The following is a 54,621-nucleotide window of genomic DNA, read 5'->3' on the forward strand; positions in this document are numbered from 1 at the left end:
CCACCCGCCCCACGGCCAGAATCTCCCCCAGATCCGCCGCGCCATACGGCATGTAAGCGACCGGCCGCAAGCCAAAGTCGTCGTGCATTTCGTTCTGAAAAGCCAGGCCCATGGGGTTCTCCGAGAAGGAATGATGCGACGCGCCGGGACTCGAGCAGCGTACCCCAGCGCCTCTCTCGTGGCGATACACCGTTTCGCCAGTTCGTTTCGTCGATTCGTCCCGCCAATACGCACCGCCTTTGTCCAAGTGAGCGCCCGCCGCAATCACAATCTTCAAACCGGCGGACTATCGTTCAATACGGCCCGCCGGGCGGCTGGCACATTGCCGGGGTCCCACACCCTGGCAACCGAAGGAATCACCCGTGCCTGTCATTGCGACCCCCACCCCCGGCGCCAAGCTGCTGTCCCCGCACGATCACACGCTGATCATGATCGACTTCCAGTCGCAGATGGCGTTCGCGACCCACTCCATTGACGCCGTCACGCTGCGCAGCAACGCCGCGCTGGTGGCCCATGCCGCCGCTGGCTTCGGTGTGTCCACGATCCTGACGACGGTTGCCGAAAAGAGCTTTTCCGGCCCCATGTTCGAAGAAGTCACCACGCCGTTCCCCGGCCGGCCGCTCCTGGACCGCACGTCCATGAACACCTGGGAAGACGCCGCCGTCATCAAGCAGATCAATGAAATCGGCAAGAAGCGCATCGTGCTGGCCGGTCTGTGGACCAGCGTATGCATCGTCGGCCCGGCCCTGTCGGCGCTGGACCAGGGCTTCGAGGTTTATGTGATCACCGACGCCTGCGGCGACGTGTCCGCCGAAGCCCATAACCGTGCCATTGAGCGTATCGTTCAGGCTGGCGGCCAGCCGATCACCGCGTTGCAGTATCTGCTGGAATTGCAGCGCGACTGGGCCCGCATCGACACCTACGACATGACGACCGGCATTGCCCGCAAGTTCGGCGGCGCCTATGGCCTGGGCATCATCTACGCCAAGTCCATGTTCAACGCCCACGAAGGCTGACAGGAGCGCGCCAATGAAGGTCTACCTCGTTTCCTTGGGACTCGGCCTGTTGGTCGGTATCATCTACGCCCTGTTCAATGTGCGATCGCCCGCGCCACCAGTGATCGCGCTGGTTGGCTTGCTGGGCATCCTGGCGGGGGAGCAGATTCCCCCGCTGGTCAAGCGCCTGCTGGCGGACGAGCCCACCCGCACGTCCTTCATTCATGAACAGGTAAAACCGCACATGTTCGGCGAACTGCCCAGCTGCCCCAAGGCGTCCGCCGACACCGCCCAACAACCCGCCGATGCATGTGGAGACAAGCGCAATGGCTGACACCCTGGATCCCGCGCGCCAAGGCGCCCCCGACCTCATCCTGCATCAGGGCCGTTTCACGACCCTGGACCCCGCCAACCCCATTGCCGACGCGGTCGCCATCAAGGACGGCCGTTTCACGCGCGTGGGCGCCGCCAGCGACATCCTCCCCCTGGCAGGCCCGGCCACCCGCGTCATCGCGCTGGGCGGACGCGGCGTGCTGCCCGGCCTGATCGACAATCACCTGCACATCATCCGTGGCGGGCTGAACTACAACATGGAACTGCGCTGGGATGGCGTGACCAGCCTGGCCGACGCCATGGCCATGCTGCGCCGCCAGGTCGCCATCACGCCCGCGCCCCAGTGGGTCCGCGTGGTCGGCGGCTTCACCGAACATCAGTTCGCGGAAAAGCGCCTGCCCACCATTGAGGAACTGAACGCGGTGGCGCCCGATACGCCCGTGTTCATCCTGCACCTGTACGACCGCGCCCTGCTCAACGCCGCCGCCCTTCGCGCCGTCGGCTACGACAAGAACACGCCCGCGCCCCCCGGCGGCGAGATCGTGCGGGATTCGGCGGGCAATCCGACCGGGCTGCTCCTTGCCAAGCCCAACGCGTCGATCCTGTACGCCACGTTGGCCAAGGGTCCCAAGCTGCCATTCGAATACCAGGTCAATTCCACGCGCCACTTCATGCGCGATCTGAACCGCTTGGGTGTTACTGGCGCCATCGATGCAGGCGGTGGTAACCAGAACTACCCCGAGGACTACCAGGTCATTCAGCAACTGGCCGACGCCGATCAGTTGACGATCCGCCTGGCCTACAACCTCTTCACCCAGAAGCCCAAGCAGGAAAAGGAAGACTTCCTGAACTGGACGGCCACGTCGCAGTACAAGCAAGGCACCGACTACTTCCGCCACAACGGCGCGGGTGAAATGCTGGTATTTTCGGCGGCCGACTTCGAAGACTTCCGCCAGCCGCGCCCCGAGATGGGTCCCGAAATGGAAGGCGATCTCGAGGAAGTGGTGCGCATCCTGGCGCAGAACCGCTGGCCCTGGCGCATGCACGCCACGTACGACGAAACCATCTCGCGCTCGCTGGACGTCTTCGAGCGCGTGAACAAGGACGTGCCGCTGGCCGGACTGAACTGGTTCTTCGACCACGCCGAGACGATCTCCGAACGCTCCATCGACCGCATCGCCGCGCTGGGCGGCGGCGTGGCCGTGCAGCACCGCATGGCCTACCAGGGCGAATACTTCGTCGAACGCTACGGCCCTGGCGCCGCCGAGGCCACGCCGCCCGTCAAGCGCATGCTTGAAAAAGGCGTCAACGTGTCGGCCGGCACCGACGCCACCCGCGTTGCCTCGTACAACCCGTGGGTCTCGCTGTCGTGGCTGATCACGGGCAAAACGGTGGGCGGCCTGCGCCTGACCCCGCAGCGCAACTGCCTGGACCGCGACGCCGCCCTGCGGATGTGGACCGAGAACGTCACCTGGTTTTCGAACGAGCAAGGCAAAAAGGGCCGCATCGCCGCGGGTCAGCTGGCCGACCTGATCGTGCCCGATCGCGACTTTTTCTCGTGCCCGGAATCCGAGATCGCCGACACCAGCAGCCTGCTGACCGTCGTGGGCGGCAAGGTGGTCTGGGGCGCGGGCGACTTCGCCGCGCACGACGAGTCCGCGCCGCCGCCGGCCATGCCCGACTGGTCGCCCACGCGCCTGTTCGGCGGCTACGGCGCCTGGGGCGACAGCGAAGGCAAGCCGCTGCAGGCCACCCTGCGCGAAGCGGCGGCCGCCTGCGCGTGCGCCAACGACTGCAACGTCCACGGCCACCAGCACGCTGGCGCGTGGACCAGCAAGCTGCCCGTCTCCGACCTGAAAGGGTTCTGGGGCGCGCTGGGCTGCGCCTGCTGGGCCGTCTGACGACTCGCGCGGCCGGGGCAGGACCGCGGCCGCGTCGATGGTTCAGGACGCCCGGGGCACGCTTCTTTCAGCTAATTGACGGTGATGCCGCCCTCGCGGATGACCTTTGCCCACTGCTCGATCTCGGCGTTCAGACGCGCCTTTGACGCTTCCACGTCTAGCGCGTCCGCGTAAACGCCTTGCTCCAGCAACTGGTTCTTGGCATCGTCCTTGGCCAGCGCCGTCGTCAGCGCCTTGTTGATCTTGGCCACGATCGGAGCCGGCGTGCCTGCCGGCGCCATCACACCAAAGAGCGAACTGACGTTGAAGCCGCTGAAACCTTGCTCTTCGGCGGTGGGAATGTCCGGCAGCATCGAGATGCGCTGGGGCGTAAGCACGGCCAACGGACGCAACTGGCCGGACTTGATGAAAGAGATTGCGGCGGGAACCGTCTCGGTCATCGTCTCGACCTGGCCCCCGACCAGGTCAGTCATGGCCGGCCCGCTGCCGCGATAGGCCACGTGCACGATGTTGACACCTGCGATCTGCTTGAACAGCTCCATGGCCATGCGCTGCGGCGCGCCGGCGCCCGACGAGGCGAAGTTGAGCTTGCCCGGATTGGCCTTGGCGTAGGTCACCAGCTCGGACAGCGATTTGATCGGCAATTTGGGATTGACCACGGCCACCAGCGGCACGAAGCCGACCACGCCGGCGGGCGCGAAATCCTTGCGCAGGTCGTACGCGATGGAGTCTTTCTCCAGGGTAGCCATGACCGAGTGCGAGGTCAGCGCCCCCATCAGGAGGGTATAGCCATCGGGCTGAGCGCGAGCCACCTCGGCAGCGCCGATATTGCCCCCAGCCCCGCCCCGGTTCTCAATTACAACCTGGCCGCCGATCTCTTCGCTCAAGCGCTGCCCCACGATGCGCCCGATCACGTCGGTCGCGCCTCCCGGCGGGTAAGGAATGATCAGGCGGATGGGTTTGCTGGGGTAGTTGTCGGCGGCCTGCGCGGATGCAATGCCGGGGACCGCAAACGCAGCGGCCGCGATGAAGGCGGCCGCGACGGCGTGGACGCGCTTGCGCGCGGCGGGCTTACAGATCATGGTTGTCTCCCGATGCGTTCTTATGGCTGGAAAGCTTTAAACGCATATTCGCAAACTCTCGCGGGCGCAAAGAGAAAAAACTTTATGGTCTGTCCACAAAATCCTTGCGGGTCTTAGGGCATTTGGATGAGGCTCAATGCGCCGACGCATCCAAGAACCGATGCACCACCCGAACCGCAGCCGCGCCCTCGGCAATGCTCGCCAACACGTGTTTCACCGACCCCGCACGCGCCGCCCCCACCGCAAACACGCCCGGCTGCGAGCTTTCATAGGCGCGCGCCTGCATCGATCCCGCCGCGGCGCGTCCCGTATGGATATAGCCCTGGTCGTCCGTGTCCAGCCAGCCGTCCAGCCACGCGGTGTTCGCTTGATCGGGAATCGTATCCGCATCGCCCGCCTGCCTGCCGGTCGCGACGATCAGGCTGCGCGCCTCGATCAGCCGGCCGTCGTCCAGCCACACCCGATAGGGGTAACAGCCGCCGTCGAAGCGGCTGACGGAGCGCAGGGGCAGCACGTGCGCGCCAAAGCGCTTGCTCTGGTCTTCGGCGCGGTGCAGCAGCGGGCCTTCGCACAATCCGGTGATCGTGCCTGGAAACCCCTTCAGCATGTCCAGCCCTGGTGCGTCGCCACAGGACAGCGAGCCGCCCACCAGCAATGTCTGCAGTCCCTCGGAGGCGGCGTAGGCGGCGGCGGCCAATCCCGCCGGACCGCCCCCGATTACCGCCAGGTCCATGACGGAATCTTCCTGTTCGCCGCGCTTCACCGACCGCAGAATGGCGCCCCCATACGGACGTTGCCGCAGGTACCCGATACGCCGCAGCATGAACGCGCGCAGAATGATTTCCGCCAGTGGCCGTTCCGTCAGGATCAGCGCTTCAAGCGCTGCGCGGCTCAGCCGCAGCAGGCGGCTTGGGGTGTTGGCCCGCACCGTGACCGCATTCGGCCGGTCGGTGAAGAGGTCCAGGCTGCCCGTGAATTCGCCGTCTCGGTGAATGAGCAAGCTGCGCATCGTGCCGCCAGCCTCTGCTTCCAGCACTTCCGCAAAGCCCTGCAGCAGGATGTAGAACGCGGCTTCGCGATCACCGCTATTCAGCAGAACACGGCCGGGCTCGGCCGACATTTCTTCGCCATAGGGCGCAGCGCGCTCGATCAGCGCGCGCGGCAGCATCGGGAACGCCTGCGCATGCAGCGCGGCAAGATCGGCTGGAGGGTTGGCCGGCGAGGCGCCGGCGGCAAGAACACGCATGGAACGGTTTCGGAACATCCGGGATGGTGGACGATATTCCATCAAGATAGCGCCGCGGCGCGGGGCGTGTCTTGCCCACTTGCGTCTTGCTTTGTATGAAAGCGCACCGGTCGCGTCCGCGGCAACGAGCTGCGCCATGCAGGCTGCCGGCAGCGAAGCGCTACTTCAAGCCCCGTGTTCCCTACGCCACGCCCCCGGCGCCACTCCCACCACGCTGGTGAACACGCGCGTCATATGCGCTTGGTCGGCAAAGCCGCACAAGAGCGCGACGTCGGTGATGGACCGGCCCGGAGACCGCAGCAGTTCCTGAGCCTTTAGCACCCGCTGCTCCAGCAGCCAACGATGCGGAGTCGTGCCGACCGTCTGGCGGAACGCCTTGATGAAGTAGCTGCGCGACAGATTGCAGGCCTCGGCGATGTCCGCAATGGAAGCGTCCTCGCGCAGCGAGGCCAGCAGCATGTCCTTGGCGCGCGCTTCCAGTTTGCGGGACAGCACACGGGCCCCGCCCGAGTCCGCCCAGCCGCTGGTCGCCCCGGCCCCGTATTGCGTCAGCAGGTGCGTGCCGAGGGCCAGACTCAAATGGTCAATGAAGAGTCCACTCGTCTGCGAGGGATCGGCCACCACGCCCGCCAGCACCTGCGACAGATGGCCCAGCACCGGATCCGGCTGCCCATTGCGCGGCAGCAGGCTGCTGACACGCGGGCCGCCCTTCTCGTCGTTGATGCGTTCGATGAACGCGCGGGACATTTCGACCAGCAGGAAATCGAACCCGCCTTGCAGGTCGGCCCGGTAATCATCGGTGAAGTCGCGGATGTAGATCGAGCCGGCATCAAAATCGTGCGTCGACGCGTGATTGCCCTGCAAGATGCGGCGGCGGTGGCCGCCACGCAGCGCCATGCCCACGAGAAAGCCACGATCGGACGCAGGCGTTTCCACGCTGCCGAACTGAGCGGTCTCGGTGCGCTTGCGGTAGAACGTCAATCCGCCCCCGTGGAACTCCTGGTTCACAGCCAGCTTGCTGGCCGAGCAGCCCAGCGTGTCGGTGGACCGCGCAGGCATGGGTTCGGGTATCAGGAGCTGGGAGGCGGGCATTGAAGCTGTCCAAATCGGGGGCAAACGCATTTCGGGCTCGAAGATAGCAGGCGATGCTGCTTTGCAACAAGCAACATTTCGCAAGCGCGGCCATTGCGAGCGCAACCCGCCCCCAGGGCTATCCGGCCCCTTAGCGAGTCACGACGCTGTCAACAAACGCAGCCAGCTCCCGGTTGAACCTGTCCGCCTCCTCCATGAACGGCGCGTGCCCGGATGCCGCATAGACCGTACTGCGCACGTGGGGGTTCAGTTCCCTTGCCCGCGCGATTGACGGCGCGGGCTGCACCAACGCGTCCTTCGCACCGTAGATCAGCAGCACGGGCTTGCGCGCCGAGCCAAGGCCGCGCGCCGCCGCGACCGTCATCGATTGCACCGCGGCCTGCATGTCGAAGGACGCCACGGCGGCATTGGCCAGGAGTCGTTGGAACGTGACGCCATCGGGCGGTTGCGCAAAGCACAGACCGATGAATTCACGCTCCGCGTCCAGGTGGGTTTTCAGATCGGGCGACACCATGTCTCGGTAAAGCGCTGGATGCGGCGCGATCTGCGTGGGGTCCAGCTCGATCACGCCGCCTACATAGACGGCGCCTGCAATCTGCGCATCGCCATATGCGGCAAGGTAGTTGGTTGTCACGGCGGCGCCCAGGGACCATCCGACGACCACGGGATCGCGCACGCCGGTCGCTTTGATCACTGCAGCCAGATCGTCCGCCCAGCGCCGGCCGTCCGTATACGCCGCCGCATCCACCGGCTTGCCCGACTGGCCGTGGCCCCGCAGATCGTAGGCGATCAGCCGATAGCCTTGCAGCGCCGGACTGGAAAGCTGAGCCTCCCAATTAAGGTGGCTGCCCAGCAGCCCGTGCACGAAGACGACCGGCGGGCCATCGGACTTGCCGGCCTCCTGGACGGCGAGTGTCACGCCATCGGGCGACGTGACGGTGTATTGCCGGGACTGCGCGTGCGCAGCCGCCGAGGCCGCGACGAACAAGACGGCTGCCGCCACGTGGCGAAAGAAGGTTCTGCATTGCATACTGATGCATCCGAAAGATTGAAGGAGCGCCAGTTTCAACCCTCACACCTATGTCAAGGTCAAGCGCCCGTTCGCTGCGGCACTACGACGACCACGGTCTCTTGGCATCGGCCCGGGCGGACAATGGATACCGCACCTTTCCCGCCGCCGCCGTCACACAGGTCAGGCAGATACAGCGCCTGATCGCTTCCGGCTTCACGCTGGCGGAAATCCGCGGGTTTCCCGACTGCATGCGGCTGATCGAAGGCGCGGCGGCCTGTCCGGAGACGTCCGAGGTGCAGCGCCGGCGGTTGGCATCCGTCGAGCGCCAGATCGCCGACCTCGAGCGCCGCCGCGCCCGGCTGCGCGAGATGCTTGAAGATACCGGCACCCCTTCCCCGCGATGATGCGCGGCGAAGTCCCCCACCCGTAGCGCACGCTTTCATACCGGGATTCCATGGCTACCTCGACGCCCCGCTCCCCCGCCAAGCATGCGCCCAACTGGTTGCGCTGGCTGCCCGGCCTGGCGCTGTTGAAGTCCTATCAGGCCGCATGGCTACCCAAGGACATCGCCGCCGGCCTTGTCCTGACCACCATGCTCGTGCCGGTCGGAATCGCCTATGCCGAAGCCTCGGGGGTTCCGGGCGTCTACGGGCTATATGCCACCATCATTCCCATGCTGGCCTACGCGCTGTTCGGCCCGAGCCGCATCCTGGTGCTGGGCCCGGATTCTGCCTTGGCCGCGCCCATTCTGGCGGTCGTGCTCAGCGTGTCCAACGGCGATCCCATGCGTGCCATCGCCGCGGCCAGCATGATGGCCGTCGTCTCGGGACTGTTCTGCATCGTGCTGGGCCTGATGCGGCTGGGCTTCATCACCGAGCTGCTGTCCAAGCCCATCCGCTATGGCTACATGAACGGCATCGCGCTGACCGTGCTGGTCAGCCAGTTGCCTAAGCTGTTCGACATCTCCATCGACGACGCCGGCCCCCTGCAGGAAATGCAGCAACTCGCGCTGGCCGTGGCCGATGGTCAGACCCATTGGCCAAGCTTCGCGGTCGGCGCCGCAAGCCTGGTAGTGATTCTGCTGCTCAAGCGCTTCGACCGCGTACCGGGCATCCTGATTGCCGTGATCCTCGCGACGCTGGCGGTCAAACTGTTTGGCCTGGACGCCCAAGGCGTAAAAGTGCTGGGCGAGATTCCGCAAGGTTTGCCCAGCCTTGCCTGGCCCTGGCTCAGTAATGCCGATCTCGTCAAGATCGTGCTGGGCGGCTGCGCGGTGGCGCTGATTGCGTTCGCCGACACCAGCGTGCTGTCGCGGACTTATGCCGCGCGCACGCACACGCGCGTGGACCCGAACCAGGAGATGGTGGGACTGGGCGTGGCGAATCTGGCGGCGGGCTTTTTCCAGGGTTTTCCGATCAGCAGCAGCGCGTCGCGCACGCCGGTGGCCGAAGCGGCCGGCTCGCGCACGCAGCTCACCGGCGTCGTTGGCGCACTGGCGGTTGGCGCGCTACTCATCGCCGCGCCGAATCTGCTGCGCCACTTGCCCAACAGCGCGCTGGCCGCGGTCGTGATCGCCGCCGCCATCGGCCTTTTCGAATTCAAGGACTTGCGGCGCATCTACCGCATTCAGCAATGGGAATTCTGGCTTTCCATGCTGTGCTTTGCCGCGGTCGCGGTGTTTGGCGCGATTCCCGGCATCTGCCTGGCGGTGGTCATCGCCGTCATTGAATTCCTGTGGGATGGCTGGCGGCCGCATTTCGCGGTGCTGGGACGCGTGCCCAACCTTCGCGGTTATCACGACCTGAAGCGGTACCCGAATGCCGCGCTGATCGACGGTCTGGTGCTGTTTCGTTGGGATGCGCCGCTGTTCTTCGCCAACGCCGAACTCTTTCAGCAGCGCTTGCTCGAAGCCGTGGAGGCATCGCCCTCGCCCGTGCGGCGCGTGGTCGTGGCAGCCGAACCCGTCACCAGCGTCGACGTCACCTCCGCCGACATGCTGCGCGAACTGTGCGAAACGCTATCGCGCGAAGGCATCGCGCTGCATTTCGCGGAGATGAAGGATCCCGTGCGGGACAAGCTCAAGCGGTTTGAACTGTCGCGGTTGTTCAGCGACGACCATTTTCATCCAACCGTCGGCAGCGCGGTGGACGACTATTTTGGGCGGGAAGATCCTTCTCCAAGCAACACGGAGCGCCACTCATGACGCAAGATGCCGGGCGAAACGCGCTGAATAGCGCCTCGCCGCGCCCAGAAGGACCAAAGCATATGTTGAACTCCGTGCAAACCGGCAGACTCGAACAGCAGCTCGCATTCCTGCGCGAGATCGACCGGCTCAAGACGGTCGTGCGCCAGTCACCGTTGCTGGACAAGAGCCGCAAGGAAAACTCCGCCGAGCACTCCTGGCACCTCGCCATGTACGCGCTTGTTTTAAGCGAATACGCCTGCGGCGCCGTCGACACGACGCGCGTCATGCAGATGCTGCTGTTGCACGACATTGTCGAAATCGACGTCGGGGATGTCCCCATCCACGGCACAACCGGCCACGACATTCAGGCCGCCAAGGAATCCGAAGCCGCGGCGCGGCTGTTCGGCCTGCTGCCCGCGCCGCAAGGCGATGCCTTCCTGGCGCTCTGGCACGAGTTCGAACGGGCCGAAACCGACGATGCCCGATTTGCCAAGGCGCTGGACCGCTTTCAGCCCTTGCTGATCAACGTCTTCACGGAAGGCGGGACGTGGACCGAGAGCGGCGTGTCGTTGGAACAGGTCTTTGCACGATACGGGCCCGCCATCCAGCGCGGCGCGCCGCAGCTGTGGACGGTGTGCGAGGAATGGGTGACGCGGCACTTTGCAGCGCATTAGTTCGGCTTCAGGTCAATGTCTCGAACGACTTGCCCCAGCCGCGTGTAGTCGGCCCGCGCCCGTTCCAACGCCTGTGCCGGTGTGTTGCCCACGATCACCCAACCCAGTTCCTTGAGCTTGCGCTGGACATCGGGTTCTTCAAGCGTGGTCGCCAAAGCCTTCTGCACCGTGTCGATGGCAGCTTGCGGCGTGCCTTTGGGCGCCGCAAGTCCGAACCATCCCGCGGGCACTAAACCCGTGATGCCCAATTCCTTGGCCGTGGGCACCTTGGGGTAGCCCTCGAACCGGTAGTCGCTGGTCACGAACAGCGCGGTCGTCTTGCCCGACGTGACATACGGGATCTGCGAGGCAGCGTTGTCCATCATCGAGTCCACATGGCCGCCCAGGATGTCGTTGACTGCCGGCGCCGCGCCCTTATAGCCAATGATGCTGAGGTTGACGGCCGCCAGCCGCGCGAACGCCGCCTGCGTCAGATGGGCCTGCGTGCCCAGTCCTGCGTTGGCCGACGTCAGGCCGCCTGGCTTCTGCGCGCTAAGCGTCTTGAACGAAGCGTAATCCTGCGCCGGAAAGTCCTTGCCGACGACAAACACAAACGGCACTTCCACCGCGATGGAGATCTGCGCCAAGTCCTCGACGGGGTTGTAGCGCAGCTTGTAGATGTGAGGATTGACTGCGATGGTGCCGCTTGCGCTGAGCAGCAGCGTGTAGCCGTCGGGTGCGGCCCGCACGACATGCTCGGTCGCGATAGAGCCGCCCGCGCCCGGCTTGCTGTCGACGATGACTGGCTGCCCCAGTTTCTTGGACATGGCGTCGGCCAACAGGCGCGTCAAGGTGTCCGATGCCGAACCCGGCGCATACGGATAGACGATCGTGATGGGCTTGGCCGGATAGGCATCCGCCGCTTGGGCAGACGCCATTCCCAGCGACAACAGCAATGCGGCAATCGTGACGCTTGAGCGTTTCATGGTTTTCCCCCTGTTTATCGGGCTGTGTGAATGATCTTTTGTATGACGGGAATGGCAAGCGCCGCATACCAGCAAAGCTCGGAAAACATTGCTTCCCGATACCATCCGGCCTGATGCAGCAGGTTCAAGGAGGCGATGGTCTGACCGTCCCAACGCACGGGCACGTTGACCGCGCTTTCGCAATCCAGGGCAAAGATGCGCTCATGATCGGGAAACGCCGCCTTGCAGGCACTGCGATCCGCGCAAATCCGGGGCCGGCCCTGCTCCACGACCTGGGCATAGAAGTCGCTGTCCGTGCGGATGGGCTTGGCGCCGTCGGTCGGGTAGGCATCGGGCTCACTCGAATAGAACCGGCGGCTCAGTCCTGCCTGCCGGTCAAGGACCAACACGGTGAACAGCCGGTAGCCAACGCGCGCCGACAGCGCCGCCGCCAGGGCCTCCAGGCCGCTTTCCGGCTGCGGGTTCCGCATCAAGGCCGCTGCCACGCTGTCCAGCGCCAGCGCCTGGGAAGTCAAATCACTTGAACGCATCACCGCAGGAATCCCGTTGAATCTTGGAAAGGCATTTTGGGGCGTGCCCCCATATCCCGCCAATGAATAAAGCTGAGATATCCATTACCATTTCCGCATGGATACCGCCCCCACCGACCTTTCCTGGACCCGCCGGCTCAAGCTACGCCATCTGCAGGTCCTCGCCGCCCTGGAAAGCGCCGGCACCGTTACCGCGGCCGCCAAGGCCATGCACATGACGCAGCCGGCGCTGTCGCATTGGTTGAGCGACATGGAAGACCTGGTCGGCACACCGCTTTTTGTACGAGGTCGCACCCTTGAGTTGACCGAGGCCGGACGCGCGCTGTGGCGCTACGCCTGCCGCGTGCTGGGCGACACCGCCCGCACCGGCGAGGAGATCGAAGCGGTAAAGGGTGGCGTGGCGGGCCACCTGCATATCGGAACGATTCTTTCCGCGGCCCCTGTCCTGCTGCCGCGCGCCATCGCGGCGTTGCATCAGCGTGCACCCAATGTTCAGATCGAACTGGTCGAAGGTCTGCTGGAACCTTTGATCGAGCGCGTCGAACGCCGCGAAGTCGATCTCATCATCGGCCCCCTCGACGTGCGCGCCAGCCGATCCGGGCTGTGCACCGAATGGCTGATGACCGACTCGTTCAGCGTCGTCGCCCGGCGCGGCCATCCGCTTGCGCAATTGGCGGCGCCCAAATGGGAAGACACCGGCGGCTATCCCTGGGTCCTGCCTCCGCCCGGCACGCTGTCGCGCGCGCGGCTGGATCAGGCGGTCGCCGATGCCGGCATGCCGCCCCCCAAGCCGGCCGTGGAAACCAGTTCGCTGGTGGCATTGCTGTCGATGCTCCAGGATCGCGACTACATCGCCACGCTGGCCAGTTCGGTTGCGCACATGTATGAACAGCTCAACCTCATCCGCATACTGCGCATGCCGTCGCGCCTGGAATTCGGGCCCATCGGAATGTTGTGGGCAGCGGACTCGCCCAGCATCGTCCTGCCCGCCTTGCGGGAAACGCTCCGTGACGAAGCCCGAAGCCTCCTCTCCATCGCAGGCGCAAGCCCCGCTGCTACTTGACCGTCGCGTATTCCAGGGTCTTGGGCGTATTGGTCAGTACGCGCGGCGTGTCGCCCACGACGACCGTGTCGTCCAGTCGGAAGCCGCCGATACCGTAGGCGTAGATGCCCGGCTCGGCCGAATACACCTCATTGGGCAACAGCGGCCGCTGGCAAAACGCCATGTCTTCGGGGTACTCGTGGTGGATGATGCCCACGGCGTGTCCGGTCCGATGCCGGATGAAATCAGCGAACCCGGCTTTCTCGATCTCGGCCTGCGCCGCCGCGTCGATCATGCAGACAGGATTACCCGTGCGTGCGGCAGCAATGGCGGCTTCGTTCGCCGCCTTTGCCGCCGACCACAACCGGACCTGCTCGGCCGAGGGCGTGCCGCAGAACCAGGTGCGCTCGTTCTCGATGGTCAGGCCATTGAGCCGGGGAATGACGATGTTGACCAGCACATCCCCTTCCTTGATGCGCGCGCCGCACGACGCGCCGTCGCCATGCGGCGAGGCAGAGGCCGGACCGCTCAGGGTCCAGCACCGGATCACCTCGAAATGCTCGCCCGGAAAGCGCGTGGCGGCTTCCTGCACAAACAGCGAGGCCATCGCGAAGTCCAGTTCCTGCACCAGGCGGCCCGGCTGGATGTTCTCGCGGTAGCGGTCTTGAATCCAATCCGAAATGGACGCCGCGGCCGCCATCACGGCCAGCTCCTCTTCGTGCTTCTGCCAGCGCAATGACCGGCACTCCGGCGTAGCCGGCCGCACCACGATCTCGGGCAGGATGCGGGCAACCTGCGCCAGCACCGGGCTGCCGCCTTCGACCGCAACCCGCGAGCGCGCCAGCCCCGCTCCCCTCAGCCTTGCGGCCACCAGCTCGGGTAGCTGTCCGATCAGCGGCAGCCGGTTCGTCACGCGCGGATGCTCGGCGTAGTAGCTGATGTCGGTGATCCACACCTTGCCCTGCTCCTGCGAAAACCGCATATGGTGCGTGGACAGCTCGTTCATGACGAGGAAAGGATCGCCGCTGCGCGGCACCACCGCAAAGATCGGACGCTCCCACGGCAGCACGTCCGTGTGGAAGTTGGTCGCAAACTGGAAAAAGTCGGCCGACGTGAAGACGATGGCGTCGACGGCCAGTTCGTCCATCAGCGTGTTCATCTTGTCCAGCCGGTAGCGCCAGACAGCATTGGTGAGTTTGGGCATGGTGATTCCTTGTGAGTCGGGGTCAGTCGTTGCTCAGGCCAAGCTGGCGGATCAACGGTCCCCAGGTGGCGCTGTCGCGCTGCGTCCATTGCGCAACCGTTTCCGGCGCGGAAGGCAGCGGCTCCAACTGCAATTCCTGCAGGCGCGCCATGACCGCGGGGTCGTCGAAAAAGCGGCGGGTTTCGGCGTTGAGCCGATCAATGGCGTGGGCAGGCGTGCCCTTGGGCGCGACCAGCGCATACCAGCCGGGCAGCGGGAAGTCGGCCATGCCAAGTTCGCCCAGCGTCGGCACATCCGGCACGCTCGCCGCGCGCGTGGCGCCCACGACGGCCAGCGGGACAACCTTGCCGGCCTTGGCCTGCACCTCGCCGGTGTTCAGGACGTCAGCCATCAACTGCGTCTGGTTCGCCATGACGCTGGTCAGGCCGGCGGCCGCTCCGTTGTACGGCACGTGCGTAAGCGCCATGCCCATGCGCTTGGCCAGCATCTCCACGACCAGATGCGTGGAGTTGCCCTTGCCCGCCGAGGCAAAGTTCAACGCACCCGGATTGGCCTTGGCCTGCTGGACCAGTTCGTCCAGCGAGCGGATGCCCGTCTGCGTGCCGGCGACCAGCAGAAACGGTGTGTTGACCAGCAGGCTGATGCCATCAAAATCCCGCGCGGGCTGGTATGGCAGGTCCTTGTACATATGCGGGTTGAAGGCCAGATACGAGATCCCGCTGACCAGCACCGTGTATCCATCCGCCGGCTGCTTGGCGACGTAACTCGACGCCAGGATGCCATTGGCGCCGGGACGGTTCTCCACGACCACGGGCGTCTTCAAATGGCGCGACAGATAATCGGCCCACAATCGTCCGATGACATCCGTGCCGCCTCCCGCCGCCTGCGGCACCACCAGTTTGATCGGCCGCGCCGGATAATCCGCGGCAACTGCCGCCGTGCTTGCAAGCAACGCGCACGCAACCCCTGCCACCCGGCAGACGCGCGCCAGAAAACTTCCCTGCATGTTTGTATTTCCCCTTGATCCAACAAATGCGCCGTCGGGTGACGGCATGGCATAAAGCCAGTCGGATTATGGGGAGATTGGGCATTAGCGCCCAATGAATAAACCTGAGGGTTCCATAAGCGTAATTGCATGGCAGCTGCACGCGGAAGGCGTCCTTCGGATTGCGCGGGCGCCTTCCGCCATGGAGTCCGACCGTGCGGCCGGGGCGCCTGCCTAGGGCCTGCCCGCCGCTGTGATCACGATCTCCACGCGCCGGTTCTTGGCCCGGCCTTCCGGGGTCGAGTTGCTGGCGACCGGCCGCGCCTCGCCGAACCCTTCAGCGGAAATCGTATTTGGCGATACGCCCTTGGCGATCAGATAACGCGCCACGTTGTCCGCTCGCGCGGATGACAGTTCGAGATTGGAGGGAAACTGCCGCTTCAATGCCGGCCCGATGGGTTCGTTGTCGGTGAACCCTTCTACGACGACCTGCTTGCCCTGCAGATTGGAAAGCGTGGGCACGATCTTGGCCAGCGTATGTTCGCCTTTGGAACTGAGACTCCACCCGCCTTCGGGAAACAGAATCTCGTTCACCATGGTGACCTTCAGTTCGTTCTGAAACTGAGTAATCTGCACTTGGTCGCCGCTCAGTTCGGCCGAGAGCTGTTTGTTGAGCGCGGAATATTCCGCTGCCAGCTGCGCCTCTTTGTCGTAGGTCTGCTTGGTCACGCAACCCGAAACCGCCAATACTACGCACAGCGCCAAGATGGTTTTGTGTAGTGTCATTGCGATTCTCCGTCAGGTTTGTAAGCCAAATAAAAAGAGGCCTCGCCTCTCGTTGGCTTAGGTAATATCCGAAGGCACATCACTCCGATTTCTGCCAGGCAGGAAGCGCGCTAGCAGATTCTCGCAACTACACGCGAAGAATAAGCACAAGTGAATGACGCCACCACTCATATGACGCCAACGCCGGGGCCGCAGGGCACGGATGCCGGGGAGTGTGTGCCGGCGGCGGAATCAGACACTGGCGCGGACTGCGAGTATCTGGCCACCGTCATCTCGCACATCCGCATTCAGATGCAGGCTGGCGCCGTCTCCATCGACAGCACGGCCAAGGCGATGGGCACTAGCGTGCGCACCCTGCAACGCGTACTGCGTCGCGAAGGCGGCGTCAGCTTTCGTGAGCTATCCAATATCGCGCGTCTGCGTCGCGCTGAAGACCTGCTACGGGGCAGCGCGGTTTCCATCACGCAGATCGCCATGGATTCTGGTTATTCCACACCGGCTAATTTTTCCCGGGCATTCAGGAAAGCAAGTGGCGTCGCGCCGCACACGTACCGGCAGGAGGCGCAGGCGGCGCGTGTCAGCCCGTGACGCTAGCATCCCGCCAGCGCCTGCCGGCTGATGTCCAGCACCCACTGAACGAAAGCCTTCACCGCCGCTGTCGCCCGCACCTGCGGATAGACAATCGAAATCTGCACCGGCTCGCACCGCGCATCCGCCAATACCTCGCGCAAGCGGCCGCTGCGCAGATACGGAGACGCCGCGAGCGCCGACAGTTGAATCAGGCCCAGCCCCTCCAGGCCGCAATGCAGATAGGCCTCGGTCTCGTTGACCGAATAGCGGCTTGGCAAGGCCATTGGCACATTTTCACCGTCAACACGGAACCGCCAATCCAGCGGCCGGCCGGTGGCGTTGGACAGATAGTTGACTACCCGATGCGCGTGCAACGCTTCTACCGATTTCGGCTCGCCGAAGCGGCCCAGGTATTGGGGCGATGCGCAGGTCACCCATGCAAGGTGGCCAAGGCTGCGCGCCACCAGCGTCGAATCCGTCAGCTCGCTGCTGCGAATGGCGCAGTCGAGGACGAAATCCGTTCTCTGCGGCGTTGAACCCAATATCCGAAACTCTTATATCTGAAATGACCGTAAACCTATAGTTCTTTAGAACCCGTTGACATAAAGAGGGGCATTGCCGATGATGCGGAAGGCCGCAAGCGCTGGGCCGCCATAAGCACAACACCGCGCTCGCCCTGCGGGACGCGGCAACCAGAGAGGCAAGCCATGGAGACAACCCCACGCAACCCCGCACGGCGCCGCCTGCTGGCTGGCAGCGCCAGCGCCCTGGCCGCGGCCGGTCTGAGCGCCAGCGGCATCGCGCGCGCCAGCGATGCGCCCGCCAAGCCCGCCGCCGCGCCTGCAACTGCGCCCGCAGCCAAGCCCGCGGCCGCATCCACGGCGAAGCCCCTGCCGGCGTACGCGGCCTGGAAGGACGCCGACAGCGTCATCGTGCACAGCGCCAACACCATCGAGACGCGCCGCAGCGCTTTTGGCGACGGCATCATCACGCCGTCGCGCCAGCTCTATGTCCGCAACAACCTGCCGCCGCCGGACGCCGCCATCCTGAACGACCGGGACGGCTGGAAGGTCGAGATCCAGGGCGTCAAGCAACCGCGCTCGCTGACCGTGGGCGACCTGAAGACACTGGGCGTGGAATCGATCGCCACGGTGCTGCAGTGCTCCGGCAACGGCCGCGGCTTCTTTCCGCACAAGCCCAGCGGCACGCCGTGGGAAGTGGGCGCGGCAGGCTGCGTGATGTGGACGGGGGTGCCGGTGCGCACGCTCGTGGAATACCTGGGCGGCCTTGATGGCACGCCCGCCTTCATGACCGGCACCGGCGGCGAGGTGCTGCCCGAAGGCCTGGATCCGAAATCGCTGCTGGTCGAACGCTCGGTGCCGCGCGAGGCCATGCAGGACGCCATGCTGGCCTGGGAGATGAACGGCGAGCCGTTGTCACTCGCCCACGGCGGCCCGTTGCGGCTGATCGTGCCGGGCTATACCGGCGTGAACAACGTCAAGTACATCAAGCGGCTGGCGTTCACCGCCGAGCAAAGCCCCGCAAAGATCCAGCAGACCGGCTACCGCCTGACGCCGATGGACGCCAAGCCCAGCCCTGATCAGCCGTCGGTCTGGGCCATGGAGCCCAAATCGTGGATCAACGCGCCGGGCGCAAACGGCCAGCCCGTGAAGGCTGGACGCGTCGTGGTGCGCGGTGTGGCGTTTGGGGGCATGCACGCGGTCAAGCGTGTGGATGTGTCGATTGACGGGGGAAAAACCTGGAAAGCGGCCGCGCTAATCGGACCGGATCTCGGCAAGTACGCGTGGCGCCAGTTCGCGCTGCCGGTGGAACTGACAGTGGGCCAGCACATGCTGGTCAGCCGCGTCGAAGACACGCAGGGCAACGTGCAGGTGGAGAATCGTTTCGAGAACGCGCCGGGCTACATCAACAGCAGTTGGCGCGACCACGGTCTGGCCATCAATGTGTCTTGAGGATGGCGGAATCGATGCAAAACCGTGAAGCAAAGCAGCAAATTGCATCCCGCCGCCCCGTCGGGTGGCGGGTCCGCACCGCGTTCGCCGCGGGCGCTTGCCTGCTTGCGGGCGCTGCAGCATGGGCGGCGGAACCGCCCAATGCCGAGGCGGGCCGCGCCTTGTTCCTGAAGTCGACAACCCCGGCCTGTGCCGTCTGCCACACGCTGGCCGATGCCGGCGCGGCCGGGACCATCGGACCGAACCTGGATGAACTGAAACCCGACGCCAACCGCGTCACGCAGGCCGTGCGCAACGGGATCGGCGTCATGCCGGCGTTCGAGGCCTTGAGCGATGCGGACGTGCAGGCGTTGGCGCAGTATGTGTCGGGCGCGACCGGGGCACAGTAGCCGGTGCGCGTGTCAGATCACCTGACCCACATCGATACGATTGCCGTCCGGGTCCTCGAACACGAACGCCCGCAGGCCGTAATCCTTGTCCTGCAGGCTTTTCACGATCCGTAAGCCGTACTGCTGGCACACGGCAAACAGCGCGTCGACGTCATCGACCATCAGGTGAGCCACATTGAATTTGGCGGCTTGATGGCCGGGCTGCAAGGTCAGATGCAGCTCGCCTTGATCGCGCTTCAAGATCATGAAGCCGACGGGACTGCCGTTCTCGAAGGTTTTGCTAAAGCCCAGGACGCCGGTGTAGAAATCGTGGGCACGACGCATGTCCTTGACGGGCAGCATGGCTGCAATCCGGCCGAAGCGGACATCGTGGTTGACGTTTTTGGTCATGTTGGAGACTCAGGTTGCGAAGCCGCACTCACCTCCAGACGTGCTGGTCAACATTCACGCGCTTCATTGTTTGGAACAGCAGGACGGTGCCCACGACGTGCAATCTATCCGTATCACGCGGCCTGCGCAACCGCGGCGCCTGCGCAGCAAGGGACGCCGCCGCTGCCATGGTAGGCTCTTTGACTGCCAGACTCTGCCAGCCAGACTCTTCCGACCAGATAGGCTGGCCACCCTCTTCCGACGAAGCGATCCCTCATGATGCTCCGACCGTTCACTCTGCTGCTTGCCGCCCTGGCGTTATCGCCCGCCCTCCAAGCTGAACCCGCTGTGAAAGGGTCCGCCTGGACGCCACCTGGACCCACCGCATGCCGCGTTTCGGGCTGGACGACCAATGACAAGCCCGCGATCCTGGTGCGCGCGTCACCCTCCGCCAGCGCCAAGCAGGTCGGCGCGCTGCCCACCACGCGCGGCGACAGTCCCGATCCCGAGGTCGACCTCTACAGCGTCACCTTCGACGTGACCGAGGCGCGTGACGGCTGGCTGAAGATCAGGAACGCCAGCGACGCCATGAGCGGCAGCGACCGCAGCCCGCCGCGGCCCGTCTATCAAGGCGAAGGCTGGATCGCCGCCGGGGACGCCCAGGTCGGCATTCAATCGGCGCGGGGATACGCCCGCCCGGACGCCGGCAGCGAACGTTTGCTGGACCTGGGCAGCGACTGGTTGACCGAACGTGCCACCTTGCGCGGCATCGTGGCGTGCGACAGCGAATGGCTGCTGCTGGATTACGAGATGCGCCACAGCGCCACATGGGAACTGCTGGCCGACAAGGACCGCACGCGCGGACGCGCGTGGTTTCGCGGCGTGTGCGCATCGTCCGAGACGACCTGCGATATGCGATCGGTCGACCAGTAACGCGTGCTACCGCCGCTCCAGCGGCCACACCTCCACGACGCCATGCGCCACCGCACAGGGCGTGCGGGACACTTTCTCGATGGCCTCGGCCAAATCAGCTGCCTCGATGACGGCAAAGCCCGCGAGCGGCAGCGGCGCGTTCAGGTACGGCCCCTGCACCGTTTCGACGCCCGCCGCGTCCGGATTGCGCACTTGCACCGGCGTCCCCGCCACGCCCATCAGCACGCCCGCGTTCTGCAGGGCGGCATCGTGCGCATGGGCGGCATCGCGAATGGCTTTGTCCGTGCTGTCATAGCCCTGCTGATCGCCATAACCGATCGTGATGAACATGGGCATGGTCTTCTCCTGTGACGTGTACGGCGCGCTGCGCCCGTCCCGAAGGTTTTAACACTGCGCCAATGCGTGCATGTCCGGCCCCCGGCACTGTCGCACGCACTGTGCGGCCCGTTCGGCATTAACCGCCCCCGGGTCTGATTCAGCCTTGACACGCTACCGACCAACTAGTAGATTGGTCCATCGCTTAGCCCAGCCAGACGCCCATGCTCCCTTCCTCAATCGCCCCGACAAGTGCGGTCAGAACCGACGATGCCGGGGACGCGTACCGCACCGAACGCGTGGGCGCTCAACTGCGCGCAGATCGCGTCGCACGCACGCCGCCGACACCGTTCCATCGCATCTACGCCACACGCGCGCCGGCCCTGCCGACCAGTGCCGCGCAACGCCCCCGGGCTCCCGCGGATCACAACCTGGCGCCGTCTGCGGACCTGCTGCATGACGATTACACGGCGCACTGCCTGAAGCTTGCCGTGCAGGCGTTTCACGCGCAGTTGGCAAGGCTGGACGCGCGGACGGCAGCGGCAAGTCAAGCCGTGAAAGACGAACAGACGCGGCTTGAGGCGCGCGCCGAGGCGGAGCATGATCTGGGCACGATCGACGCGCTGCTGCCGCTGCAGGCGTATCGATATGCCGTCGGCATCCCGACCGTGCTCGCGCCCGCGCTGCCGGCCGTGACAGGCACGCCGCCGCCGATGGTCGCGCCGGTTACCGCGGCCGCCAAGGCACGAAGCGCAGCGGAACACGCCGGCGTCGCCGACTACACGCCCCGCAAGCCGCGCAAGCCCATCCCTGACGATCTGTCGCAATAGCCGCCATGCTCGAACTCCCCCACACCTCCCGCATCGAAGGCAACGCCATCCGCTGGGGCAAGCTCGGCAACGGTCCCGCGCAGGTCGCCATCCACGGCACACCGTTTTCATCGCAGGTGTGGCGCAGGATCATTCCGCTGCTCGCGGACCGCAGAACCGTCTATTACTTTGATTTGGCGGGCTACGGTGCGTCCGAGATGCGGGACGGCCAGGATGTGTCGCTGGGGGTGCAGAACCGGCTATTGGCGGCGCTGTTCAAGGAATGGGATCTGGACCGCCCCGATGTACTGGCGCACGATTTTGGCGGTGCGACGGCGCTGCGCGCTTATTACCTGAACGGGCTGCGCTACGCGTCGCTGACCATCTTCGATGCGGTGGCGCTGGCGCCATGGGGATCCCCCTTCGTGCAGCATGTCCGTCAGCACGAGGCCGCGTTTTCCGGCATGCCGGATTACATGCACCGCGCGCTGTTGAAGGCCTATCTGCAGACCGCGGCACACAACCCGTTGTCGGATGAAGCGCTGGACGTGTACAGCCGCCCATGGCTGGGCCCCGTCGGCCAGCCGGCGTTCTACCGGCAGATCGCGCAAATGGATCAGAAGTACACGGACGAGGTGCAGGGCTTGTACGGTCGCATGGATTGCCCGGTGCAAGTGCTGTGGGGCGAACAGGACGCGTGGATCCCGCACGAGCGCGGCGAGACGCTGGCAGCATTGATTTCGGACCGGCCGCTGATATCCGTGCCGAATGCCGGCCATCTTGTGCAGGAAGACCGGCCCGAAGCCATTGTGGCCGCCGTGTTCAGGCAGCTTGGAGCAGCGATTTAGTGTAAGGATGGCTCGGGCTATCCCAAACCTGCTTTCGCGCGCCCGCTTCCACGATTCTGCCTTCACGCATGACCAGAATTCGATCCGCGATGTAGCGGATTACCGCCAAGTCATGCGAGATGAACAGATAGGACAGCCCAAAAGCTTCTTTCAGTTCCGCCAGCAGATTCAGAATCTGCGATTGGATGGACACATCCAGCGCTGACACGGGTTCGTCCAGAATCAGGAACGATGGTCGCAGGATCAAGGCGCGCGCGATGCCGATGCGCTGACGCTGTCCACCCGAGAATTCGTGCGGGTGGCGATGGCTGGCGGACGCGGGCAGGCCAACACGATCAAGCGTCTCGAAGATGCGCGCAGCGCGTTCTGCCTTGCGCGACACGCCGTGCAGCGATAGCACCGCATCCAGGATGTCGAAGACAGTCCGCCGTGGGTTAAGCGAGCCGTAGGGATCCTGAAACACCATCTGCATCCGGCTGCGCCACGGCTTGACCTGCCTTTCCGACATCGCGGTAAGGTCCGCACCATCAAACACGATGCGGCCGGCCGACTGTGGAATCAGCCGCAGCAACGTGCGCGACAACGTTGACTTGCCGCACCCCGACTCTCCCACCAGCCCTATCGTCTCGCCCCGGCTCAGCTCGAACGACACGTCTTCGACCGCATGGAACATGCTGCCATCGCGTTTGCGGTATGACGTGCGCAGGGCCTCGACCTTCAACAAGGGCGCGGGTGCAACGTCACGATGCCCGCCACATGCGGACAGCGCAGGCGTGACCAACGTGATAGCGCGCGCACCGGTGTCCGCGTCGACGCCGTGGCGGATCTCCGGCAGCCGCGTTTGACGGTAGTGCACGTCCTTGCCCGCGTGCAGCGATGCGCCAACCAGCCCTGCCGTGTAGGGATGCTTGGGCAGCTCGAATATCGTGCCGGCGCGCCCCTCTTCCACCTTTTCGCCATCAAGCATCACCAACACCCGGTCTGCCCATCGGGACACCAGGCCCAGATCGTGCGTGATGAGAATCAGCGCCATCGACAGATCGCGACGCAGCGTGTCCAGCAACTCCAGAATGTGCGCCTGCACGGTCACGTCCAGCGCGGTGGTGGGTTCGTCGGCGATGAGCAGTTTGGGCGAGCAGGCAACCGCCATGGCGATCATGACGCGCTGGCGCTGCCCGCCGGACAGGTTGTGCGGATAATCGTCGTGCCGCCGGCCGGGTTCCGGAATTCTTACCAAATCCAGCAGCTCGATGGCGCGGGCACGCGCCGCCGCCGCGGACAGCCCGTGATGGCGGCGCAGGGTCTCGCCGACCTGTGCGCCTACGGTGTGCACCGGATTCAACGAGGTCATCGGCTCTTGGAAAATCATCGACAGGTCGCGCCCACGGATCGTGCGTAGCGACGCTTCGGGCAGGCCGACAAGGTTGCGCCCTTGCAGCAGGATATCTCCGCTTACTGAAGCCTGCGGGGCAAGCAACCCCGACAGCGCTAGAGCGGTCGAGGACTTCCCGCAGCCGGATTCGCCGACGATCGCCAGCGTTTCTCCCTGCGCGACCGAAAAGGACAGTTGCTTGACGGCGTGATGGCTGCCGCGGCGACCGCGGAAATGAACATCAAGCCCGCGCACTTCCAGCAGTGCGGCGGCGTCGCGGGGCGTGGCAGTTCGAAGTGTGGAAATCATGCGCGTGCCGCCAGTCTGGGATTGAATGCGTCGTTGATCGCGTCGCCCACCAGATTCAGCGCCAGCACCGTCAGCACGATGGCCACGCCTGGCACTGCGGACAGATACCACGCGGTGCGCAGCATTTCGCGCCCCTCCCCGATCATGCTGCCCCACGACACGGCGTTGGGATCGCCCAGCCCCAGGAACGACAGCGCCGATTCCATGAGGATTGCGGTGGCCACGAGCACGGACGTCGTCACGATGACCGGCGGCAAGGCATTGGGCAGGATCTCGCGGAAGATGACCCAGGCGTTGCCGAACCCCTGGCTGCGCGCCGCCAGTACGAATTCGGATTCGCGCAGCGAGCGGAACTCGGCGCGCACCAGCCGCGCGGTCACGGGCCAGCATGCCGATCCAATCGCTAGCAGGATGAGCCAGACAGACGGCTGGCCTATCGTCACGATGACGATGACGAACAGGAACGTCGGCACGGTCTGCACCAACTCTGTAAAGCGAACCAAAACGTCGTCGACCCACCCGCCGTAATAGCCCGAAATCGCGCCGACCAGAATACCGATCGTCAGGCTGATGACGGCCGCCACGGCGCCAACCGACAGCGAGACGCGTGCGCCATGTGCCAGACCCGCAGCAACGTCACGCCCCAGCGAATCCGTTCCAAGCAGAAAGGCGGCGTCCTGGCCGGGCCACACCAGGGCCGGCCCGACCATGTCCTGCGGATCACCGGGAAACAGCACCGGCGCGAAAACTGCGACCAGCACCGCGGAAAGCAGGATAGCGAGGCCGGCCAATGCTGCGGGATCGCGCAGAAATCCCCCCCAGGCGGCGCGCCATCTGCCCGGATCACGGGCGGATGCGGAGAGGTGGGTATTCTGGCGCAGAGGGCCAGTGCGAGATTGTGCGATCGCGTCGTTCATCGTGTCGTTTCGAGAAAATGCAGGCTAATGGCCCGCGTCAGCGAACCTGGATTCGCGGGTCCAGCGCGGCCTGCAGCAAGTCCACCACCATGTTGACCACGATCACCAGCAAGGAGGAGCAGAACAGGATGCCCAACAGCACCGGATAGTCGCGCGCAAGAATCGATTCCAGCACCAGACTGCCCAGGCCTGGCCAATTGAATACGGTCTCGATCACCGTCGCGCCGCCCAGCAACGCGCCGAAGTGCATGCCGATCAGCGTCGTGACCGGAATCAATGCATTGCGCAGCACATGGCGCACCGTGATGACCGCCGGCGACAAGCCTTTGGATCTGGCCGTACGCACGAAATCCTGCTTGCTGACTTCCAGCATCGCTGCGCGGGTCAGCCGCGAAAACACCGCTAGATACAGACCCGCCGTCGTCAGCATCGGCAGCAGCAGATGCCGCGCCTTGTCGGCCACCGCGTCCCAACCCGTCAGCCCCGCACCGATGGTGTGGCTGCCACTGGTCGGCAGCCAACCCAGCGTGACCGCGAACAGCACGATCGCCATCAAGCCCAGCCAGAACGTCGGCGTGGAGTACAACAGCAGGACCAGCACGGAGATCAGCTTGTCCTGCCAGCGCCCGGCATACAGGGACATCAGCACGCCCAGCACAACGCCGGTTAGCGTAGCCAGCAACAGCGCCGCCCCCATCAGCAGCAAGGTATTACCGAGGCGATCAAGAATGAGTGTGGTGACGGGCAGGTTGTGGCGGGCCGACATGCCCAGATCGAAATGAGCAAGGTGCGACAGATAGTTGCTCAACCGCTCACCCATCGACAGGTGCAGGCCGAAGTGGTGTTGCAGTTGCGCCAAGCTCTCGGCCGTGGCCCCGCCGGATTCCGCCGCCACGACGTCCGCGGCGTTGCCCGGCACCCATTCCAGCAACAGGAAGTTAAGAACGATGATGCCCAGCACGGTCGGAATGGCCTGGAGGGCATTCCTGCGAAACACGGCCAGCAGTCTGGACAGCTGGGCGCCGTTGAAGTTGCTCATAGCGATGCACAGGTTCGCAGCCGCCTGCCGCAAACGTGTCTGTTGAATCCGAATAATCGTCAAGCTCGGCATTGTCGCGATCGGCTTGCGACGCTGGCAACGAAGAATATCGAATTAGCAAACGCGGCGGCCGAGTATCGGGATAAGTAAATAAGACGCCAATCGTTGTTGTGCGTGGCAAAGCGGTTCAACATTTCGCCCTCTCAATTCTTTAAATATCGAGCGCCGGCGCAAGCGCGGCATTCGTAAAAAAGGGCAGATATGCAGTCGAAGACAATGCGCCGGTTGGCGATGATGCTGGCGTGGATTCCCGCCGCGGCAAGCGTGGCGGCGCACGCGCAAAACGCACAGCAGCCGCAGCCTGGAGGCACGCTCACATTCCTGATGGCGCAGGAACCCACCGCGCTGGTGTCGCTGGTCAATCCGAAGGTCGAAAACCGCAACGTCAGTGCAAAGGTCACAGAAGGTCTGCTGCGCTATGACCTGCAGTTCAAACCGCAACCGCTCCTGGCCACCGAATGGAACATCACCGAGGACGGCCTGCGTTACACGTTCAAACTGCGCACCGGCGTCAAGTTTCACAACGGAACGGACTTCACCTCGGCCGACGTCAAGTACTCGATCCTGAAGCAGCGCGAGATCGGCCCGCGCGGCCGAATCACGTTCGCCAACGTCCAGGATGTTGAAACCCCCGACCCGCACACGGCGATCATCGTGCTGAGCAAGCCTGCGCCCTATTTGCTGAAGGCGCTGTCGTCCGCGGAGACTCCCATCGTCTCGCAGCAGCGTTATGGCGACGCGGATCCGCTGGTGCACGACAACAACAACCACCCGATCGGCACAGGTCCGTTCAAGTTCAAGGAATGGTCCAAAGGCAGCTATGTCGTGCTGGAAAAGAACCCCGATTACTGGCGCAAAGGGCATCCCTACCTCGACCGCGTGATCTATCGCTTCATCAAAAACACGGCATCGATATCGGCGGCCATCGAAACCGGCGAAGCCAACGCGGCGTTGAACGTGGCCGTGTCTGACCTGGATCGCCTGTCGGGCAACCCCAAGCTTGCCATCGACGACACCTACGACGAGTTCCTGAGCAACGTGTTGTTTCTGGAGTTCAACCTGGACAATCCGATCCTGGCAAATCCGAAGGTGCGTCACGCGCTGGCGCATGCCATCGACCGGAATTTCATTGCCAACACCGTCTACTACAAGCGCGCCAGCGTCGTGAATTCGCCGATTCCGTCCATTCTTGCCCAGTATTACGACGACAGCGCCTTCAACTATCCCGTTGACCTTGTGCGCGCCAACACCCTGCTCGACGAAGCCGGCTATCCGCGCAAGGGGAGTGATGGCCGCTTCTCACTGCGCCTGGCGTTCATGCCGTCAGCCGACTTCAAGCGCACGTCCGAGTACATCCGCGCGGCGTTGAACCGCGTGGGCGTAAAGGTGGAGATTGTCGATGGCGACCTGCCCACGTTCATCAACCGGCTCTACAAGGAACGCAGTTTCGATCTGAGTGTGAATGGTTTGGGACGCCTGTTTGATCCCACGGTGGGCGTGCAGCGCTTTTACTGGTCCGACGGCATCAAGAATCCCTTGCCCTTCGTCAACGCGGCGCATTACAACAATCCGCGTGTGGACGACCTATTCCGCGCCGCCGCCGTCGAAACCGACGATACGCGCCGCGCCGCGACCTTCAAGGAGATCCAGGGCATCGTCGGCAAGGACCTTCCCACGCTTCCGCTGGTGACCGTGCCGTCAACCCTGCAGGTCTATCAGAAGCGTGTCCACAACCTGAACAACAGCGTGGACCTGACCGCCGGAGACTTTTCCGACACGTGGCTGGAACATTGAGAGGAGCCGAACCGTGAGCCAACAGCAACTCCCCTCTTTCGCCTACTTGGAAGCGCTGGCGTTCGCGCCTGCGCGTGAGCAGGCGCGGGCCCTCGCAACGGGCGAAGTCACCGCCATCGAACTGCTGGACCATGTGCTTGCGCGCATCGACCGGTACAACCCGCAACTGAACGCGGTCATCGCACGCGACGATGAAGGAGCTCGCCAGGCCGCACGCGCGGCCGACGCCGCCCTGGCTCGCGGCGAGCGCAAGCCGTTGCTGGGCGTGCCGATCACAGTGAAGGAAAACTTCCACGTCGCGGGCCTCGCGACGTGCGTGGGCAATCCCGACTACGCGCACAACGTCGATACCGACGACGCGCCGGCCGTCAGCGCGCTGCGCGAAGCCGGCGCCGTGCTGATCGGCAAGACGAACGTTCCGCTCTCGCTTGCCGATCTGCAGACCTACAACGCGGTCTATGGCGTCACACGCAACCCCTGGAATCTGCACCGCTCGCCAGGCGGCTCTTCAGGCGGGTCCGCCGCTGCCATCGCGGCCGGATTCGGCGCATTGGAGCTAGGCACTGACATTGGCGGGTCAATTCGCGTGCCAGCGCATTTCACGGGCGTCTTCGGCCACAAGCCGACATTCGGCTTGGTCTACAACGGCGGCACCGGCGCGCCCTCCGGCAGGCAGACGTTGCGCGATTTGACCGTGGCCGGGCCGCTTGCGCGCACCGCCGAGGACCTTGAACTGGCGTTGCAACTGCTGCTTAACCGGGATCCCCTGGCAAGCAAGGCATGGCGGGCGACGTTGCCTGCCGCGCGGCACGACGACCTGCGCAAGTTCCGGGTGCTGCTGTTGACGGCCTGGCCCGGGCAGCGTCAGTCCCGGTCCGAACGACTGGTCGAAACGCGGCTGCGACAGGGACTGGAAGCCGCGGGCGTGACCGTGACGCTTCCTGAAGAGGCCGCTGGGTTGCTGCCCGATCTGAATGCCGCGCATGTCGTGTATCGCAGCCTGCTGGGCGCGTCGTTGCCACGGCCAACGGGTGCGGCAGCGCAGCCGGCTGACACGGAAAGCGAAGAGACTGCCGTGACGGCATGGAAGCGCGGCCCGTATCTCTCACACGCGGAGTGGCTGCACAAGCACGAGCAACGGCTGAGATTGCGCCAGCAATGGGAGGCATTCTTCGAGCACTTCGATGTGGTGCTAAGTCCGGTGCTGTCGGCCACGGCCTTTGCGCACGACCATTCGGAACCCAAGGATGCGCGCAGTTTTCCGGTCGCGTTTGACGAGGGTGTGACGCAGCTTCGCTTCGCGGATCTGTTCAACTGGGCCGGTCTGCCGGTCCTGCCTGGCTTGCCGGCCACCAGTTTTCCGCTGGGCCTGGACGACGACAACCTGCCCATCGGCGCCCAGGCCGTCGGGCCTTATCTGGAAGACCTGACGCCTATCCGCTTCGCCGCCCTGTTCACGGCGCAGCGAGGGGGATTCCAGGCGCCGCCGGGTTTCGCTGACGACGCGCAGCCCGAACGCACAGGCGCCTAGACTGCGCGGGGTTTTCCGACGAGCAGCGGTTCGGCCAATCGCTTAGCCACGCACCCGCGCCGGATTTCCCACCACCTTCGCGCCCGCGGGCACGTCGCGCGTGACCACGCTACCCGCGCCGATGATGGCGTCGTCCCCCACCGTGACCCCCGGCAGGATGATCGCGCCGCCGCCGATCCACACCTGCTTGCCGATGTGCACGGGACGGCCGAACTCCAGCATCGCGCGACGCTGCTCGGCGTCGTGCGGATGGTCCGCCGTATAGATCTGCACGGCCGGGCCGATCTGCGTGCCTTCGCCAATGGTGACTTGCACGACGTCGAGGATCACGCAATTGAAGTTCATGAAGACGTTCGCGCCCAGCGAGATGTTGTAGCCGTAGTCGCAATGAAACGGCGGGCGGATCAGCGCACCCTCGCCCACGCTGGCAAGGCGTTCGCGCAACAGCGCGTGCCATTGTTCGGGCGGCTCGCCCAGCAAGGCGTTATACCGCTTCATCCAGGCGCTCGCGGCAAGCTGGTCCGCCTGGATCTCGTCGTCGGCGGCCGTGTACAGCTCTCCTGCCAGCATCCTCTGCTTCTGCGTACGTGTCATGGCTGATCTCCTGTCCGGATCAGCCAGCATACCGAAGATCGCTGGCGCTATGCCGCCTGCGGCACGACGCCCACATATCGGCCGCGCGGTCGGATGACCTGCGCCACGCTGAGCTGCTCCAGGCAGTGCGCCAGCAGGCCAATACTGCGCGCGGTGGCAAACAGCCCGAACGCCGCGTCGTCCGGCAGCCCGCAGTGCGCCGCCAGCGCGGCCAGCGCCACGTCGATGTTGGGATGCAGGCCGGTCAGTTGCGTGGCCTTATCGATGAAACGCGTGATGACCTCGGCCGGCTCAAACTGGGCTAGCAACGCCGCCGCGCGCGGATCTCCATCGGGATACAGATGATGGCCGAAGCCCGCCAGCGGCAGGCCCGTGGACAGATAGTGCGCGATCACCTGATCTTCACCCTGGCGCGCCACGTCATCGAACAGCGCCCTGACGCGGCCGGAGGCGTCGCCGTGCAACGGTCCGGACAAGGTGGTCAGACCCGACAGCAGGCACGCCGGCAACGATGCGCCGGTAGAGGCCGCAATGCGCGCGGCAAACGCCGAGCTGGTCAGTTCGTGGTCTACCAGAAGAACCATGGCGGTACGCAGCAGCTCCGCAGCCTGCGGCGACAGCTTCCAGCTTTGCGCAAACCGCAGATGCAGCGGCCCCTTGCCGGGCTGCGCGCCAAACGCGTTGGCCAGTTGGCCGACCAGGCTCTGGCATTCGGTGTGCAGAACGCGGGTCATGCGGCCATGCGTGGAGTGCCCCGTCGCAGCCAACGCCGCCAGCGACGTGAAGGCAGCCACGCGGCCCGGCGATGCCACACGCGCCGTGCATGAAAAATCCGCCTGCTGGTCCGAATTCCACAGCAGTTGGGCGGCCTCTTCCAGGCTGGCTGAACCGGCCAGCGTGACCGCGTCCTGGCCGCGGTAGTACAGGCGTTGACGGTGAAAGGTGGAGATGGCCGTGGGGATGCTGGGCTCGGCGCCGAACAGCGTGTTGGTGGCCAGCGTTTCGTGCTTGCGGCCGGCCTGCTTGCGCTTGGCCAACGCCGCGACGTCTTCGGCGCGATAGAGGCTGCGGCGCGTGTCGGCCGGGTCCGGCATGACCTCCAGCTTGCCGCGGCTGACGTAGGCGTAGATGGTCTGCGGCCGCACGCCAAGCTGGCTGCACGCTTCGGCCATCGAAATCCAGGTACCCATGATCTTCTGTAGCAAAGTTTATATGTTGATTTTATAGATCAATATTGCTTTACAAATCAATCATTAAATACCATGGAATCAATGTTCAACGCGGACCCGCAGCCGGTCCCCCCACCAGAGCCGAACCGACATGAAGCCTCAGGTCCTGCAACTCAACCCCATCCTGATCCCGGCGGTCAATGACGAGCTTGCCTCGCTGTACCAGGTGCACAAGTTCTTCGAGATCTCCGATCAAACGGCCTGGCTGCGCGAGCACGGCGCTCACATCGAAGCCGTCATCACCGGCGGCCACACCGGCATCTCGCGCGAGATGCTGGAACAGCTTCCCGGTGTGAAGGTGGTGGCGGTCAACGGCGTGGGCACCGACGCGGTGGACCTGGCCTATTGCCGCGGCCGCGGCCTGCCCGTCACCGCCACGCTGGGCGCATTGACCGAGGACGTCGCCGACCTGGCGATCGGCCTGCTGATAGCAGCCTGCCGCAATATCTGCGCGGGCGATCGATTCGTGCGGGAAGGCTTGTGGGAGCAGTTCCCCTCGCCCAGCGCCATTCCGCTGGCGCGCCGCTTCAGCGGCATGCGCGTGGGTATTGTGGGCATGGGCCGCGTGGGCCGCGCCGTCGCCACGCGGGCGGCGGCCTTCGGCTGCCAGATTCGGTACACGGACCTGCGCGCCATGGACGACGTGCCGCATGAATTCGTGCCGGACCTGATCGCGCTGGCGCGCGCCTCGGACGCGCTGGTACTGTGCGCCGCCGCCGACAAGGCCGAGGGCATCGTCAATGCCGCCGTGCTGGACGCATTGGGCCCCCAGGGCTTCCTGATCAACGTGGCGCGCGGCCGGCTGGTCAACGAGGCCGACCTGACCGAAGCGCTGGTTGCCGGCCGCATTGCGGGCGCGGGGCTGGATGTGTTTGTCGACGAGCCCCGTGTGCCGCAAGCACTGCGCCAGTCGGATCGCACCACGCTGCAGGCACACCGCGCCAGCGCCACGTGGGAAACGCGCGCGGCGATGGGCCAGATGGTGCTGGACAGCATTTCGCAGGCCCTGGCCGGCGAGCGTCCGTCCATGAGCCTGACGACCTGAGCCGCCAGCGCACCTTGACGACCGCCATGACAGACCTTGCCTTTCCCGCCCTTGCGCCGGCCACGTTGCCCATCGCCGGCAGCGCGGCCCGCTTTCCGGTCGCGCGCGTGTTCTGCATCGGCCGCAACTATCGCTGGCTGCCCGACGAACCGCGTCCAACGGAGATGCCGGCGTGGTTCATGAAGCCGGCCAGCGCCGTGTTCCCGGCCAGCGGCTCGTTGCCCTATCCCGCGGACACGGCGGACTACTGCCATGAGATCGAACTGGTCGTCGCGATTGGCCGTGGCGGCAAGCACATCGCGCCGGATGACGTCGAGGCCCTGCATATCTGGGGCTACGCCGCGGGGCTGGACATGACCCGGCGCGATCTGCAGCAGCAGGCCAAGCGCGCGGGCGGTCCGTGGGAGCCCGCCAAAGCCTTCGATCATTCCGCGCCGTGCACCGCCATCGTTCCTGCTGACGCGTGCGGTCACCCCCGCGAGGGCGCGCTGTGGCTATCCGTGAACGGAGTGGACCGCCAGCGCGCCGACGTCTCCGGCCTGCTGTGGTCGGTGCCCGAGCTGGTGGCGATGCTATCGCGATCCGTGGCCCTGGCGCCCGGCGATCTCATCTACACCGGCACGCCCGCGGGCGTCGGCCCGTTGGCGCCTGGCGACGTCGTCAGCGCGGGCGTGGCCGGTATCGGGGACCTCACCATGACCGTTGCCGCGCCCCGCGACGCCTGACATTGCACCCCAATGCTTCCCACATCAATCGCCATCCAATCCGCCCGAGGAGCCATCCCTTGAACGACAGCACCACCCAGAAAATTGCCTTGGTCACCGGCGCCGGCAGCGGCGTCGGCCGCGTTACCGCCATCGCCTTGCTGAACGACGGTTGGACCGTCGTGCTGGCCGGCCGCCGCGCCGATCCCTTGCAGTCGCTGCAAGCCGAGGCCACCGCGCGCGGCCAGACCGCGCTGGCCGTGCCCACCGACGTCACCCGCCCGGAAAGCGTCGAAGCGCTGTTCAACACCATCGAAAGCCGCTTCGGCCGGCTGGACCTGCTGTTCAACAACGCTGGCGTCAACGCGCCCGCCGTGCCGATGGACGAACTGCCGCTGGAAAAGTGGTTCAACGCCATCAACACCAATGTGACGGGCGTCTATCTCTGCGCGCGCGCCGCCTTCGGGCTGATGCGCCGCCAGACGCCGCAGGGCGGCCGCATCATCAACAACGGTTCCATTTCCGCGCACACGCCGCGCCCCTTCACCGCGCCCTACACCGCCAGCAAGCACGCCGTGACCGGTCTGACCAAGTCGCTGGCGCTGGACGGCCGCGCCTACAACATCGTGGCCGGGCAGATCGACATCGGCAACGCGATGACGGAGCTGTCCGAGCGCATGACGCGCGGTGTGCTGCAGGCCAATGGCACGGTCGCGCCGGAACCCATGATGGACGCCGTCCACGTCGCGAAAGCGGTGCGCCACATGGCGTCGCTGCCGCTGGACGCCAACGTCCTGACCATGACCGTCATGGCCAGCGCCATGCCCTTTACCGGGCGCGGCTGAGGCCTTATCCGCGCCCCGGGGTGCAACACATCCGGGGCGCCTCACAGAGTTGACTGAAGTTGACCACCCCGAGGAGACAAGCATGACCTTCACCACGCTGGCCAAGACCCTGGCCTTTTCGGCAGCCCTTGCCGCCGTGCCCGGCCTGGCCGCGGCGCAGAACTACCCCACCCGTCCCATCAGCATCATCGTGCCCGCCCCGCCGGGCGGCGGCATCGACATGATTGCGCGCGTCGTCGGCGAAAAGCTCTCGCAATCGCTGGGCCAGCCCGTCATCGTCGACAACCGGCCGGGCGCCTCCAACAACCTGGGCACGGCGCTGCTCGCCAACGCCAAGCCCGACGGCTACACCATCGGCATCGTGGGCGGCAGCCACAACATCAACAAGTACCTGTTCAAGAACCTGGGCTGGGATCCGCAAAAGAGCTTCGAGCCCATCGTCTACACCCATGAAATCCCGCTGGTGTTCTCGGTCTATCCGAAGATTCCGCCCAAGACGCTGCCGGAACTGGTGGACTGGATGAAGGCGCATCCGGACGAAGCCAAGGTCGCCACGTCCGGCCGCGGCAGCGCGCAGGAGATGGCCGCCGAGATGTTCCGCATGGTCAGCGGCGCGCCCATGCTGCTGATCCCGTACAAGGGCTCGTCCGCCGCGCACCCCGACCTGCTGGCCGGCCGCACGGTGCTGTACATCGACACGCTGAGCGCGATGCAGGAACAGGTCAAGGCCGGCAACGTGCGCGCCGTCGCGGTCTCGACCGCCAATCGCACCAAGGCCCTGCCCGACGTGCCGACCGCGCAGGAGCAAGGCCTGAAAGGCTACGACGCCAACACCAACGGCGGCTTCCTTGCGCCGGCGGGCACGCCGAAGGAGATCGTCGCCAAGCTCAATGCCGAGATCAACGCGGTGCTCAAGCAGCCGGCCGTGCGCGCCAAGCTGGAAGCCGCGGGCATCGAAGTCCAGGGCGGCACGCCGCAGGAATACGCGGCGGTGATCCAGTCGGACCTGGACAAGTGGGGCAAGGTGGTGAAGGAAGCGAAGATCGAGGCGGAGTGATATTCGCCACGTATGCAAAGGGACGCGGCGCGGCCGCTGCCCTTTGCGTGCGCAGGGGCGCGGTCCGATGGAGCCCGGATCGCGTCCTTTTCGCTTTGTTTCTCAGGCTCGCAACGAGGGCCTGGCCAGCACTACGCCGTCCGCCGCAATCCCATGAGCGACCGCGACAGGCGGCTTGCCGCGGCAAGCACCGGCTCCTTGAGGTCGAGCAGCACAGTCTCGGTCAGGCGCGAGATCGGCCCCGAGATGCAGATGGCGCCCTGGAGCGTCCAATTGATGCCGTAGACCGGCGCCGAAATGCTGGAGACCTCGGCATCGCGCTCGCCCAGCGAAATCATGTAGCCCGCGCGGCGCACGGATTCATAGGGCTCGCCCGGCTCGCCGGCAAACGCGAGCAGCACCCGCCCCGGACTGCCCAGCTCTAGCGGCAGCGCCGCCCCCACCCGCACGTGATGCCGGATTGACTTGGGGCCTTCGACCCGCGCCATGCATATGCGCTGCTTGCCTTCGCGCACGTAGAACGTGGCGCTTTCTCCGGTGGCAGCCGACAGCTCGCGCAGCACCGGCTGCACGATCTCCGCAATGTTGAACGTGGCCTGGTAACAGGCGCCCAGCCATCCCGCCGCGCGCGCCAGCCGCCACGTGCCGTCCTCACGTTGCGCCAGATAGTCGTCCATGGCCAGGGTGCGCGCCAGACGCAGCACGGTTGATCGATGGCAACCGGTCCGCCGGCTGAGTTCCGCCAGCGACAGGTGCGTGTCGTCCACGCCGAACGCCGCAAGGATGCTCATGGCGCGGCGCACCGCCACCACGCCTTCTTCGGCCGGGGCGTCATCGGGGTTTCCGCCCGGATTCCGGGTCGACTCATCGTTCATTGTACGCAACGTGTTCCGCTATACGAACCTGCATTGTATTGAGCGGAACACGGATTCACAATGCTCTCACCAAAACAAATATTGGAGACAACCATGAAGCAGATCGCCCGCGTGCTGTTCGGCCTGACCTTGTTGTGCATCACCAGCCTGAGCGCCGCGCAGGACTATCCCAACAAACCCATCCGTCTGATCGTCCCCTTCCCGCCGGGCGGCGGCACCGATGTGCTGGCGCGAGAGGCGGCGATCAAAGTGGCGGCCAATACCGGCTGGAACATCGTCACGGAGAACCGCCCAGGCTCGGGCGGCAACATCGGGGTGGACACGGTCTCCAAGGCTGCACCGGACGGCTACACGCTGGTGCTGGGCCAGACCAGCAACCTGGCGATCAATCCGACCCTGTACGCCAAGCTGCCCTACGACCCCGAAAAGGACCTTTCCGCCATCGGCCTGGTCGCGGACGCGCCGCTGGTGATTGTCGTGCCGGCAACCTCACCGCTGAAGTCCTTCGAGGACATGATCGCCGCCGCCAAAGCCAAGCCCGGCGCGTTGAACTTTGCAAGCTCGGGCAACGGGACCGTGGCGCATCTGGCCGCCGTGCAACTGCAGAACGCCGCCGGCATCCAGCTCACTCACGTTCCGTACAAAGGGGCGGCGCAGGCTTCCAATGACCTGATCGGCGGGCAGATCGACATGTACCTGTCGTCGGTGCCCACGCTGATCGGCCACGTGCGCAACGGCAAGATGCGGGCGCTGGCGGTGACATCGTCGCAGCGCGTGCCTGATATGCCCGACGTGCCCACCATCGCAGAGCGCGGGTTTCCTGGCTTCGAGGCGGTGACCTGGTTTGGCCTGGCAGCGCCCGCCGGCACACCCGCCGACATCGTGCAGCGATTGAACGCGGAGTTCAACAAGGCCTTGCAGGCCAAGGACCTGAGCCTGAAGTACCAGGAGCAAGGCGCGCGCGTGCTGACCAGTTCGCCCGACGCGTTCGCCAGGCTGATCCGCGACGACCGCATCCGCTGGGGCAAGATCGTCAAGGACTCGGGCGCGAAGGTCGAGTGATCGCCATGCCTGCCCGCTATCCGTATTCCAGCGGCGCGTCGCGCCCCGCAATTGCCGTGCCGGCCGGCGCGTGCGCAAGGCTGTCGCCGCCGGACGCCCATCCGCGACGCCGGCATCAAGCCCGCCTGACCGCCCCCGCATCCCTTTTCTATCTTTGACAGGAACACGCATGAGCACTCCGGACATCATCAAGGACTTTCCCCGCGTCAGCGCCGACATCGTGCGCCGCGCCGCGGAACTCCAACCCGCCATCCTGGCCGACGTCGCCGGCCGGCGCGGCGCGCTCAGCGGCCGCATCCGCCCGCTGCATCCCGGCATGAAGGTCGCCGGCACTGCATTGACGGTCGAGGTGCGCCCCGGCGACAACCTCATGATCCACGCCGCGATTTCGCTGGCCAAGCCGGGCGACGTGCTGGTGATCGACGGCAAGGGCGACCTCAGCGCCGCGCTGATGGGCACCATCATGATGAACGCCTGCCGCAAGCTGGGCATCGCGGGCGTCGTGATGGACGGCGCCGCGCGCGACACCGTCGAAATCATTGAAATGGACTACCCGGTGTTTGCCGCCGGCGCCAATCCCAACGGCCCCACCAAGAACGTGCCTGGCCGCATCGGCCATCCAGTATCCGTGGGCGGCGTGACCGTGCATCCGGGCGACTTCATCATCGGCGACGCGGACGGCGTGGTGGTGGTCGAGCGCGAGAAGATCGAAGGCCTGCTGCCCGCCGCCGAAAAGAAGGTGCGCGACGAAGCCGCGCGCATCGCCGCCATCCAGGCGGGCGACACGGAAGCGAAGTGGCTGAGCGCCGCGCTGCGCGCCGCCGGCGTGCTGAAGGAAGGAGAGTCGCTGTGAATGCCGCCGCCACGGGCAAGCCCGCGCTGGTCGTGACTGCGGCGGATCTGGCGCCGGAGGCGCTGGCGCTGCTGCAGGACTTTTCACTCGTCTTCGCCGGCAAGACCCCTACCGAAGACGACATCGTGGCGCTGTGCCGCGATCACAACCCAGTCGCCATCATCGTGCGCTACAGCAAGGTGGGCGCCGCGGCGATGGACGCCGCCCCGGCGCTGCGCGTGATCTCCAAGCACGGCAGCGGCACCGACACCATCGATAAGGCGGCCGCCGCCGAGCGCGGCATCCAGGTCGTGGCTGCCGTGGGTGTGAACGCCGCTGCCGTCGCCGAACAGGCGCTGGCGCTGCTGCTGGCCTGCGCCAAGTCCGTGGTCGGGCTGGACGAGCGCATGCGCGCCGGCCACTGGGACAAGTCCACGCACAAGAGCCTGGAATTGGGCGGCAAGACCATAGGCTTGATCGGCCTGGGCGCCATCGGCCGGCGCATGGCGGCGATGGCGCATGGGATGGACATGCAGGTGATCGGTTTCGACCCGTACGCCAAGGATCTGCCGGACCACATCCGCGCTGCGGAATTGAATGCGATCTGGCGCGAGGCCGATGTGGTGTCGCTGCACTGCCCGCTGACCGACGACAACCGCGGCATGGTCAATGGGCAGACGCTGGCGCAGTGCAAGCCCGGCGTGATCGTCGTAAACACGGCGCGCGGCGGCCTGGTGGACGAGGACGCGCTGCTGGCCGCCGTGCGTTCGGGCCACGTACGGGCCGCGGGTCTGGACAGCTTTGCCGTCGAACCCATGTCGGCAGGCCACCCGTTCCAAACCGAGCCACGCATCATCCTCAGCCCGCACATCGGCGGCGTGACCAGCGCCGCCTACGTGAACATGGGCGTGGCCGCCGCGCGTAACGTGCTGGACGTGCTGGCGCGCGCCGGGTCGGCCGCCTGAGGATTCGCCCAGTCCGCAACGACGCAGAACCTGGGCCTTTACGGCTCAATCACCGCGGCGAGGACGGGCGCAGCCTGTTCTGCTGACGCGGGCGCGCCGCGGCTGCAAACGCGCTTTGCCGTAACCCTGAATATTGCCAAGGTAACAGGGCGTTAAATGCCGTTTCAGCCTATCCCCCGGCGTGCAGCTTAAGAAAATGCCGGGATTTCGGGTCCTGGTGCAAACGCGGCCGAAAATCGGTCGGCGACGGCTTCGTTACACGGCAGCCGCCCCGGTAACACTTGTCTTGACACCCTTTGCGCCCCCCTTCTATGGTCGAGGCCGCCAACGATTTGGCATCCGAAATCCCCTTGCAGCCCCGTCTTGCGGCGCCTGAGCGCGCCCCAATCACTGGCGCGCGCCGGCAGCAGCTGGCGATGGCTGCACATCGCGACAGAGAGAGAAGAAGGACATGGCGTCTACACGCAAGTCAGAAGGAAAAGGTTTGCGGTCGGGCAACGCGGCGGCCGCCTTCGGGGCGATGAGCCCGACGCCGGGCAACGCCGCGCAGGAGAAGGCCACGCCGGCTGCCGCAGCACCGGCTGCCGCAGCCCCTGCCCCCGTCACGTCATCCAACAACGCGCCTGCCACTGCGCGCGTTGCGCCGCCCGACGCCGCAGCGGTCCTCTACGCCATCCATCAGGTGGACAGCAAGGGCGAACCGTCTGCCAACGTCGCCAACGGCAGCATCGCCACCTATTGGTTCGGACACGCGTTTGAACTGGAAGGCACGCCGTACTACACCGGCTTCGTCTGGGAAACCGCCGAACGCTACGGCAAGCCGGGCGAAGATGACGTCGGCCCCATGACGCCCGTGAACCTTGCCGAAGCCACTTTCATCCGCGATCCGGCATCGCCGGAGAGCCCCTGGAAATTCCGTGGCATGGAACCGACGATCGGCGAGTTCGGCGCCTACGAAAGGCCGCCCGAAGTCGACACGCAGCGCAAGCCGCTGGAGTACCGCACGGCATCGGGCAAGCTGATGCTGGCCGTGCCCACAGAGACGTTCGACAACGGCATCACGATCAGCGGCTACACCCTGCTTGTCTTCACGCCCCCGGAAAAGCGCCAGGACGAAATGGGCAACGTGTGGGCCTATGTGGGCAACGTGATTGCGGGCGAGGACAATGGACCCGCCTGCGCGGACGGCGACGTCATGCCGTGTACGCGCAGCGATGGCGAACTGGTCTTCAGCGCCACCGGCACCGCCGATCTGCCGCGCGTGACGGTGCAGTTCACGGGCAACACCATCTCGGGTCCCGGCAAGACCCGCAAGCTGGGCCCCGGCGACGCCGTCATTTACGCGTACGACACCGCGCGCAAGCAATACGTCGCGCAGCAGTAAGCACACCCGCCATAGCAACAGCGGCAGGTCGCCGACTGCCGCCGATCAAGCCGCGGCCGGCACCTTTGCCCCGGCCACTTCCAGCCGATTGCCGCCCAGCGATTTGGCGCGGTAGAGCGCCTGGTCTGCAACGGCCAGCGCGTCCATGATGGTGGGCACGTCGCCATTGAAACGCGCTAATCCGATGCTGACCGTCGCGGCGATGCCGATGTTGTCCATCCGGTTCGAGACGGTCACCGCAAAGCGCTCGGCCATGGCCTTGCCCAGCGTGTGTGCGCCCTTTGCATCGTCGCCCCAAAGCAGCGCGGCGAATTCCTCGCCGCCGATGCGCGCCAGAATGGTGTCGTGACCCAGCACCTCGCGCGCGGTTTCGGCGAAGGACTTGAGCACCTGATCGCCCGCCGGGTGCCCATAGCGGTCGTTCACGGATTTGAAATGATCCAGGTCGAACGCCAGCACGGCCACCGCGCCGCGGCCCTCCTTGCCGTTCAAAACGCGGGCGCCCTGCTCGAAGAACCAGCGCCGGTTGCCCAGGCGGGTCAGGTAGTCGGTCTGCGATTCAAGCAGTAGCTGGCGGTGCGTCTCATCGCGGATGAGCTTGAGCAGCGTCATCGGCAGCACCACGGAATACAGCACGCCCTCGTAGATGGTGAGCTTGCCGGCCAGCGCCAGGACGGGCTGCGTGGCAACCCACGGCAGAATGAACGCCCGGGCGGCATAAAGGGCCGTGTGCACGCCAGCAACCGCGACGACGATATGCCGCGACCGCCGAGGCTTGAGCGCCTGGCAGCGATACAGCTCCCAGGCCGTCAATCCGCTGACGATCGCAATAGGCACCGAGCTGACGTAAGTCCACATCACGTCCAGCCAGCGCACGCCGCCGATCACCCAGACCAGCCCCATGCCGATCAGCACGCAGAGCGACGTGCGCACGTAGCGCCGTCCGCTCAACGCGGCCACGCCGTTGAGCACGAGCAGATAGCCGCCGAGGATGACGAGGTTGCTGAGGGCCGCGCCGCTGACGCCGGGAAGATCGCGACGATACAAGGCCGCCGCGCAACCAAGGGCCAGCGTGGCGAAGCCTGAAGCCAGGATGCGTAATTCCTTGCTGCGTGTGGGGTTGGCCCGCTGTTCCCAGAACATGAGGCCGGCGCTGACTAGCAGTGTTCCGACTGCCAGCAGGTAAAGAGTGAGAAGATCGACGTACATCTCGAAAGTCAGGAGATTTCGCCGAAAACTCGCGGCGACTGCGGGATTTTACGGTGAAAACGTTGGATTTCACCTTTTCAGGAGGCGCTTTTGCGCCGGTCCGGGCGGCGCCCAACCGCGCGCCATCCGGCCCCGAAATTTTGTCCCATGGACAGATCATTTGATGATCTGCCCCCCATACCGTCTCACTTCCGATCGCTGGAACTTGTGGGGCCGTCAGAAGGCACTCGCACACCGTTCGGCATCACCCCCGGCGGGCCGCCTCGATGGTCGCGATGTCGATCTTCTTCATCGTCATCATGGCCTCGAACGCGCGCTTGGCCGCGGCTTGATCCAGGTCCGTGACCGCGGCAAGAAGCGCCCTGGGCGTGATCTGCCAGGACAGTCCCCATTTATCCTTGCACCAGCCGCAATCGCTCTCCTGGCCGCCATTCGACACGATCGCGTCCCACAGGCGGTCGGTCTCGGCCTGATCGTCGGTCGCGACCTGAAAGGAAAACGATTCGTTGTGCTGGAAGGCGTCGCCGCCATTGAGCCCGACGCATGGGATGCCCATGACCGTGAAGTCGACCATCAGGATGTCGCCCTGCTGGCCCGAGGGATAGTCGCCGGGCGCGCGGTGTACTGTGCCCACCTTGCTGTCCGGGAACGTCTTTGCATAAAAGGTCGCCGCTTCCAGGGCGTCGCCGTCGTACCACAGGCAAACGGTGTTTTTGCTGGCCATCTTGCTCCTCCTTCGCAGGAAAGTGATGCGCTCAAACCTTGCTGCAATGCGCGACGTTCAAGCATAGACCACGCTGCGCCCGCAGAAAACCGGGCACGCATCGCGGTCATGCCGGCCCCGTTTCAAACCGCGATGCGCCCGTCGATGCAGGTCACGGACTGCCCACCCACGCGAATGGCGCCGCCCGCATCGAACGAGATGTTCAGCCTGCCCGACCGCCCGACCACGGCGCCCTGCGTGCTGAGGTACTCCGTCCCGAACTGCGTCACCTGTCCCGCGTCCCGGATAAACGCCGCCACCGAACCATTGCCGCTGCCGCATACCGGGTCTTCGTTTGCGCCCAGGCTGGGCGCAAACGCCCGGACCTCGATGGCGGCTTCCGCGCCTTCGCCATACGCGCCGTACACGACGATGCCGGCTGCGTTGTTGCGGCGGTCGAAGTCGGCCATGCGCGCAAAGTCCGGCCGCAGCGTCAGCACCGCCTGCGCGCTGGGCAATTGCGCAATCGTCCACACCGGGCCCACGTTGACCAGCTTGGGGGCCGGATCGTGGATCACCGCCGAGCCCAGTATTGCTTCCATTTCATCGACCAGCTCCGCGCCAAGCTCGGCCAGGCTGGGTTCCGGCAGCGTGAAGGCGATGAGCGGGCTGCCGCCGGCCGCGTCCGTGACCGACAGATCAATCAGGCCCGCCGCGCATTCCTGCACGAGCTTGCCGCCGCGCGGCGCGACGATGCCGGCTTCGAGCAGCGCATGGGCGGTGCCCAGCGTGGGATGCCCTGCGAAGGGCAGCTCGGCCTGCGGCGTGAAGATGCGCACCAGGTAATCGGCGCCGGGCTGCGTGGGGGGCAGCACGAAGGTGGTCTCCGACAGATTCGTCCAGTTGGCGATGCGCCGCATCTGCTCGTCCGACAGGCCCTGCCCTTGCAGCACCACCGCGACAGGATTGCCGCGATAGGGTTCGCTGGTGAATACATCCACTTGTTTGAATGGCACGCTCATGTCCCGCTCCTTTATTCAATATCCGGATGACTGTCGGCCAGCCGTTGGCGGCGCGCCCGCAGCGCCTCGAGTTTTTCCTCCAGCGCCGCGATCTCGGCATCGACGTCCTGCACGCTCTGCTCGATGTGTTCGTAGGCCTGCTGCAGCAACACCTTTGCCTCCTTGCGGCTGGAGGCCGTGGGCGTTTCGCCGCGCAGCGGCCGGTTGGCCGTTTCGGGCAGGAAGAACGACGTGATGAGCCCGATGACCGACGCCACCATCAGGTAGTACGCGGGCATCATCAGGTTCTCGGTCTCTTCCACCAGCCACGCAGCCACCGTGGGCGTCAGGCCGGCAAAGATGATGGCCACGTTGAACGAGCTGGCCAGCGCGCTGTAGCGGATGCGCGTGGGAAACAGCGCGGGCAGCGTGGCCGCCATGATGCCGATCAGGCAGTTCAGGAAGATCGCGATCAGCAGCAGCCCGAGAAAGATCAGCGCCGTGTTGTCGCTGGCGATAAGGAAGAACGAGGGCATCGCCGTGACCAGCAGGCCCAGACTGCCAGCCAGCAGGAAAGGCTTGCGGCCGATCTTGTCGCTGATGAAGCCCACCACCGGCTGCACGAACAGCATGCCCACCATCACGACGACGATGATGAGCACGCCGTGACCTTCCGTATAACCCAGGCTGCCGGACAGATACGTTGGCATGTAGGTAAGCAGCATGTAGTAAGTGACGTTGGTCACCAGCACCATGCCGATGCTGACCAGCAACGCGCGGCGGTACTTGCTGAAGATCTCGCGGAACGACACCGTCGGCTTTTCCTGCACGGCGTCGCGGTCTTCTTTTTCCATCCGTTCAAGCTGCTGCGTGAAGGCCGGCGTTTCCTCGGCCGCATGGCGCAGATACAAGCCCAGCAGGCCCAGGGGTCCGGCCACGAAGAACGGAATGCGCCAGCCCCAGTCAAGGAACGTCTGCTCGCCCAGCATGGTTTGCAGCAGCACGACCATGCCCGCGCCCACGACGAATCCGGCGATCGAGCCGAAGTCCAGCCAGCTTCCCAGGAAGCCGCGCTGCCTGTCGGGCGCGTACTCGGCCACGAACACGGCCGCGCCGGTGTATTCGCCCCCCACTGAAAAGCCCTGCGCCAGTTTGCACGCCAAGAGAAGAATCGGCGCCCACAGGCCGATCGTGGCATACGCGGGAATGAGGCCAATGCAGAACGTGCTGATGGCCATGATGATGATGGTGAGCGACAGCACCTTCTGGCGCCCGAAGCGATCGCCCATGATGCCGAAGAACACGCCGCCTAGCGGCCGCACGAGGAAAGGCACGGAAAACGTGCCCAGCGCGGCGATGGTCTGCACGGCGGGCGAGGCGTCGGGAAAGAACACCTTGCCCAGCGCAAAGGCGACAAAGCCATAGACGCCGAAATCAAACCATTCCATCGCATTGCCAAGCGCCGCGGCCGTCACGGCCTTCTTGAGCTTGGTGTTGTCGATGACCGTGATGTCGCCGATCTCCAGTGGACGGATCTCTTGCGACGACGTGGGGGTTTCTGCCATGGTGCGACATCCATAAAACGGGACATGCCGATTATGGACCCGATTTTGGCGACGGTCATCGCCCCCCGGCATTGCGGGAGTGGCGGGCGCGCGCCCATAATGCCCCACCAGTCAGACGCCCGCCGGAGCCCCCCCCATGACCGATACCCACAAGCCGCCGCTGATCTATCTTGAAGACCTGTCCGTCGGAGACGTCTTCGTCAGCAAGACCCACGCCCTGGACGCGGCGCAGATCATCGCCTTTGCCTCGCAATTCGACCCGCAGCCCTTTCACCTGGATCCGGACGCGGCGCGCGATACGCTGTTCCAGGGCCTGGCGGCCAGCGGCTGGCATACGGCGGCGCTGACCATGAAGCTGCTGGTCGAGAGCTTTCCCGTGGCGCGCGGCGTGATCGGCGCAGGCGCTGAAGTGATCTGGCCGCAGCCCACCCGTCCCGACGACGTGGTCAAGGTGACGAGCACGGTGCTGAGCATCACGCCGTCCCGCTCCAAGCCCGACCGCGCCATCGTGGTCGTGGAATCGGTCACGTCGAACCAGCGGGACGAAGCCCTTCAGAAATTGACGAGCAAGGTCGTCGTGTTCCGCCGGTCATGAGCGGATCATCGGCCCGTCATGATCCGGCCCACGGTCCGGCCGGCCGCACGCTCACGCCGCCACGCCCTCCGGCAATTTGACGATGACCTTGATCTCGAACTGGAATCCATAGAGCCAGGTCACGCCCACTGCCGTGATGTTCGGATACGGCGCCTCGCCCCAGAACTCGGGCACCACTTCCCACATGGTCTCGAACTGCGACTGCGGATCGACCATGAAGACCGTCACATCGACCACGTCGTCGAACGAGGTGCCCGCCGCGTTCAGGATGGCGTTCAGGTTCTGGAATGCCAGGCGCACCTGCTGACGCAGATCGGGCTCGGGCGAGCCGTCATCGCGGCTGCCGACCTGGCCGGACACGAACAGAAAGCCATTGGAACGCACGGCCGGCGAATAACGGTTGCGCTCGTAAAGCGCGTGGCGATGAGGAGGAAAAACGACGTCACGGTTGTTCATGGGGTTCTCCAAGAGGTGGGGCTTCAGACCGCCCGCGTTGACATAGGCAAACTGTAAAAGCGCCCGCCGCACGGATAAACGGCCAACTTCATCCATCACTATTTGTAGAATCCAAACAATCCCGATCCCATCCGGAGCAGCCATGGACCGATTTGACGCAATGACCGCGTTTGCGCGCGTGGTGGAGACCGGCAGCTTCACCAAGGCGGCCGAAACCCTGCACATGAGCAAGACCAGCGTCACGCAACTCGTGCAGCAGCTCGAAGCGCGCCTGCGCGTGCGTCTGTTGAACCGCACCACGCGCAAGGTCAATGTCACGGCCGACGGCGCGGCGTATTACGAGCGCGTGATCAAGCTGCTGGCCGACATGGACGACGCCGAGACCAGCCTGTCCAGCGCCGCTGAAGCGCCGCGCGGCCGCCTGCGCGTGGACGTGCCCAGTCCGCTGGCGCGCATGGTGCTGGTGCCGGCCCTGCCCGCCTTCCACACGCGCTATCCCGACATCCAGCTCGACATGGGCGTCAGCGACCGCATCGTCGACCTGATCGGTGAAAACGTCGACTGCGTCGTGCGCGGCGGCGAGCTGACCGACCAATCCTTGATGGCCCGCCGCGTCGGCGACCTGCGTTTGGGCGTGTATGCCGCGCCCTCGTACCTGAAGCTGGCCGGCAAGCCCGCGCACCCGCGCGAGCTTGAGGACACGCACCATCGCATCGTCGGTTTCCTGTGGCAACGCACGGGGCGCGCACTGCCCTACGCCATGCGCCGCGGCAACGAAGTCGTCAACGTGCATGGCCGCTACGTGCTGGCCGTGGACGACGGCAATGCGTACCTGGCGGCCGGCCTGGCCGGAATGGGCGTGATGTGGCTGCCGGATTACATGTCCGCGCCGCATCTTGCACAAGGCGAGTTGGTGCCGGTCTTCGAAGACTGGCGGATGGATCCGATGCCCATGTATGTGGCGTTTCCGCCCAACCGCCACGTCAGCGCCAAATTGCGCGCATTCATCGACTGGATCATCGAACTGGTGGGCGCGTATTCGCCTGCGGGCGGACGATAGCGCGGGAGCCCCCAGCGCCGACGTCCCTATTCTTTTGCGAGTTCCCCCGCCAGTTCCAGCGCCCGCGCCAGGAACACCGATGCATCGTCCTTGCGATAGCTGACGATCACGGGCGACACGAAGGCGTCGGCTTCGATCCGCACGTGCGCGACGTCCTGACGTTGCAGCCGTTGCACGGACGCGGGCACCACCGTAACGCCCAGTCCGGCCGCGACCAGCCCGATGGCGGTCTGCAGTTCGTTGGCTTCTTGCGCCACCTGCAGTGAATGGCCGGCGGCGCGAAAAAGGCCCAGTACGTGATCCGCGTAGTTGGGCCGCGGACGCGCCGGATACAGGACGAAGGGCTCGCGCGCCAGCCGGTCGACCGAGACGCTGCCCTGGCCCGCCAGCGGGTGATGCAGCGGCACGGCGGCCAACAAGGGTTCGGTCATCAGCACGCGGCGCTCGATAGCCGGGTCGTCCAGCAGGATGCGGCCGATACCCAGGTCGATGCGGCCAGCCTTCAGCGCTTCGAGCTGCGGCAAGGTGTTCATTTCCATCAGGCCCACTTCGACCCGTTCGTCCGCGCTACGCAGCAGGCGGATCAGTTCCGGCACGAAACCGTATAGCGTGGACGGCACGAAGCCGATGCCGAACCATCGCCGCTCCGTCTGGCCCAACCGGCGCGTGCCTTCCAGCACTTCATCCAGCCGCGCGGTCAACAGGCGCGATTGCTCCAGCAGAAATCGGCCCGCCTCGGTCAGGCGTAGTGCGCGCGTGGTGCGCTCGAACAGCAGCACGCCCAGCTCTTCCTCCAGCTGCTTGATCTGGCGGCTGAGCGGCGGCTGCGCGATGTGCAGCCGCGCGGCCGCCTGCGTGAAACTGCCGGCCTCGGCCACGGCCTGGAAATAGCGCAAGTGCCTGAGCTCCATGACGATTAAGACCCTGAAGGTATGAATTGAAACCCATATAGTCTTGGACGCCTTGAAAAAAGGCAAGCGATACTGCCTCCATCGTTCAGGCGCGGTCGGCCAGAGTATGAATCGGGTCCGCATCGCCGCCAATGTCAAAAAACACGGAGACCTCCATGCGCCCTATATTCAAACCCTTCGCCCGCGCGTTGCTGGCCGCGTCGCTACTGGCTGGCGCGGCGGCGGCGCATGCCGATGCCTATCCCGACCACCCGGTGAAGTGGATCGTGCCCTTCCCGCCCGGCGGTGCGATGGACAGCATCGCGCGCACGCTGGGCGAATCTCTGGGCAAGCAGCTCAACACGTCGTTCATCGTGGAAAACCGCGCGGGCGCGGGCGGCAATATCGGCGCGGCCGCCGTGGCGCGCGCCAAGCCGGACGGTTACACCATCCTGATCGTCGCCAACGGCATGGCCGTCAATCCCGCGCTGTACCAGGACCTGAACTACGACCCCATCAAGGACTTCGCGCCGATCTCGCTGCTGGCCGTGGTGCCGAACGTGCTGGTCACCAACCCGGCACGCACCGGCGCGACCAGCGTGCAGGACGTGATCGCCAAGGCGAAGGCGCAGCCCAAGCACTACACGTACGCCTCGGCGGGCGTCGGCACGTCGATCCATCTGGCCGGCGAGATGTTCGTGTCGATGACGGGTGTGGACATGCTGCACGTGCCGTACAAGGGCAGCGGCCCGGCCGTCGCCGACCTGTTGGGCGGGCAAGTCGACTACATGTTCGACAGCATCACGTCCGCCAAGCCGCACATTGCCAGCGGCAAGCTGCGCGCGCTGGGCGTCACCACGACCAAGCGCTCGGCTGCCCTGCCCGACGTGCCGACCCTGCAGGAAGCAGGCGTGCCGGGCTATGAGCTGATGCCGTGGTTCGCCGCCTTTGCGCCCGCGGGCACGCCGCCGGACGTGGTGGCCAAGCTGAACGACGCCATGCGCTCGGCGCTGGCAGACCCCAAGGTCAAGGCGACGCTCGATTCGATCGGGGCCGAGCCGATCGGCAGCACGCCGGATGCGCTGCGCGACCACCTGGCCAAGGAGACGGCGCAATGGAAGGACCTGGTCAAGGAACGCGGCATCAAGATCAACTGATCGGCCGCGTGGCGCCGGCCTGGGGTATCGTGGGATCCTCCCCTCCCAGCGAAGGAAGTTCATCATGGCCCTGAAACACGCGGATCCCGGACAAGTCATCGATCTGAAGCCCTATGGCGCGGCGCTCGCGCAGAAGCAGTCGGTCGCGCTTTTCAAGTCCGAGGATCTTGAGGTCATGCGCCTGGTGCTGCTGGCCGGCAAGACCATGCCTTCACACGACGTCGAGGGAGAGATCACCCTTCAGTGCCTGGAGGGCAGCGTGGAAGTCTCGACCGAGGGCGCCACGCACATCCTGGATGCCGGCCGCCTGATGTACCTGCCCGCCCGCGCGCCGCATTCGCTTTTTGCGCTGGAGAACGCGTCGGTACTGGTGACGGTGGCATTGAAACGCCCGTAGCGTTAACCGCCGCGGGCGCCTTCTTTTTCCCTGTGTAGTTGCCGCCTGCCAGCCTATCCGCGCGAACGCCTTTCGACCGCCTTTCGCAGCACACCGATGAAGGCCTCATTGAACGCGGGAATATCGTCGGGCTTGCGGCTGGACACCAATACGCCGTCGACGACGGCCTCCTCATCCACCCACTCAACGCCTGCATTGCGCAGGTCGTCCTGCAGCGACGGCCAACTGGTCATCCTGCGTCCCTTGACGACGCCAGCAGAAATCAGCAGCCACGCGCCGTGGCAGATGACCGCGACCGGCTTGCCCGCATCAAAGCACGCGCGCACCAGCTCCTGCGCCTTCGGCTGCATCCGGATTTCATCGGCATTGACCACGCCGCCGGGCAAGAGCAACGCGTCAAAGACGTCCGGCTCCGACGCCGCCTGCAGAAACGTAAGGTCCACGGGAAACCGATCGCCGGGCTTGTCGTGATGAAAGCCCAGGATCGGGTCGGTGCGGGCGGACACCAGGACCGTGCGGGCGCCCTCCTCGTGCAGACGGTGGCGCGGGCCGGTGAGCTCGACCTGCTCGAATCCATCGACGGCCAGAATGGCGATGTTGACGTCTTGAAGTGTTGCCATGTTTGCTCCTGTTTAGTGCCCCCGGTATGGACAGGCGGAATCAGAACCCCGGGGCGCGACGCACACGGGCAGCAAGTGCCATGCCGCGTCGGCGGCGGGTGCGCGTATGATTGCGACCCGGCAAGGCGCACATCCCGCCCCGCCGACCTGAAGATTCGATCAGGTTCCATTCGTCGTGAGGCTGGATATGCGTTTGGTGCTGTGGTTGACGTTGTTGTTTTTTTCAGCGGCGGCTAGCGCTGCCAATTACCCGTGCTCCGGAAAGAAGGGCGGCGTGGAGCGCTGCGTGGGCGAACAGTTTCTTTGCCGCGATGGGTCCATCAGCGCGTCAAAGCGAATCTGCTCCAGTCCGGACAGCGGCGCCTCGTCTCTCATGTCGAAGACGCCGGCCGCCAGCTCGACCGGTTCCTGCAATTGCCGCGACGGCCAGTATTGCACCGGCCCGCGCGGCGGCACGTTCTGCTATTCGGACAGCGGCAAGAAGTCCTATCTCAGAAAGTAGGCGCTGCGCTCGCTGATCGCTAAGGCCGCGCCGCAGCGACCGGCTTGGGCGCCTGCGCAGGCTGCGCGGGGGTGACTCGCCAGATCGTGTTCGACAGGTCATCGGCAACGATGAGCGCGCCTTGCGGGTCCACCGTTACGCCCACCGGGCGGCCGCGCGTCGTGCCGTCGCTGTCGCGAAAGCCCGCGACGAAGTCCACAGGCGGGCCGGACGGCCGTCCATCCGTGAACGGAACGAAGACCACCTTGTAGCCCACCGGATCCTTGCGGTTCCAGCTTCCGTGCTCGCCGACGAAGACGCCGTTCGCAAAACGATCGCCCATCGACGCGGCCGAGAAGTCGACGCCCAGCGCCGCGACGTGCGAGCCCAGGCTGTAATCCGGTGCGATGGCCGACGCGACCTTGGCCGGATCCTGCGGCCGGACGCGATCGTCCACGTTCTTGCCCCAGTAGCTGTAGGGCCAGCCGTAGAAGGCGCCTTCCTTGACCGTCGTCAGATAGTCGGGCACCAGGTCGGGACCGATCTCATCGCGTTCGTTGACCACGGCCCACAGTTGGCCGGTGTCGGGCTGGATCGTGAGCGCGGTCGGATTGCGCAGCCCCGTGGCGTAGGTCTTGTATTCGCCGGTGCTGGCATTCACGCGCCAGACCCGTGCGCGGTCAACTTCAGCCGTCATGCCGCGTTCGGTGATGTTGCTGTTGGAACCAATGCCCACGTACAGATACTGCCCATCGGCGCTGGCGGTCAGCGCCTTGGTCCAGTGATGGTTGATTTCCGACGGCAGCGGCGTGACGACTTCGGGCGGTCCGCTCGCCTTGGTCTGCCCAGGTTGGTACTCGAACCGCACCAGGGCGTCCTGATTGGCGACATAAAGCTGGTTCCCGATCAGCGCGAGGCCGTACGGCGCGTTGAGGTTTTCAGCAAAGACCGAGGCCTCATACGTGCCGTCGCCTTCCGGGTCGCGCAGGAGCGTCAGCCGGTTTCCGCCCTTGACCGGGCTGGTGCCCCGGGCCTTGATGACGGCCGCAATCACGTCCTTGGGCTTGAGATCGGGGGCACTGCCGCCGCGGCCTTCGGCCACCAGAATATCGCCATTGGGCAGCACGAGCGTCTGCCGGGGAATCTTCAGATCGGTGGCGATGGCCGAAATCTTGTAGCCCTCGGGAACGGTGGGCAGCTTATCGCCCCAGGGGGAAGGCTTCGCGATGACCATATCGGGCAGCAGGCCACGTTCGGGCTTGGGCAGATCGGGGGAAGGCCCATATTGGCCTCCGGCCTGCGCGCTGCACACCCCAGCCATCACCAGCAGCGGCAGCCCGGCAATCAGTCGTAGATGCTTCATAGCGGCCCCCGGATGTGCGGCGTGCGAAAACCCAGCCAGAGCGCCAGCAGCGACAGCGCAGCGCCCACCGCAGACAGAATCAACGCGGTGGGCATGCTTGCCCACGCGTCGCGGGCGTGCAGAAGCGCGTTGAAAAGACCCACCAGCCAGGCCGCCAGCAGCACCACGGCATAGGGCACGATGCCGCGCGCGCGTTGCGTGGCCCGGAAAAGATCAACGATGGCAAACAGCAGCGCTATCGCGCCGAACAGCAGGCCCCCGACCAACAGCCAGGAGGCGAAATTGTTCCATTGGATGTGAAAAGTCTGCGCATAGGCAGCATCCGCGAGTGCCGCGCCGAGAAACAAGGGAAACATTCCGGCCAGGAACACCGCAGGCATGGGGCGCACGGTAAGGGCGTACCGATTTTCGATGAGTGGGGTCACTGGATCGCCTCGTGAGTTGCGGGCCGGATCAGAGGCCCGTGGAGGTCGGCGCAGCAAGTGGTGTTCCTGCGCCATTTACAAAGCGATTCGCAGCTCAGCGCTTGGCGATCTGCGCCGGCGCATCCGGACGCCAGCCGCCCCCCAGCGCCTTGTATGCAGCTACCGCTGCGCGCGCCGCTTCAACTTGGGCCTGCGCCCGGGCGTCCGATGCCTGCAAGAGCGACGTGTCTGCATACAGCACGTCGAGCAGACTGGCGGCGCCGCGCTTGTAGGCTGCAAACGATGACGCGCGCGCATGCGTCAGCGCGTCTTCGCCTCGGGTCAGCACTACGGACTGTTCGGCGCGGTGGACCAGTGCGGAAAACGCGTTCTCGACATCTTCCGTCGCCTGCAGGACTGCCAGGCGATACGCCGCCAGCGCCTCGGCCTCCTGGCCCTTCGCCACTTCTATCTGCGCGTTGATGCGGCCAAAGTCGAAAAGTCGCCAGCGCAGACCGAGTACGCCCGCGGATTGGCTTGCACCGGCAGAGAACAGATTGCCACTCGATACGTTCGTAGCGCTACCCAGCAAGCCGCTCAACGAGAACTTCGGATAGAACTCGGAGACGGCCTCGCCAATCCGGGCGTTGGCGGCCGCCAACCGGCGTTCGGCCGCGATCAGGTCGGGCCGGCGTTGGAGCAGATTCGCCGGAGAGCCCATGTTCTCGATTCGGGGTACGGCGGGTATCGGCGCATGCGCCGCCAATTCAGTGCGATGCGTGCCGGGCACCGCCCCCAGCACGACGTCCAGCGCGTTCATGGCCGCATCGAGTCCACTTTGCAGGACCGGAATGGTTGCCTCTACTTGCGACAGCGCGCCATCCGCCTGACGCACCTGGTATTCCGCAGCCAGCCCGCGTTCATGCAGCAGCGCTACCTTGGCGACAAGCTCCTGCTGCGTCCTGACCTGCCGCTGAGCGATTTCCAGCCGCGCTTGGAGGCCACGGATCGCAATATAGGTATCCGCGGTTTGCGCGGCTACCGCGAGCTGGGTTGCCGTCGCCACCGCATCCGAGGCCTGAAGTCCGGCAATTGCCGCCTCGCGGCCACGCCGCAGGCCCCCAAACATGTCGATTTCCCAGCTGGCCTCGAGATTCGCTTCGTATTGATTGCCCCAGCGGTCGTAATCGGGCGTGCTGCTGGCCACTTGCCCCAGCGGCGTCTCGAGCGACTGATGCGACCGCGCAGCCAGGCCGCGCACGGAGGCCGATGGCAGCAAGGCCGCGTTCGCCGCGCCCAACCCCGCACGCGCCTGCGTCACGCGCGCCGCCGCCTGCGCCAGATCCAGGTTCTGCGCGATCGCCAATGACACGTAGCGTGCCAGCATCGGATCGTCGAACTGAAGCCACCACGTATCCAGGTCTTGCACGGCCCCCGATCCCGCGTGCCGGGTTGGAGACTGCGTGTAGTGGTCGGGAAGCGGCGTCTCGGGCCGGTGGTAATCAGGACCTGCCACACACCCGGCCAACATGGTGGCGCCGAGCAAGACAAGAGAATGACGGGCACGCATGCGAATCCTTCAAGCGTAAATTTATGGTGACTATAATACGTTTTGGTCACTTGTTGTCAACAAAAATCCCGCAGGTTAAGCTGCACGCATGACGAAAGCATCATCCCCCGCCCTTCAGCCGCGAGGCCCCTCCGATCACGACGTCCGCGATCAGATCGTCGAAGCCGCCACCGAGTACTTCGGCCTGTACGGTTTCGACAAGACCACGGTTTCCGACCTAGCCAAGGCCATCGGGTTCTCCAAGGCCTATATCTACAAGTTCTTCGACTCCAAACAGGCGATCGGCGAGGTCATCTGCGCCAACCGCCTGAACACGATCATGGTCGCGGTGGACGCGGCCGTCGCCGACGCGCGGTCCGCGCCGGACCGGCTGCGCCGCATGTTCAAGGCGCTGGTGGATGCTGGCAGCCAGCTCTTCTTCCACGACAGCAAGCTTTACGACATTGCGCGAACCTCGGCCAGCGAGTCTTGGCCATCCGCGCAGGCCTATGAGGCGCACATCAAGGGCCTCATCCTGCAGGTGATCCGTGAAGGCCGGGAAGCTGGCGACTTCGAACGCAAGACGCCCCTGGACGAAACGGCCGACGCCATCTACCTCGTCATGCGGCCGTATATCAATCCCCTGCTCCTGCAGCACAACCTGGCGAATGGCACGGAAGCCACGGTGCAACTGTCCAGCCTGATACTGCGCAGCTTGGCGCCGTAAATATTTTGTAGTGACCATTGACCTTATTGGTCACTTGTATAGAATGGGGACCTTCTTTGTGAGGATGGTTTCCCATGTTTCGGCGCCAGCTTGCCCCGTTTGCCTTTTGCCTGTTGCCTTTCGCCCTCTCGGCATGCGGCGATAGCCCTCCATCAGATCCCCGCCTCGATCTCCCGCTTGTCCGCGTCGGTGTGGCGCAAAACGCATCCGCGTCGGCGCGGTCCTTCACGGGAGTCGTGGCGGCGCGCGTTCAAAGCGATCTGGGATTCCGCGTGTCGGGCAAGGTCTTGGAGCGCCTCGCCGATACTGGTCAAACCGTGACCCGCGGGCAGCCGCTCATGCGGCTGGATCCGGAGGACCTGGGCCTGCAAGCCCGTGCGCAGCAAGAGGCGGTTGCCGCGGCGCATGCTCGCGCCAAGCAGGCCATCAACGACGACGCCCGCTATCGCGGCCTCGTTGCGGAAGGCGCCGTGTCAGCGTCTGCCTATGCGCAGATCAAGGCCGCGGCCGATACGGCGCGCGCGGAACTGAAGGCGGCCGAAGCGCGGGCCAACGTCGCGAAGAACGCGTCTAGCTATGCGGTGCTGGTGGC

Annotated in this window: 58 protein-coding genes and 1 pseudogene (1 of these 59 only partly in view); 31 read left to right on the forward strand and 28 right to left on the reverse strand. The window is 65.3% G+C overall.

Annotated features, from left to right (window positions below):
* Positions 1–362: 362 nt before the first annotated feature.
* Genes AC6LJW_RS06635 through AC6LJW_RS06645 form a run of 3 tightly spaced genes read left to right on the forward strand, consistent with a single transcriptional unit; the run spans position 363 to position 3,229 of the window.
* Positions 363–1,016 (forward strand): hydrolase, encoded by a 654-nt coding sequence (locus tag AC6LJW_RS06635; protein ID WP_056561572.1) that lies wholly within the window; start codon positions 363–365, stop codon positions 1,014–1,016.
* 13 nt (positions 1,017–1,029) lie between these two features.
* A complete protein-coding gene (locus AC6LJW_RS06640) occupies positions 1,030–1,329 on the forward strand; it encodes a XapX domain-containing protein (RefSeq protein WP_056561574.1) in 300 nt (99 codons plus the stop codon).
* Positions 1,322–3,229, forward strand: a complete 1,908-nt coding sequence (locus AC6LJW_RS06645; protein ID WP_498086813.1) for an amidohydrolase — start codon at positions 1,322–1,324, stop codon at positions 3,227–3,229. Before AC6LJW_RS06640 ends, AC6LJW_RS06645 begins: the two co-directional genes overlap by 8 nt.
* A gap of 71 nt (positions 3,230–3,300) precedes the next feature.
* Here the strand turns inward: AC6LJW_RS06645 and AC6LJW_RS06650 are convergent, their stop codons facing one another.
* The 4 genes from AC6LJW_RS06650 to AC6LJW_RS06665 all read right to left on the reverse strand — a co-directional run bounded on the left by AC6LJW_RS06650 (position 3,301) and on the right by AC6LJW_RS06665 (position 7,679).
* Positions 3,301–4,311 carry a Bug family tripartite tricarboxylate transporter substrate binding protein gene (locus AC6LJW_RS06650; RefSeq protein WP_056561579.1) on the reverse strand — a complete coding sequence of 337 codons (1,011 nt, stop codon included), beginning with the start codon at positions 4,309–4,311 and terminating at the stop codon, positions 3,301–3,303.
* A gap of 133 nt (positions 4,312–4,444) precedes the next feature.
* Positions 4,445–5,557, reverse strand: a complete 1,113-nt coding sequence (locus AC6LJW_RS06655; protein ID WP_056566548.1) for a cyclic nucleotide-binding domain-containing protein — start codon at positions 5,555–5,557, stop codon at positions 4,445–4,447.
* Positions 5,558–5,722: 165 nt separating this feature from the next.
* Complete coding sequence (locus AC6LJW_RS06660) at positions 5,723–6,649, reverse strand: helix-turn-helix domain-containing protein (protein WP_056561580.1); 927 nt, start codon at positions 6,647–6,649, stop codon at positions 5,723–5,725.
* A 130-nt stretch (positions 6,650–6,779) separates the two neighbouring features.
* On the reverse strand, positions 6,780–7,679 hold the full coding sequence (locus tag AC6LJW_RS06665; protein WP_498086814.1) for an alpha/beta fold hydrolase: 900 nt from the start codon (positions 7,677–7,679) through the stop codon (positions 6,780–6,782).
* A 50-nt stretch (positions 7,680–7,729) separates the two neighbouring features.
* Between AC6LJW_RS06665 and AC6LJW_RS06670 the strand changes: the two genes are divergently transcribed.
* From AC6LJW_RS06670 to AC6LJW_RS06680, 3 genes are all read left to right on the forward strand, one after another.
* Positions 7,730–8,065, forward strand: a complete 336-nt coding sequence (locus tag AC6LJW_RS06670; RefSeq protein WP_498086815.1) for a MerR family transcriptional regulator — start codon at positions 7,730–7,732, stop codon at positions 8,063–8,065.
* A gap of 50 nt (positions 8,066–8,115) precedes the next feature.
* A complete protein-coding gene (locus tag AC6LJW_RS06675) occupies positions 8,116–9,864 on the forward strand; it encodes a SulP family inorganic anion transporter (protein ID WP_498086816.1) in 1,749 nt (582 codons plus the stop codon).
* Positions 9,865–9,926: 62 nt separating this feature from the next.
* Positions 9,927–10,520: an HD domain-containing protein gene (locus tag AC6LJW_RS06680; protein WP_498086817.1), complete on the forward strand. Its 594-nt coding sequence runs from the start codon at positions 9,927–9,929 to the stop codon at positions 10,518–10,520.
* On the opposite strand, the gene AC6LJW_RS06685 is transcribed toward AC6LJW_RS06680, so the two are convergent.
* Both AC6LJW_RS06685 and AC6LJW_RS06690 read right to left on the reverse strand, forming a co-directional pair.
* Entirely contained in the window at positions 10,517–11,485 is a 969-nt protein-coding gene (locus AC6LJW_RS06685) for a Bug family tripartite tricarboxylate transporter substrate binding protein (protein ID WP_056561590.1), read from the reverse strand. The two genes, AC6LJW_RS06680 and AC6LJW_RS06685, sit on opposite strands and share 4 nt — an antisense overlap.
* A 14-nt stretch (positions 11,486–11,499) precedes the next feature.
* Positions 11,500–11,970, reverse strand: coding sequence for a GAF domain-containing protein (locus tag AC6LJW_RS06690; RefSeq protein WP_498086818.1), 471 nt, complete (start codon positions 11,968–11,970; stop codon positions 11,500–11,502).
* Between the two features lie 142 nt (positions 11,971–12,112).
* Between AC6LJW_RS06690 and AC6LJW_RS06695 the strand changes: the two genes are divergently transcribed.
* Positions 12,113–13,078 (forward strand): LysR substrate-binding domain-containing protein, encoded by a 966-nt coding sequence (locus AC6LJW_RS06695; RefSeq protein ID WP_056561592.1) that lies wholly within the window; start codon positions 12,113–12,115, stop codon positions 13,076–13,078.
* Here the strand turns inward: AC6LJW_RS06695 and AC6LJW_RS06700 are convergent.
* From AC6LJW_RS06700 to AC6LJW_RS06710, 3 genes are all read right to left on the reverse strand, one after another.
* On the reverse strand, positions 13,071–14,261 hold the full coding sequence (locus AC6LJW_RS06700; RefSeq protein WP_498086819.1) for a M24 family metallopeptidase: 1,191 nt from the start codon (positions 14,259–14,261) through the stop codon (positions 13,071–13,073). The genes AC6LJW_RS06695 and AC6LJW_RS06700 overlap by 8 nt on opposite strands.
* Positions 14,262–14,283: 22 nt before the next feature.
* The gene (locus AC6LJW_RS06705) at positions 14,284–15,267 is read right to left on the reverse strand and encodes a Bug family tripartite tricarboxylate transporter substrate binding protein (RefSeq protein ID WP_498086820.1); all 984 of its coding nucleotides are present in this window, start codon (positions 15,265–15,267) and stop codon (positions 14,284–14,286) included.
* 213 nt (positions 15,268–15,480) lie between these two features.
* On the reverse strand, positions 15,481–16,032 hold the full coding sequence (locus AC6LJW_RS06710) for an OmpA/MotB family protein (protein ID WP_498086821.1): 552 nt from the start codon (positions 16,030–16,032) through the stop codon (positions 15,481–15,483).
* A 150-nt stretch (positions 16,033–16,182) separates the two neighbouring features.
* On the opposite strand from AC6LJW_RS06710, the gene AC6LJW_RS06715 reads away from it, so the two are divergent.
* Entirely contained in the window at positions 16,183–16,620 is a 438-nt protein-coding gene (locus AC6LJW_RS06715; protein WP_156395097.1) for a helix-turn-helix domain-containing protein, read from the forward strand.
* Positions 16,621–16,622: 2 nt separating this feature from the next.
* Here AC6LJW_RS06715 and AC6LJW_RS06720 read toward each other — a convergent pair whose 3' ends face one another.
* The gene (locus AC6LJW_RS06720; protein ID WP_498086822.1) at positions 16,623–17,144 is read right to left on the reverse strand and encodes a LysR substrate-binding domain-containing protein; all 522 of its coding nucleotides are present in this window, start codon (positions 17,142–17,144) and stop codon (positions 16,623–16,625) included.
* 165 nt (positions 17,145–17,309) lie between these two features.
* Here AC6LJW_RS06720 and sorT point away from each other — a divergent pair, with 165 nt between their 5' ends.
* Complete coding sequence (gene sorT / locus AC6LJW_RS06725; protein ID WP_498086823.1) at positions 17,310–18,575, forward strand: SorT family sulfite dehydrogenase catalytic subunit; 1,266 nt, start codon at positions 17,310–17,312, stop codon at positions 18,573–18,575.
* Positions 18,576–18,589: 14 nt separating this feature from the next.
* Positions 18,590–18,964 (forward strand): SorU family sulfite dehydrogenase c-type cytochrome subunit, encoded by a 375-nt coding sequence (sorU, locus tag AC6LJW_RS06730; RefSeq protein ID WP_235512039.1) that lies wholly within the window; start codon positions 18,590–18,592, stop codon positions 18,962–18,964.
* 12 nt (positions 18,965–18,976) lie between these two features.
* On the opposite strand, the gene AC6LJW_RS06735 is transcribed toward sorU, so the two are convergent.
* Positions 18,977–19,354: a VOC family protein gene (locus AC6LJW_RS06735; RefSeq protein ID WP_056561603.1), complete on the reverse strand. Its 378-nt coding sequence runs from the start codon at positions 19,352–19,354 to the stop codon at positions 18,977–18,979.
* Between the two features lie 255 nt (positions 19,355–19,609).
* Here AC6LJW_RS06735 and AC6LJW_RS06740 point away from each other — a divergent pair, with 255 nt between their 5' ends.
* Positions 19,610–20,266 carry a hypothetical protein gene (locus AC6LJW_RS06740; RefSeq protein ID WP_498086824.1) on the forward strand — a complete coding sequence of 219 codons (657 nt, stop codon included), beginning with the start codon at positions 19,610–19,612 and terminating at the stop codon, positions 20,264–20,266.
* Between the two features lie 6 nt (positions 20,267–20,272).
* On the opposite strand, the gene AC6LJW_RS06745 is transcribed toward AC6LJW_RS06740, so the two are convergent.
* On the reverse strand, positions 20,273–20,602 hold the full coding sequence (locus AC6LJW_RS06745; protein WP_427987957.1) for a YciI family protein: 330 nt from the start codon (positions 20,600–20,602) through the stop codon (positions 20,273–20,275).
* 203 nt (positions 20,603–20,805) lie between these two features.
* Between AC6LJW_RS06745 and AC6LJW_RS06750 the strand changes: the two genes are divergently transcribed.
* Both AC6LJW_RS06750 and AC6LJW_RS06755 read left to right on the forward strand, forming a co-directional pair.
* Entirely contained in the window at positions 20,806–21,411 is a 606-nt protein-coding gene (locus AC6LJW_RS06750) for a hypothetical protein (RefSeq protein WP_498086825.1), read from the forward strand.
* A 5-nt stretch (positions 21,412–21,416) separates the two neighbouring features.
* Entirely contained in the window at positions 21,417–22,238 is an 822-nt protein-coding gene (locus tag AC6LJW_RS06755) for an alpha/beta fold hydrolase (RefSeq protein WP_498086826.1), read from the forward strand.
* Here the strand turns inward: AC6LJW_RS06755 and AC6LJW_RS06760 are convergent.
* Genes AC6LJW_RS06760 through AC6LJW_RS06770 form a run of 3 tightly spaced genes read right to left on the reverse strand, consistent with a single transcriptional unit; the run spans position 22,213 to position 25,875 of the window.
* Complete coding sequence (locus AC6LJW_RS06760) at positions 22,213–23,919, reverse strand: ABC transporter ATP-binding protein (protein WP_498086827.1); 1,707 nt, start codon at positions 23,917–23,919, stop codon at positions 22,213–22,215. The genes AC6LJW_RS06755 and AC6LJW_RS06760 overlap by 26 nt on opposite strands.
* The gene (locus AC6LJW_RS06765; RefSeq protein WP_082578821.1) at positions 23,916–24,836 is read right to left on the reverse strand and encodes an ABC transporter permease; all 921 of its coding nucleotides are present in this window, start codon (positions 24,834–24,836) and stop codon (positions 23,916–23,918) included. Before AC6LJW_RS06765 ends, AC6LJW_RS06760 begins: the two co-directional genes overlap by 4 nt.
* A 37-nt stretch (positions 24,837–24,873) precedes the next feature.
* Entirely contained in the window at positions 24,874–25,875 is a 1,002-nt protein-coding gene (locus AC6LJW_RS06770) for an ABC transporter permease (protein ID WP_427987952.1), read from the reverse strand.
* Between the two features lie 261 nt (positions 25,876–26,136).
* Here AC6LJW_RS06770 and AC6LJW_RS06775 point away from each other — a divergent pair, with 261 nt between their 5' ends.
* Complete coding sequence (locus tag AC6LJW_RS06775; protein ID WP_498086828.1) at positions 26,137–27,729, forward strand: ABC transporter substrate-binding protein; 1,593 nt, start codon at positions 26,137–26,139, stop codon at positions 27,727–27,729.
* 13 nt (positions 27,730–27,742) lie between these two features.
* Complete coding sequence (locus AC6LJW_RS06780) at positions 27,743–29,260, forward strand: amidase (protein ID WP_498086829.1); 1,518 nt, start codon at positions 27,743–27,745, stop codon at positions 29,258–29,260.
* 42 nt (positions 29,261–29,302) lie between these two features.
* Here the strand turns inward: AC6LJW_RS06780 and AC6LJW_RS06785 are convergent, their stop codons facing one another.
* Together AC6LJW_RS06785 and AC6LJW_RS06790 are read right to left on the reverse strand one after the other, a co-directional pair.
* The gene (locus AC6LJW_RS06785; RefSeq protein ID WP_056561619.1) at positions 29,303–29,854 is read right to left on the reverse strand and encodes a sugar O-acetyltransferase; all 552 of its coding nucleotides are present in this window, start codon (positions 29,852–29,854) and stop codon (positions 29,303–29,305) included.
* A 47-nt stretch (positions 29,855–29,901) separates the two neighbouring features.
* Positions 29,902–31,044: a citrate/2-methylcitrate synthase gene (locus AC6LJW_RS06790; RefSeq protein ID WP_498086830.1), complete on the reverse strand. Its 1,143-nt coding sequence runs from the start codon at positions 31,042–31,044 to the stop codon at positions 29,902–29,904.
* A gap of 130 nt (positions 31,045–31,174) precedes the next feature.
* On the opposite strand from AC6LJW_RS06790, the gene AC6LJW_RS06795 reads away from it, so the two are divergent.
* The 4 genes from AC6LJW_RS06795 to AC6LJW_RS06810 all read left to right on the forward strand — a co-directional run bounded on the left by AC6LJW_RS06795 (position 31,175) and on the right by AC6LJW_RS06810 (position 34,734).
* A complete protein-coding gene (locus AC6LJW_RS06795; protein WP_056561621.1) occupies positions 31,175–32,128 on the forward strand; it encodes a 2-hydroxyacid dehydrogenase in 954 nt (317 codons plus the stop codon).
* Between the two features lie 26 nt (positions 32,129–32,154).
* Positions 32,155–32,853: a fumarylacetoacetate hydrolase family protein gene (locus AC6LJW_RS06800; RefSeq protein WP_427987944.1), complete on the forward strand. Its 699-nt coding sequence runs from the start codon at positions 32,155–32,157 to the stop codon at positions 32,851–32,853.
* Between the two features lie 59 nt (positions 32,854–32,912).
* A complete protein-coding gene (locus AC6LJW_RS06805; protein ID WP_056561625.1) occupies positions 32,913–33,677 on the forward strand; it encodes an SDR family oxidoreductase in 765 nt (254 codons plus the stop codon).
* Between the two features lie 82 nt (positions 33,678–33,759).
* The gene (locus AC6LJW_RS06810; protein WP_313696600.1) at positions 33,760–34,734 is read left to right on the forward strand and encodes a Bug family tripartite tricarboxylate transporter substrate binding protein; all 975 of its coding nucleotides are present in this window, start codon (positions 33,760–33,762) and stop codon (positions 34,732–34,734) included.
* 131 nt (positions 34,735–34,865) lie between these two features.
* On the opposite strand, the gene AC6LJW_RS06815 is transcribed toward AC6LJW_RS06810, so the two are convergent.
* Positions 34,866–35,609: an IclR family transcriptional regulator gene (locus tag AC6LJW_RS06815; protein ID WP_498086831.1), complete on the reverse strand. Its 744-nt coding sequence runs from the start codon at positions 35,607–35,609 to the stop codon at positions 34,866–34,868.
* A gap of 93 nt (positions 35,610–35,702) precedes the next feature.
* Between AC6LJW_RS06815 and AC6LJW_RS06820 the strand changes: the two genes are divergently transcribed.
* The 4 genes from AC6LJW_RS06820 (at position 35,703) to AC6LJW_RS06835 (ending at position 39,852) form a co-directional block, all read left to right on the forward strand.
* Positions 35,703–36,671 carry a Bug family tripartite tricarboxylate transporter substrate binding protein gene (locus AC6LJW_RS06820; protein ID WP_498086832.1) on the forward strand — a complete coding sequence of 323 codons (969 nt, stop codon included), beginning with the start codon at positions 35,703–35,705 and terminating at the stop codon, positions 36,669–36,671.
* A gap of 169 nt (positions 36,672–36,840) precedes the next feature.
* Positions 36,841–37,524 carry an RraA family protein gene (locus tag AC6LJW_RS06825; protein ID WP_498086833.1) on the forward strand — a complete coding sequence of 228 codons (684 nt, stop codon included), beginning with the start codon at positions 36,841–36,843 and terminating at the stop codon, positions 37,522–37,524.
* Positions 37,521–38,468 carry an NAD(P)-dependent oxidoreductase gene (locus AC6LJW_RS06830; protein ID WP_498086834.1) on the forward strand — a complete coding sequence of 316 codons (948 nt, stop codon included), beginning with the start codon at positions 37,521–37,523 and terminating at the stop codon, positions 38,466–38,468. The genes AC6LJW_RS06825 and AC6LJW_RS06830 overlap by 4 nt, the downstream gene beginning before the upstream one ends.
* Positions 38,469–38,952: 484 nt before the next feature.
* Positions 38,953–39,852, forward strand: a complete 900-nt coding sequence (locus AC6LJW_RS06835) for a hypothetical protein (protein ID WP_498086835.1) — start codon at positions 38,953–38,955, stop codon at positions 39,850–39,852.
* Between the two features lie 45 nt (positions 39,853–39,897).
* Here AC6LJW_RS06835 and AC6LJW_RS06840 read toward each other — a convergent pair whose 3' ends face one another.
* The 4 genes from AC6LJW_RS06840 to proP form a co-directional block, all read right to left on the reverse strand.
* Positions 39,898–41,061 (reverse strand): GGDEF domain-containing protein, encoded by a 1,164-nt coding sequence (locus tag AC6LJW_RS06840; RefSeq protein WP_056561642.1) that lies wholly within the window; start codon positions 41,059–41,061, stop codon positions 39,898–39,900.
* A 244-nt stretch (positions 41,062–41,305) separates the two neighbouring features.
* Entirely contained in the window at positions 41,306–41,785 is a 480-nt protein-coding gene (locus AC6LJW_RS06845) for a VOC family protein (protein WP_056561644.1), read from the reverse strand.
* A 122-nt stretch (positions 41,786–41,907) separates the two neighbouring features.
* Positions 41,908–42,786 carry a PhzF family phenazine biosynthesis protein gene (locus AC6LJW_RS06850; RefSeq protein WP_498086836.1) on the reverse strand — a complete coding sequence of 293 codons (879 nt, stop codon included), beginning with the start codon at positions 42,784–42,786 and terminating at the stop codon, positions 41,908–41,910.
* 11 nt (positions 42,787–42,797) lie between these two features.
* Entirely contained in the window at positions 42,798–44,330 is a 1,533-nt protein-coding gene (proP, locus tag AC6LJW_RS06855) for a glycine betaine/L-proline transporter ProP (protein ID WP_056561648.1), read from the reverse strand.
* A 136-nt stretch (positions 44,331–44,466) separates the two neighbouring features.
* On the opposite strand from proP, the gene AC6LJW_RS06860 reads away from it, so the two are divergent.
* Positions 44,467–44,925 (forward strand): MaoC family dehydratase, encoded by a 459-nt coding sequence (locus AC6LJW_RS06860; RefSeq protein ID WP_427987932.1) that lies wholly within the window; start codon positions 44,467–44,469, stop codon positions 44,923–44,925.
* 51 nt (positions 44,926–44,976) lie between these two features.
* Here AC6LJW_RS06860 and AC6LJW_RS06865 read toward each other — a convergent pair whose 3' ends face one another.
* On the reverse strand, positions 44,977–45,381 hold the full coding sequence (locus AC6LJW_RS06865; protein WP_498086837.1) for a RidA family protein: 405 nt from the start codon (positions 45,379–45,381) through the stop codon (positions 44,977–44,979).
* A 142-nt stretch (positions 45,382–45,523) separates the two neighbouring features.
* Here AC6LJW_RS06865 and AC6LJW_RS06870 point away from each other — a divergent pair, with 142 nt between their 5' ends.
* Positions 45,524–46,441, forward strand: a complete 918-nt coding sequence (locus AC6LJW_RS06870; protein ID WP_056561656.1) for a LysR family transcriptional regulator — start codon at positions 45,524–45,526, stop codon at positions 46,439–46,441.
* A 26-nt stretch (positions 46,442–46,467) separates the two neighbouring features.
* Here the strand turns inward: AC6LJW_RS06870 and AC6LJW_RS06875 are convergent, their stop codons facing one another.
* Complete coding sequence (locus AC6LJW_RS06875; protein WP_056561658.1) at positions 46,468–47,352, reverse strand: LysR family transcriptional regulator; 885 nt, start codon at positions 47,350–47,352, stop codon at positions 46,468–46,470.
* A 155-nt stretch (positions 47,353–47,507) separates the two neighbouring features.
* On the opposite strand from AC6LJW_RS06875, the gene AC6LJW_RS06880 reads away from it, so the two are divergent.
* Positions 47,508–48,488 carry a tripartite tricarboxylate transporter substrate binding protein gene (locus AC6LJW_RS06880; protein WP_427987929.1) on the forward strand — a complete coding sequence of 327 codons (981 nt, stop codon included), beginning with the start codon at positions 47,508–47,510 and terminating at the stop codon, positions 48,486–48,488.
* Positions 48,489–48,552: 64 nt separating this feature from the next.
* A complete protein-coding gene (locus AC6LJW_RS06885) occupies positions 48,553–48,885 on the forward strand; it encodes a cupin domain-containing protein (RefSeq protein WP_056561661.1) in 333 nt (110 codons plus the stop codon).
* A 53-nt stretch (positions 48,886–48,938) separates the two neighbouring features.
* Here the strand turns inward: AC6LJW_RS06885 and AC6LJW_RS06890 are convergent, their stop codons facing one another.
* Positions 48,939–49,505 carry a type 1 glutamine amidotransferase domain-containing protein gene (locus AC6LJW_RS06890; protein ID WP_056561663.1) on the reverse strand — a complete coding sequence of 189 codons (567 nt, stop codon included), beginning with the start codon at positions 49,503–49,505 and terminating at the stop codon, positions 48,939–48,941.
* A 187-nt stretch (positions 49,506–49,692) separates the two neighbouring features.
* Between AC6LJW_RS06890 and AC6LJW_RS06895 the strand changes: the two are divergent.
* Positions 49,693–49,839 (forward strand): annotated as a pseudogene (locus AC6LJW_RS06895) (YdcA family protein); the annotation flags it as partial.
* Positions 49,840–49,878: 39 nt separating this feature from the next.
* Positions 49,879–50,007 (forward strand): hypothetical protein, encoded by a 129-nt coding sequence (locus AC6LJW_RS06900; protein ID WP_427987926.1) that lies wholly within the window; start codon positions 49,879–49,881, stop codon positions 50,005–50,007.
* A 19-nt stretch (positions 50,008–50,026) separates the two neighbouring features.
* On the opposite strand, the gene AC6LJW_RS06905 is transcribed toward AC6LJW_RS06900, so the two are convergent.
* The 3 genes from AC6LJW_RS06905 to AC6LJW_RS06915 are packed head-to-tail and all read right to left on the reverse strand — an operon-like array spanning position 50,027 to position 53,323.
* A complete protein-coding gene (locus AC6LJW_RS06905) occupies positions 50,027–51,307 on the reverse strand; it encodes a PQQ-dependent sugar dehydrogenase (RefSeq protein ID WP_427988014.1) in 1,281 nt (426 codons plus the stop codon).
* A 38-nt stretch (positions 51,308–51,345) separates the two neighbouring features.
* Complete coding sequence (locus tag AC6LJW_RS06910; RefSeq protein ID WP_235512042.1) at positions 51,346–51,849, reverse strand: DUF2231 domain-containing protein; 504 nt, start codon at positions 51,847–51,849, stop codon at positions 51,346–51,348.
* 19 nt (positions 51,850–51,868) lie between these two features.
* The gene (locus AC6LJW_RS06915; protein WP_498086838.1) at positions 51,869–53,323 is read right to left on the reverse strand and encodes an efflux transporter outer membrane subunit; all 1,455 of its coding nucleotides are present in this window, start codon (positions 53,321–53,323) and stop codon (positions 51,869–51,871) included.
* An 88-nt stretch (positions 53,324–53,411) separates the two neighbouring features.
* On the opposite strand from AC6LJW_RS06915, the gene AC6LJW_RS06920 reads away from it, so the two are divergent.
* Both AC6LJW_RS06920 and AC6LJW_RS06925 read left to right on the forward strand, forming a co-directional pair.
* Positions 53,412–54,029, forward strand: coding sequence for a TetR/AcrR family transcriptional regulator (locus tag AC6LJW_RS06920; protein ID WP_498086839.1), 618 nt, complete (start codon positions 53,412–53,414; stop codon positions 54,027–54,029).
* Positions 54,030–54,103: 74 nt separating this feature from the next.
* On the forward strand, positions 54,104–54,621 hold the start of the coding sequence (locus tag AC6LJW_RS06925; protein ID WP_498086840.1) for an efflux RND transporter periplasmic adaptor subunit. 592 nt of this gene lie beyond the right edge of the window; 518 of the gene's 1,110 nt are visible here — the first part of the coding sequence; its start codon is at positions 54,104–54,106; the stop codon falls past the right edge of the window.

The organism is Achromobacter sp. 1012554356, from assembly GCF_059760815.1.

Bases quoted from the DNA above. Each gene is read 5' to 3' on its own strand.
- AC6LJW_RS06640 (WP_056561574.1), top strand. From the start codon at position 1,030: ATGAAGGTCTACCTCGTTTCCTTGGGACTCGGCCTGTTGGTCGGTATC.
- AC6LJW_RS06645 (WP_498086813.1), top strand. From the start codon at position 1,322: ATGGCTGACACCCTGGATCCCGCGCGCCAAGGCGCCCCCGACCTCATC.
- AC6LJW_RS06650 (WP_056561579.1), bottom strand. From the start codon at position 4,311: ATGATCTGTAAGCCCGCCGCGCGCAAGCGCGTCCACGCCGTCGCGGCC.
- AC6LJW_RS06655 (WP_056566548.1), bottom strand. From the start codon at position 5,557: ATGCGTGTTCTTGCCGCCGGCGCCTCGCCGGCCAACCCTCCAGCCGAT.
- AC6LJW_RS06660 (WP_056561580.1), bottom strand. From the start codon at position 6,649: ATGCCCGCCTCCCAGCTCCTGATACCCGAACCCATGCCTGCGCGGTCC.
- AC6LJW_RS06665 (WP_498086814.1), bottom strand. From the start codon at position 7,679: ATGCAATGCAGAACCTTCTTTCGCCACGTGGCGGCAGCCGTCTTGTTC.
- AC6LJW_RS06670 (WP_498086815.1), top strand. From the start codon at position 7,730: ATGTCAAGGTCAAGCGCCCGTTCGCTGCGGCACTACGACGACCACGGT.
- AC6LJW_RS06675 (WP_498086816.1), top strand. From the start codon at position 8,116: ATGGCTACCTCGACGCCCCGCTCCCCCGCCAAGCATGCGCCCAACTGG.
- AC6LJW_RS06680 (WP_498086817.1), top strand. From the start codon at position 9,927: ATGTTGAACTCCGTGCAAACCGGCAGACTCGAACAGCAGCTCGCATTC.
- AC6LJW_RS06685 (WP_056561590.1), bottom strand. From the start codon at position 11,485: ATGAAACGCTCAAGCGTCACGATTGCCGCATTGCTGTTGTCGCTGGGA.
- AC6LJW_RS06695 (WP_056561592.1), top strand. From the start codon at position 12,113: ATGGATACCGCCCCCACCGACCTTTCCTGGACCCGCCGGCTCAAGCTA.
- AC6LJW_RS06700 (WP_498086819.1), bottom strand. From the start codon at position 14,261: ATGCCCAAACTCACCAATGCTGTCTGGCGCTACCGGCTGGACAAGATG.
- AC6LJW_RS06705 (WP_498086820.1), bottom strand. From the start codon at position 15,267: ATGCAGGGAAGTTTTCTGGCGCGCGTCTGCCGGGTGGCAGGGGTTGCG.
- AC6LJW_RS06710 (WP_498086821.1), bottom strand. From the start codon at position 16,032: ATGACACTACACAAAACCATCTTGGCGCTGTGCGTAGTATTGGCGGTT.
- sorT (WP_498086823.1), top strand. From the start codon at position 17,310: ATGGAGACAACCCCACGCAACCCCGCACGGCGCCGCCTGCTGGCTGGC.
- sorU (WP_235512039.1), top strand. From the start codon at position 18,590: ATGCAAAACCGTGAAGCAAAGCAGCAAATTGCATCCCGCCGCCCCGTC.
- AC6LJW_RS06735 (WP_056561603.1), bottom strand. From the start codon at position 19,354: ATGACCAAAAACGTCAACCACGATGTCCGCTTCGGCCGGATTGCAGCC.
- AC6LJW_RS06740 (WP_498086824.1), top strand. From the start codon at position 19,610: ATGATGCTCCGACCGTTCACTCTGCTGCTTGCCGCCCTGGCGTTATCG.
- AC6LJW_RS06745 (WP_427987957.1), bottom strand. From the start codon at position 20,602: ATGCCCATGTTCATCACGATCGGTTATGGCGATCAGCAGGGCTATGAC.
- AC6LJW_RS06750 (WP_498086825.1), top strand. From the start codon at position 20,806: ATGCTCCCTTCCTCAATCGCCCCGACAAGTGCGGTCAGAACCGACGAT.
- AC6LJW_RS06755 (WP_498086826.1), top strand. From the start codon at position 21,417: ATGCTCGAACTCCCCCACACCTCCCGCATCGAAGGCAACGCCATCCGC.
- AC6LJW_RS06760 (WP_498086827.1), bottom strand. From the start codon at position 23,919: ATGATTTCCACACTTCGAACTGCCACGCCCCGCGACGCCGCCGCACTG.
- AC6LJW_RS06765 (WP_082578821.1), bottom strand. From the start codon at position 24,836: ATGAACGACGCGATCGCACAATCTCGCACTGGCCCTCTGCGCCAGAAT.
- AC6LJW_RS06770 (WP_427987952.1), bottom strand. From the start codon at position 25,875: ATGAGCAACTTCAACGGCGCCCAGCTGTCCAGACTGCTGGCCGTGTTT.
- AC6LJW_RS06775 (WP_498086828.1), top strand. From the start codon at position 26,137: ATGCAGTCGAAGACAATGCGCCGGTTGGCGATGATGCTGGCGTGGATT.
- AC6LJW_RS06785 (WP_056561619.1), bottom strand. From the start codon at position 29,854: ATGACACGTACGCAGAAGCAGAGGATGCTGGCAGGAGAGCTGTACACG.
- AC6LJW_RS06790 (WP_498086830.1), bottom strand. From the start codon at position 31,044: ATGGGTACCTGGATTTCGATGGCCGAAGCGTGCAGCCAGCTTGGCGTG.
- AC6LJW_RS06795 (WP_056561621.1), top strand. From the start codon at position 31,175: ATGAAGCCTCAGGTCCTGCAACTCAACCCCATCCTGATCCCGGCGGTC.
- AC6LJW_RS06800 (WP_427987944.1), top strand. From the start codon at position 32,155: ATGACAGACCTTGCCTTTCCCGCCCTTGCGCCGGCCACGTTGCCCATC.
- AC6LJW_RS06810 (WP_313696600.1), top strand. From the start codon at position 33,760: ATGACCTTCACCACGCTGGCCAAGACCCTGGCCTTTTCGGCAGCCCTT.
- AC6LJW_RS06815 (WP_498086831.1), bottom strand. From the start codon at position 35,609: ATGAACGATGAGTCGACCCGGAATCCGGGCGGAAACCCCGATGACGCC.
- AC6LJW_RS06820 (WP_498086832.1), top strand. From the start codon at position 35,703: ATGAAGCAGATCGCCCGCGTGCTGTTCGGCCTGACCTTGTTGTGCATC.
- AC6LJW_RS06825 (WP_498086833.1), top strand. From the start codon at position 36,841: ATGAGCACTCCGGACATCATCAAGGACTTTCCCCGCGTCAGCGCCGAC.
- AC6LJW_RS06840 (WP_056561642.1), bottom strand. From the start codon at position 41,061: ATGTACGTCGATCTTCTCACTCTTTACCTGCTGGCAGTCGGAACACTG.
- AC6LJW_RS06845 (WP_056561644.1), bottom strand. From the start codon at position 41,785: ATGGCCAGCAAAAACACCGTTTGCCTGTGGTACGACGGCGACGCCCTG.
- AC6LJW_RS06850 (WP_498086836.1), bottom strand. From the start codon at position 42,786: ATGAGCGTGCCATTCAAACAAGTGGATGTATTCACCAGCGAACCCTAT.
- proP (WP_056561648.1), bottom strand. From the start codon at position 44,330: ATGGCAGAAACCCCCACGTCGTCGCAAGAGATCCGTCCACTGGAGATC.
- AC6LJW_RS06860 (WP_427987932.1), top strand. From the start codon at position 44,467: ATGACCGATACCCACAAGCCGCCGCTGATCTATCTTGAAGACCTGTCC.
- AC6LJW_RS06865 (WP_498086837.1), bottom strand. From the start codon at position 45,381: ATGAACAACCGTGACGTCGTTTTTCCTCCTCATCGCCACGCGCTTTAC.
- AC6LJW_RS06870 (WP_056561656.1), top strand. From the start codon at position 45,524: ATGGACCGATTTGACGCAATGACCGCGTTTGCGCGCGTGGTGGAGACC.
- AC6LJW_RS06875 (WP_056561658.1), bottom strand. From the start codon at position 47,352: ATGGAGCTCAGGCACTTGCGCTATTTCCAGGCCGTGGCCGAGGCCGGC.
- AC6LJW_RS06880 (WP_427987929.1), top strand. From the start codon at position 47,508: ATGCGCCCTATATTCAAACCCTTCGCCCGCGCGTTGCTGGCCGCGTCG.
- AC6LJW_RS06885 (WP_056561661.1), top strand. From the start codon at position 48,553: ATGGCCCTGAAACACGCGGATCCCGGACAAGTCATCGATCTGAAGCCC.
- AC6LJW_RS06890 (WP_056561663.1), bottom strand. From the start codon at position 49,505: ATGGCAACACTTCAAGACGTCAACATCGCCATTCTGGCCGTCGATGGA.
- AC6LJW_RS06900 (WP_427987926.1), top strand. From the start codon at position 49,879: ATGTCGAAGACGCCGGCCGCCAGCTCGACCGGTTCCTGCAATTGCCGC.
- AC6LJW_RS06905 (WP_427988014.1), bottom strand. From the start codon at position 51,307: ATGGCTGGGGTGTGCAGCGCGCAGGCCGGAGGCCAATATGGGCCTTCC.
- AC6LJW_RS06910 (WP_235512042.1), bottom strand. From the start codon at position 51,849: ATGGCGCAGGAACACCACTTGCTGCGCCGACCTCCACGGGCCTCTGAT.
- AC6LJW_RS06915 (WP_498086838.1), bottom strand. From the start codon at position 53,323: ATGCGTGCCCGTCATTCTCTTGTCTTGCTCGGCGCCACCATGTTGGCC.
- AC6LJW_RS06920 (WP_498086839.1), top strand. From the start codon at position 53,412: ATGACGAAAGCATCATCCCCCGCCCTTCAGCCGCGAGGCCCCTCCGAT.